Source organism: Hymenobacter sp. UYAg731 (assembly GCF_054061335.1).
Genome location: NZ_JBSSEC010000002.1, coordinates 748,896 through 806,566 on the forward strand (window position 1 = coordinate 748,896; position 57,671 = coordinate 806,566).

Consider the following 57,671-nt stretch of genomic DNA (forward strand, 5'->3'; position numbering starts at 1 on the left):
GTGCCCGCGCACTTCCACAATCAGCGACTGCAATTTGCTCAGAATCCAGCGGTCCAGCTCGCTCAAATCGGCGTGCGGAATGCGGTTGAATTCGCTGGTCTGAAACTCGTCCAGGTTCGCGTAAAGCGCATAGAACGAGTACGTATTGAAGAGCGTGCCGAAGAAACGGCGCTGCACTTCGGTCACGCCGGCGGGGTCGAACTTGAGGTTGTCCCACGGTGGCGCGTTGGCGATGAGGTACCAGCGGGTGGCATCGGGGCCGAACTGCTTGATGGTGGCAAACGGGTCGACGGCGTTGCCGAGGCGCTTGCTCATCTTCTGGCCGTCTTTGGCGAGCACCAAGCCATTGGCAATCACGTTTTTGAAGGCCACGGAATCTTCCAGCATTACGGCCAGGGCGTGCAGCGTGAAGAACCAGCCGCGGGTTTGGTCCACGCCTTCGGCGATGAAATCGGCGGGAAAATTCTTCTGGAACTGGCCCTCGTTTTCAATCGGATAGTGCCACTGCGCGTAGGGCATGGCCCCGGAGTCGAACCACACGTCGATGAGGTCGGCCTCGCGGTACATGGGCTGGCCGGTGGGGCTGACGAGGAAAATATCGTCCACGTAGGGCCGGTGCAGGTCCACTTTTTCGCCGTTGACGTAGGGGTTGTGGGTCATGATTTCGGCCGCCACGGCCTTGTCAATCTCCGCCTTCAGCTCGGCGATGCTGCCGATGCAGATTTCCTCCGTCCGGTCCTGGCTGCGCCAGATGGGCAGCGGGGTACCCCAGTAGCGCGAGCGGCTCAGGTTCCAGTCTACCAGGTTCTCCAGCCAGTTGCCGAAGCGACCGGTGCCGGTGCTTTCGGGCTTCCAGTTGATGGTTTTGTTGAGCTCGATGAGCCGGTCCTTTACCGCTGTGGTCTTGATGAACCAGGAGTCGAGCGGGTAGTAGAGCACGGGTTTGTCGGTGCGCCAGCAGTGCGGGTAGGTGTGCTCGTACTTCTCCACTTTGAAGGCCGTGCCGTCGCCCTTCATCTTGATGACGATGCTCTCGTCCAGCGTTTTATAGTCGGCCCCCGACTCGTCGTGGCCGTCGTAGTTCTTCACCCAGCGGCCCGCAAACTCGCCCATTTGGGGCACGTAGCGGCCCGTCCGGTCCACGATGGGGCCGAGCGTGCCTTCGGCATCCGGCACCATCAAGGCCGGGATGTCGGCCAGCTGCGCGGCGCGGAAGTCATCGGCACCAAACGTGGGCGAGATATGCACGATGCCCGTGCCGTCCTCCGTGGTCACGAAGTCGCCGTTGATGACGCGGAAAGCCCGTTCCTCGCCTTCAAACGGCGTGAAATCAAACAGCCGCTCGTACTTGATGTCGATGAGGTCAGCACCAGTGAATTCGCCCTCGATTTTCCAAGGAAGCAGGCGTTGCTCTCTCTTGGTAACACCTTCACCTTTAACATACTCTAAAGGAGCTGGCTTCATAAACAAAGCAAATTCCTGTGGAGTGATTGAGTCATCTCCACTCAGCATCCAAGCTGCTACTTTAGCATCATTCGATGAGGCGGATTCGAATTCCTCAACATCAAAAAAGCTCTCTGAAAATTCCTTTCCCTTGAAATACTGGCTTACCAGTGGTTTAGCTAGCACTACATGAATGGGGTCACCAGTATAAGGATTAAATGTGCGGACGAGCACGTAACGAATATTTCTGCCCACAGCGAGCGCCGTGTTGGCAGGCAATGTCCAAGGCGTTGTCGTCCAAGCTAAAATAAATATCTTGGGGTCAGCGCTATTGTTGGTTCGAGTCCGACAGGCGGCTCTAAAGAGCTTCTCAGAAACCTCGTTCTGCTTCACCTTAAACTGCGCCACCACGGTCGTGTCCTTCACGTCTTTGTAGGTGCCGGGCTGGTTCAGCTCGTGCGACGAAAGGCCGGTGCCAGCAGCCGGCGAGTACGGCTGGATGGTGTAGCCCTTGTAGAGCAAGCCTTTGGCGTAGAGCTTCTTGAGCAGCGCCCAGCAGCTCTCGATGTACTCCGGCTCGAAGGTCACGTAGGGGTCGTTGAGGTCGACCCAGTAGCCCATTTTCTCGGTCAGGTCGTCCCACTGCGCCTTGAAGCGCATGACGGTTTCCTTACAGCGCTGGTTGTAGTCCGCGATGCTGATTTTCTTGCCGATGTCCTCCTTTGTGATGCCCAGCTCCTTCTCCACCTGCAGCTCGATGGGCAGGCCGTGGGTGTCCCAGCCGCCCTTGCGGGGCACCTGCTTGCCCAGTAGCGTCTGGTAGCGGCCGAAAATGTCCTTCACCGTGCGCGCCATGACGTGGTGGATGCCAGGCGCGCCGTTGGCCGACGGGGGGCCTTCGTAAAACACGAACGTGGGCTGGCCTTCGCGGCTGCTCACGCTCTTTTCAAAGATGCCGTGCTTCTTCCACCAGGCGAGGATGTCCTCACCGAGCTGGCCGTAGTTGAGCGGCTGCTTGTATTCGGGGTATTTCATGAATTGGGTTATTATCAATTCTTTAGAACGTCATGCTAAGCGCAGTCGAAGCATCTTGCTCGCTTCGTTGCAATCGGATTGATTACTACTGCACGCGAGATGCTTCGGCTGTGCTCAGCATGACGGTCTTTTGGGTAAGCTTCGTTCTAAATCGTGTAGTCGCCTTCGTAATCGGCGGCTTTATGCATTTCGGCAAGGTTTAAATCCGCGTCGTCGTCCTCCTCGTGGTACGACTCGTCGTAGTGCCGGATGAGGGCGTTGGTATCCATATCGCCACCCTTGCCGTGCTCGAAGGTCACGAGCAGCGAGGGCAGCAGAATCAGGTTCGAGAAGTTCGTTATCAACAGCGACGCCGACATCAACATTCCCAGGGCTTTGGTACCGCCAAATTCGCTGAAGGCGAAGATGCTGAAACCCACGAACAACACGATGCTCGTGTATATCATGCTGGTGCCCGCCTCGCTGAGCGTCACGGATACGGCTTCGCGCACGCGGTTGCCGTTCAGGACCATTTCCTGGCGGAATTTGGCCAGCAGGTGAATGGAGTTATCCCCATCAATACCCAGCGCAATCACGAAAATCAGGGCCGTGCTGGGTTTGAGCGCGATGTTGAAATAACCCATGATGCCGGCTGTAAGAATCAGCGTCACAGCATTGGGGATGAGCGCGAAAAGCACGGTTTTGAAGGAGCGGAACAGCAGCAGCACCACCAAGCCTACCAGCCCGAAAGCCATAAACAGGCTGTCGCGCAGGGTGTGGATAACGTATTCGTTGCCCTTCGTGAAGATGATGGTCGTGCCCGTGGGGCGGATGTCCATTCCTGTGCCTTTGAAGATGCGATTCATCTCCGGGATGATTTTCGTGTTCATCAGCGTGTCCAGGTTCTGAGAGCCGATATCCGCAATTTTCAGGCTAATACGAGCTTTCTGGCTAGTGCTGTCGATGAAGGAGCGCAGCAGCTTGCTGTTCATGCCCGCGCCGCCGGCGGAGCCGCCCGAGTTAGCCAACGCACTAAGGATGAAGTTCTTTTCCGAATTATCGGGCAGGCGGTAGAACTGCGGGTTGCCGTTGTAAAATGCCTGCGTGCTGGCCTTGAGGAATGTCACTAGGCTGACGGGCGGCGAGAGTTCCGGCTGCGTGCGCAGGTATTTCTCGAACTGGTCGATTTTCTCCAGATTCTTGAGCTTGAACAGGCCCTTTTTCTTGTGGGTATCGACTTCGAATTCCAGCGGCATCACGCCATTGAAATGGCTTTCGAAAAAGGCCAAATCGGAGTTCACGGAGCTTTTCTTGGGCAAATCATCCACCATGTACGACACGGATTCGATGCGCGAAATCCCGATGGCCGCGCCCGCCACCAGCACCAGCGCGGCGATGTACACCGTGGGCCGACGGTCGAGCACGAGGTGGTCGAAGAACTCCAGCAGCTTGGTGAGGGGCGCGGCGTCGAGGTGCTCCAGCTGCTTGGCGGTGGGCGGCGGCAGGAAGGTGAAGGCGGCCGGAATCAGGATGAAGCTGATGATGAAGGCCGCGAAAATGTTGACCGTGGCCACGATACCGAACTGGTAGAGAATGGCAATATCAGTGAAGGCAAATACGATGAAGCCCACGGCCGTGGTCGTGTTATTCATGAGGGTGACGAGGCCGATTTTGCGGATTACCCGTGTCATGGCCAGCATCTGGTTGCCCGATTTTCGGTAGTCGTAGTGGTAGCGCGAGAGCAGGTAGGTGCAGTTAGGGATGCCGATAACGATGATAATGCTTGGAATCAGGCCCGTGAGCAGGTTGATTTTGTAGCCCAGCAGCACAATCGAGCCAATGCACCAGATGACCGTCACGCCCACCACGATGAGCGGAAACACCACGGCCGACCACGTCCGGAAGAACACCAGCAGCGTGATGCCGGTCACAATCATCGCCAGAATGGTGAAGAATTTCATCTCGCCGGCCACCTTGCTCGTCATCGTGGAGCGCACGTAGGGCAGGCCGGCGTAGTGCAGCTTGATGCCGGTTTTCTTCTCAAACTGCCCGGCAAAGCCCAGAATGTTGTTCATCACCGCCTGCCGCTTCGATGAATTCAGGTACTTCGGATCCATGGTGAGGGCCAGCAGCGTGGCCCCGGTAGTGGGGCTGATGAGCTGGCCTTTGTAGAACTCCACGCTGTTCACGACGCGCATCAGGCTGTCCAATTCCTTCTGACTGCGCGGCGGATTTTTGAAGATGGGTTTGGCTACAAAGCTGTTATTCGTCGTGTCTTTGCTGATGTTGAGCAGCTTGCTCACGCTGAGTACGCCGTTCACACCCTGCACTTTAGCCAACGTATCGGTGAGCAGGCGGAACTCATTGAAGTTGCCCAGCTTGTACACCGAACTGTCCTGCAGGCCGATAACCAGCACGTTACCATCCTCCCCAAACGTGTGCTTGAACTGCTTGAAATAGAGCATATCCGGGTCCTTCTCGCTCACCACCTGGGCAAAGTCGTAGGTCATTTCCACGTCCTTGGCCTTGTAGGCCATGAAAACGGTGATGACGGCCAGCACCGCGACCAGCGACAGGCGAAACCGGATGATGAATAAGGCTAGCTTTTCCCACATAAAATCCTTGTAAAGAGGCAAAGTTACGTACGGGCCGGGGCGTTGGCCGCTTTCAAACAAGTAGCGCGGACTTTGCAGTCCGCGTCCCCACGCCGTTACAAATCGCTGAAACGGTGCGGGGACGCGGACTGCAAAGTCCGCGCTACGGGCTATTGCCGTCGAAACGGCGCGGGGCGCGGACTGCACAGTGCGCGCTACGGGTTCCTACAGCTGCTCGAAGACGCGGCGGAAGCTCACCGCCTCGCCGATGTAGCTTTTCAGCTCCGAAATGGGCATGCGGGTTTGCTCGCGGGAGTCGCGGTGGCGCACGGTCACGGTTTCGTCCTCCAGGGTCTGGCCGTCCACCACGATGCAGAAGGGCGTACCAATGAGGTCCTGGCGGGTGTAGCGCTTGCCGATGGCGTCGCGCTCTTCCAGCACAAGGCGGAAATCGAACTTCAGCGCATCGAAGATTTCCTGGGCTTTCTCGGGCATGCCGTCTTTGCGGACGAGCGGGAAGATGGCCGCTTTCACCGGGGCCACGGCGGGGTGCAGCTTCAGCACGGTGCGGGTTTTGGTGGTTTGGGCGTCGCCCTCCCCTTCCGTGATGGTTTCCTCCTCGTAGGCGTTGCAGAGCGTGGCCAGGAACAGGCGGTCGGCACCAACGGAGGTTTCGACTACGAAGGGCACGTAGTTGCCGTAGGCTTTGCCAGTGGCGGGGTCGATATCCGCGTCGAAATACTGCTGCTTTTTGCGGCTTAGGTTCTGGTGCTGGGTCAGGTCGAAGTCGCCGCGCGAGTGGATGCCCTCCATTTCCTTAAAGCCGAAAGGAAATTCGTACTCGATATCCACGGCCGCTTTGGCGTAGTGCGCTAGCTTGTCGTGGTCGTGGAAGCGCAGCTTGGCGGCAGGCAGGCCCAGCGCCTCGTGGAAGCGGCGGCGCGAGGCTTTCCAAGTGTCGTACCACTCGCCTTCGGTGCCGGGGCGCACGAAGAATTGCATCTCCATCTGCTCAAACTCCCGCATCCGAAAGATGAACTGCCGGGCCACAATCTCGTTCCGGAACGCCTTGCCAATCTGCGCGATACCAAACGGAATCTTCATGCGGGCCGATTTCTGCACGTTCAGGAAGTTCACGAAAATACCCTGGGCCGTTTCGGGGCGCAGGTACACGGGCGGCGCGTCCGAGTCCACGGCCGAGCCTTGGGTCGAGAACATCAGGTTGAACTGGCGCACGTCGGTCCAGTTGCCGGTTTTGGAAACGGGGCACAGGATTTTCTCATTGATAATGAGTTCACGCACGCCGGCCAGGTCGTTGGCCGTCAGCAGTCGGCCCATCTCGGCGGTGAGGGCGGCCCCGCGGGCGGGGTCGCCGGCATTTTCGTACTCGGCGGCTTTTTCTTCGAGTAGCACGTCGGCGCGGTAGCGCTTCTTGCTGTCGAGATTGTCAATGAGCGGGTCGTTGAAGCCGGCGATGTGGCCGCTGGCTTCCCAGGTGCGCGGGTCCATGAAAATGGCCGCGTCGATGCCCACCACGTTGCCGTTGAGTTGGGTCATGGCTTCCCACCACAGGCGCTTAAGGTTGTTTTTCAGCTCCACGCCGTTGGGGCCGTAGTCGTACACGGCGGCCAGGCCGTCGTAGATTTCCGATGACTGGAAGACGAAGCCGTATTCCTTGGCGTGGGCCACAATATCCTTAAGCTGGGTGGTTTCGATTGCTGGGTTCATACCCACAAAAGTAGGCCGATGCGGCGCAAGCTGAAACTTCTGCGTAGAAGGCGCGAAATTCATTCCTGCTTCACGGAATCGCCCTGCCATCACAATTCGGTAACATAGCGTCTGTAAGCTACCTTCCTACCTTTGACCCATGATTCAACTTAAGTACCCACCAACCCCCTCTTTATGTTTGGTTTAGAACCTCACGTACTTCTGCTCCTCGGCGTGTGCCTGCTGGCCGCCTGCGCGTTCGAGTTCGTGAATGGCTTCCACGACACGGCCAACGCCGTGGCCACCGTCATCTACACTAATGCGCTGCGGCCCTGGGTCGCGGTGGTGTGGTCGGCGTTCTGGAATTTTATTGGCGTGTTCTCCGGCGGCATTGGCGTGGCCATGGGCATCGTCTATTTGCTGCCCGTCGAAAGCTTGGTCGACGCCAACGTGTACCACGGCATTGCCATGGTGGGCGCGCTCATTCTGGCCGCCATTATCTGGAACATCGGTACCTGGTACTACGGCATTCCGGCCTCCAGCTCGCACGCCCTCATCGGCTCCATTCTGGGCGTCGGCATCGCGTATTCGCTACTGCCCGAGTCACGCGGCACGGCCGTGAACTGGACCAAAGCCGGCGAAACGGGCGTGGCGCTGCTGGTGGGGCCGCTGCTGGGCTTCGCACTCACCATTGGCATGATGTTCCTGTTCAAGCGCTTCGCGCCCAGCAAGGCCATTTTCAAGGAGCCGCACAAGCGCAAGCCCCCGCCCATCTGGATTCGCCTGCTGCTCATCACCACCTGCACGCTGGTGAGCTTTTTTCACGGTTCCAACGACGGGCAAAAGGGCGTGGGCCTGGTCATGCTGATTCTGATTGGCATCGTGCCCTTCCGCTTTGCGCTGGATGAAAGCAAGAATCCGCTCGACCTGCGCGATTCGCTGACCAAAGTGGAGTATGTCGTCAGCCGCGTAAACCGCGCCGACCTCAGCCCCAAAGACCAGAAGGATTTGGTCGAAATCCAGGAAAAGACGGCCGACCTCGACCGCATTTTCGCCGGCAAAACCGACATCAAGCAGTTGCCCCAGCAAACGCGCTTCGAAATCCGCCGCGACGTGCTGCTGCTCACCAACCGCGCCAAAAAGCTCCTCGGCTCCGAGAAAGTGAGCCTGAGCACGGCCGACCGCAAGAGCTACGACGATGCCGCCAAGGAGATGAAAACCTTCACCGACTACGCCCCCTGGTGGGTGCTGCTGATGGTAAGCCTTTCGCTGGCCTGCGGCACCATGATTGGCTGGCAGCGCATCGTGAAAACCATCGGCGAGCGCATCGGCAAGGAGCACCTGAGCTACGCCCAGGGGGCCTCCTCGGAACTGGTGGCGGCGCTGATGATTGGCTCCTCCACCTGGCTCAACCTGCCCTCGTCCACCACGCATGTGCTCACCTCGTCCATCGCGGGCAGCATGGTGGCCAGCCGCGGCGTGAAGAACATCAACCCCGGCATGGTGCGCAATATTGCCCTGGCCTGGGTACTCACACTGCCAGTGACCATGGTGCTCTCGGGCCTGCTGTTCCTGTTGTTCCGGGCCGTGCTGGGCTAGCAAGCTCGACCTGCCAAAACACAAAAAAGGCTGTCTCATTGTGAGACAGCCTTTTTTATTAACTAGCAGCTTGGGTACTGGCCCATTTTGAACCCAGTGTCCCGAAACGGGGATAAGCACCCCGTTTTCATGTTGTTATCCACTTATCCACAGCCGGAAATGGCCGAAATGTGGATAAGCTAGCTTTATTTAGGCCACTGCACTTCCATATCGTCGTTGATGAACACGCCGAAATTGACGAACTGCAGCTCGCCTTCTTCAAAGTATAAGTCAATCATCGACTTCTCGTAGGACAGGCGGATGGCGCCTTCTTCCATGGTTTCCAGCTCGGGCGTGGCCTGCCCATGGCGCTCCATGAGGGCCTTCACCTGGTCCACGCTCAGGCCGTAGATGGCCTCGCCGTAGAGGCGCATGTTGGGGTTGTCGGTTTCGATGCAGCTCAGGCGGAAGTCGTCTTCGCGGTCGAAGTAGAGCGAGAGCAGGTAGTCTTCCTCGTGGTAGTTCCAGGCTTGGTGCTCGAAGTCGTCGTCGTCGTCGGACTCTTCAATTTCCTCGGGTTCGCCCACGAGGGTGCGCACTTCGTCCATGGTCGCGCCGAAGCGTAGCGGGCCCATGCCGGTGCCCAGAATGATTTCGTTTTCCTCGATGCTAGAGGGTTGGGGGGTGCTCATACGGGTTGGGGTGAAGGGTAGTAAGCAAAGGTAGGCAGGGAGGCCGGGTGGTTGGGCGTTGACGAGAAAGAACGTCATGCTGAGCGCAGCCGAAGCATCTCGCTCGCATCGTTGAACGATTGGTTCACTGTCCCACGCGAGATGCTTCGGCTGCGCTCAGCATGACGTTTCGTTATCCCCCCTACTTCCCGTACTTGTCCACAAACTCCTCTTTCTGTCGGACGTATTCGGAATTGGCTTTAGCCTCGTCCCACTTGCGCTTGAAAATGGCGGCGGCTTCCACCTTATCCACATCGGGGTGGGGATTGCGGGGCAATTCGGGCCGGCCGTGGGCCCCGCTCTGGCCTTTTTTGTCGTCGGGCACGGGGCCGGCGTATTTCTTGCCGCCGGCGTGGTTGGCGTAGCGCCGGGCCCGGGTGAAGCCCATTTGGATGAATTTGCGGGCCATGTCGGCTCCCACAAAATCGTGGGCCTTCAAATAAGCCTCAAACAGGCCGTAAATCGTTTCGGATGACTCCCGGGCTGCTGCCGCGTCTTTGAAGCGCCAGTGGGGCAGAATCTCAGCCTTGTAGGGCTGTACCAGCAGCACGCCCTGCTCGCCCCGACCCACGCGGTAGAGCTCGGGGTGCAGGCGGAAGTCGACGGCATGGAAATCGAGGGTGTAATCGAACGGCATGGGGAAAAGCAGTTGTGCGGTGTGCATAACCCATACGGATTCCCTCAAAAACCGGAAGCCCGCTTTTCAAAATTCAAATCGCCTGGGCCTTTCCATTTTTTTGAGCAGCGCTTTTGGCTAAACGAAACGGGGAATTCGAAAAGCATCTCCCACCCGGGTTTTCCCCACTTTCAATTTTTGATTAAATTTTTTTCTTAAAAATCTTTTTTATTTCCACTCATTAGGTCGGTTGATAAGTGGAAAAGCCGGGCAGGTTATCCACGCTGGGGATAACGTGGGGGTAATGCCGGTTTTATCCACGGGCTATACACCGGCATTGTGGAAAATATCAAATTGATTATAAAGTGGTTATGCCTATTGTCAACATATCCACCGCGTTTCCACATTTTCGTTATCCCCTGAAAAACGGCGGTGTGGGAAGGCGTTTTCCACGGGGATAGTTATCCACGGTTATCCCCGCCCAATTTGCCCTGTGCGGACAGCCTGCTGGCCAAAAAAACTTCTACCCCATTTATCCCCGCGCCGCTGGAGTGTTTCCCCCAGGTTATCCCCGAAGTCATCCCCACTCAGTAACCAATGTGGAAAACCCCGTGGAAAAGCAGTGGATTAAAGGCGAAAATGCGGCTCAGTAACTGGAAAAGAAGGAAAGTTATCCACTAATGTGGACAGCCTAACGGGTTTTAGTGGGTTTCACTATCGGAGCCGAGCCTATTGAATGGAGTTGGCTAAGCCAGGAAAAGGGTAAAAGCTGGAGTACAGCGGCACCGTCCGCGAGCGAAATACCAATCTAAATAGCAACGTCGAAATGCCGTAAGAACCCGCCTGATTCAAAAACAGACAGATTGGCACACCACCGGGGAAAGGGTACTGCGGCTAAAATTTCAGCGGTTCCACGATGTCGAAGCCGGCGCGGACCTGCTGGGGCTTGGGGTCGAGGTACACGGGCTCGGGCACCAGCAGCAGGTTGGGGTCGCCGCCGCGCCAGCGGCCGTCGCCGTTGGTGTCGATGAGCACACGCAGGCGATAGGTAGCGGGGGCCATATCCGAGAATAGGTAAGTGCCCTTGGGCGAAAGCAGGCTGGCCACCACTTCGAACTTCTCATTGAGCAGCTGCAGTTCAAAGCTCTTTTCCTTGGTCGTGATGGTGCCTGAGAGGCTGGTGGACACATCCTGCTCGCTGATGCCGAGGCGCAGGGGCTTCAGGCGCAGGTTTTGGGCGGTGATAGCGGTGATGGCCGTGCTGTCGAGCAGGATTTCGAGCCGTTTTTTGGCCTTGGAATTGAAGCGCACGGCCAGCTCGGTGCGGTCGGGGCTGAGCACGCCGTCGGCGGGCAGGCGCAAGGGGCGACGCTTCACCGAATCCTCCACCAAGGTGCCAAACGGCCGGTCTTTGGCAATGCGTACGGGCACCGAAAACTGGAATTTTATCTGGCCCTCGGGGTACACGTTGCGCGCACCGCCCTCCACGGTGTAGAGCGATGGGGCGGGGGCTTTTTTGGCGGCGGCCGGCACCGGGAATTTCACTTGCAGCGTATCGTGGCCCACGTTGCCGGTGCTGTCGGTGGCGGTCAGCACATAGCGGCCATCGCCCACTTCGGGGGTTTTGAAAAGCACCACCGAGCGGCCCCGGTCGGCCAGCTGCACGGCTTCGGTCACGGCGGCCGGGGTGGCCTTGCCGTCCAGCGGGACCAGCGTGGCCGTGCGCACGCCTTCGCTCAGGCTGAGGCGCAGCTGCGTGGGGCCGGGGGTGCGCGAGGTGATAAGCGGGGGGCGCTTATCGGGCTGGGTAAGCACCAAGGGAATGTCCTGGCCGGTGCTGCCCTCGATGGTGATGGGCGTGGGCAGGTAGGCTATTTTCTCGCCTTCGTCGTAGCGGCCGTTGTTATTCTTATCGGCCACGGCGTAGATTTTGTAGGTGCCGGCTTTGAGAAAATTCAGGCTGAATTTCCCGGCTTTGTCGGTAAGTACGGTGTAGTACGGGCGGCCTTTGCGCACGCCCAGCGTGTCGCCCTCGCGGTACAGGCCGATGCTGGAGCCCTCCACGGTCCTGCCCGTGAGCACATCGGTAAGGCTGCCGCGTACCTTACCCGAGTCGAGTGCGGCCCCGGTGCTGAAGGTGAGGTAGGCATTTTTGGCCGGTAGGGCTTCGGTGATGTCCACCACGGCCTCCCGGAAATTAAAGCTGTAAGTAGTATTAGCATCGAGCGGCTTCTCGAAGAGCAGCGTGATGGAGTTGCGGTCTTCGCGCAGCTTGTAGGGGTTGTCTTCTGGCAGCTGGGGCGTGATGAGCAGGTTTTTGCTCAGCTCTTTGGTGATGACGGGCTCCGAAAAATTGAGCCGCACGAAGAGCTGCTTCACGTTGCGGGCCGCGCTGTCGGGCGAGCTGCTGATGCGGCGCGGCGGGGTGCGGTCGCGCGGGCCACCCAAGGGCGGGGCCACGGCGGCGCAGCTTTCAAGCAGGGCAACCAGCGCCAGCAAAGCCAGCAATTCAGCGCGAACGGACATTATACAACAGCAGCGTGGTGAGCGTAAGAACAACAATGGCCGCCCCAATGCGCAGCCCCGTACGGCGCGTCACCTCGGAAGTCGGCTCGGTGGTGCTAACGACCACAACGCGCCGGGCGGTATCGGCCACAAAGGTCGGCGGTGGCTTTTTGATGGAATCGGGCAGCGGCGTGGGTACGGTTTGGGCATGGGCGGCGGTGGCCAGCAGGCCCGCCGCCATCACCAGTCGCCACCGGGCCACCGGCCGCATCAGGCCCCGGCCGGGGTGCGCCGCCCGGCCACGTAGAGCAGGCTCGAATACTGCCCTTCGTGCTCCTCGGCGTACACATTGGACTTGTAGCCCGCCTTGAGCACGGTGAGCAGGCCGCCCGCCCGCTCGGCCTTGTGCTTCTCGCTGAGCATGCTCACGTAGTAGGCATCAAGCGGCATGGGCAGCGTCTGGCGAATGGCCAATTTGTGCTTTTTGAGCAGCTGGGCCATGGTTTTGGGCGCGAAATGATAGAGATGGCGCGGCACGTCGTAGGCCGCCCACAACTCGCGGTAGTGCTGGGCGTCGAGGCTTTCCACGTTGGGCACGGCGATGAGGAGTACGCCGTCCGGCTTCAGCAAAGCCACCAACTGGACCAGCGTCTCGTTGAGGGTGTGGACGTGCTCCAGTACGTGCCAGAGCGTAATCGCATCGAACGTGCCGGGCTGAAACTGGGCCAGACTCTCCTGCCCTATCGGCTGGCCGAGGCGCTGGCTGGCTTCGGCGCGGGCGCGGGCGCTGGGTTCTAGGCCCGCCACCTGCCAGCCGGCCGACTTGGCGGCAGCCAGAAAATGGCCCGTGCCGCAGCCGTAGTCCAGCAATTTGCCCCGGCGCGGAGCCAGCTTATTCAGCAAACCCACCTTGCGGCGCATGGTGAAAAACCGCGCTACCTTATACGCCTGGTTTACGAAGCCCTGGGCCGCGCTGTTGTGCGACACGTAGGCATCGGACTCGTAATACTTGCCAATTTCGGCCTCATTGGGCCGTGGATTGGTAAACTGGAAGCTGCACGCCGCGCACTGCACAATGGCGAAGCTTTCGTGGCTCACCGTGCGGTCTTCGACCACCAGCTTGTTTTTGAAGTCAGTTTTGCCGCAAACCGGGCAATTATCAATTCGTTCGTACGACACGGATACTTCTAAAGGGCAAAAGCTGGCCGGCAGTAGCGCAGCTCATTTCATAGCTGGGCAAAGTTCGCAAGATTTTGGCAGGAACGAAGTCTGGCTATTGTTGATGCTATTGGGCTTCCATACGAATAGCCTCAGCTGGGTCCGGGTCGCCCATGGAGCCTAGCATAACGATGCTAGTGGCTAGCCATAAGATTAGACTTGTGCCCAAGCCTAACCCGCATACCAGCAGCCAGCCCAAAGCTGGTTTCCAAAGCTTATGCACCAAATTGCGGAGCATCATGAACAATCCCACAATAAACCCGAGCAGCGACCCCACCGTGGAAAACCACCAAATGAGAATTACTTTATCGAAGTATTCTGCACTATCGAACAGTTTGGGATACTGAAACAAAAACAGCAGCAAGCCAACTACTCCAGTTCCGGCAGCAAGCTCTAATAGCAAAAAGTAGCGTTTACGTAGTACCATACTAGCACCCTCCTACCGCCCCAAATACACCATCAGCACCGACACGTCGGCCGGGGAGATGCCGCTGATGCGGGAAGCCTGCCCAATGGTTTCGGGCTGAATCTTGAGGAGCTTTTCGCGGGCCTCATGGCTGAGGGCGGGCATGGCGCGGTAGTCGAGCCGGCCCTGAATCACGAAGTTTTCGAGCTCCTGCATACGCTCGGCCTGCTGGTTTTCCTTCAGCAAGTAGCTCTCGTACTTGATGTTGATGATGGCCTGCTCCAGCGCCTCGGCATCGTAGGCGGCCAGCGCGTCGTCCAGGGCGGGCAGGGCGCGACGCAGGTCGGCCAACTCCACGTTGGGGCGGCGCAGCAGGTTCACGGCGCGGGTTTTTTCGTGGATTTCGGCCGAGCCCAGCTCTACCAATAGCGGGTTGATTTCGGCGGTTTCGATGGCGAATTTCTGGAACAGCGCGCCGATTTCAGCCGTCTGCTCTTCTTTCATCCGCACGCGGGCCAGGCGCTCATCCGAAGCCAGGCCCAACTCGTGGCCCAGCGGCGTGAGGCGCAGGTCGGCGTTGTCCTGACGCAGTAGAATGCGGTGCTCGGCGCGGCTCGTGAACATGCGGTAGGGCTCGTCGGTGCCCTTGTTCACCAAGTCGTCGATGAGCACGCCGATGTAAGCCTCGCTCCTTTTGAGCACGAACGGCTGTTTGCCATGCACTTTGTTGTGGGCGTTGATGCCAGCCATCAGGCCCTGGCAGGCGGCTTCCTCGTAGCCGGTGGTACCGTTTATCTGGCCCGCGAAATACAGGCCTGCAATCAGCTTGGTTTCGAGGGTGAGCGCAAGCTGCGTGGGTGGGAAAAAGTCGTACTCGATGGCGTAGCCGGGGCGGAACATCTTGGCCCTCTCAAAGCCCGCGATTTCGCGCAGGGCGCGGTACTGCACATCTTCCGGCAAACTGCTCGAAAAACCATTCACGTAGCATTCCACCGTGCTCCAACCCTCGGGCTCCACGAAAATCTGGTGGCGGTCCTTGTCGGCGAAGCGGTTGATTTTGTCTTCCACGCTGGGACAGTAGCGCGGCCCCAGGCCCTTAATACGGCCCTGGAACATGGGCGACTTTTCGAAGCCCTCGCGCAGGATGTTATGCACCCGCTCGTTGGTGTAGGTGATGTAGCAGGGGCGCTGATTAACCAGCCGTGGCGTGTCGAGGTAGGAGAATTTGCTGGGCACGTCGTCGCCGCCCTGCACCTCCATTTTGGAGTAGTCGAGGCTGCGGCCGTCCACGCGGGGCGGGGTGCCGGTTTTCATGCGGCCCGCTTCAAAGCCCAGCTCCACCAACTGCTCGGTGATGCCCCGGCTGCCCTTTTCGGCCGCCCGGCCGCCGCCAAAATTCTTCTCTCCGATGTGGATGAGGCCATTCAGGAACGTGCCATTGGTCAGCACGACCGACTTACCCCGAAACTCAATGCCAAGGGCCGTTCTCACGCCTACCACGGTGTCGTTTTCCACCACCACGCCGGTCACGGCTTCCTGCCAGAAGTCTACGTTGGCGATGCCTTCCAGGGTCAGGCGCCAGGCTTCGGCGAAACGCATGCGGTCGCTCTGGGCGCGGGGGCTCCACATGGCGGGGCCTTTCGAGCGGTTCAGCATCCGAAACTGAATCATGGTCTGGTCGGTGATGATGCCCGACTGGCCGCCCAGCGCGTCAATTTCGCGCACAATCTGGCCCTTGGCCACGCCGCCCATGGCCGGGTTGCACGACATCTGGGCGATGGTGTTCATGTTCATCGTCACCAGCAGCACTTTCGAGCCCAGGTTGGCGGCGGCGGCAGCGGCTTCGCAGCCGGCGTGGCCCGCGCCTACTACAATGACGTCGTATTCTTCTTGCTGAAACATAGGAGCGCGAAGTCTCGCGGAGTTTAAAATGGAAGTCTCGCCAAGGCGATAAAGGTTAAAACCAAGCTTTGCGAAACTTGATTTCAACTTGGCGAAACCTGGCGCGAAAAAAAGCCCGCCCGGCGTTGATAGCTACAAAATTACGCAATTCGGCTCCGGCCGCCGGTTTCACGCGAAACGAGGGGTGGATTCCAGAACTTGGAGCTAAATGGCCGTACCCTGCAAATCCTCCGGCAGCCATTCGGCAAGTAGCTCGTCCGAATTCGCCTGCACGGCTTCCCACGAAAAAGGCAGCCACTGGCCGCTGATGCTGTCGAATACTTCCGTAGCCGCAGCGCAGGCGAAGAGCTTATAGTCGAATTTGGGATAATTATTCACCAGGTAGCCGGGGTAATAGTAATCGAGGTGCCGGCGGCGGGCGTAGTCGGTTTTCAGCAGCAGCAGGTATTTGCCGAGGCTGTGGCGGTGGTAGGTGGGGTCGTAGAAATTGAGGATGCCGGCCAGGGTGCGCTCGCCGTAGTCGAGGATGCCAGCAGCAATGAGGCGGCCCTCATCGCGCAGCTCGATAATTTGGGTATTGAAGACGTTGTGCGTGGCATCTCCCAGCAGCACTGCCGCAATGGTGGGCGCGGCGTCGAAGGTGATGGCGTCGCGGTAGCGGGCATATAGCTCCTCGTACTCCTCGGTGAGGCGGAAATGGCGGATGGTGGCTGCGAAGCGTGAGTTGCGGCGCAGCAGCCGACGCTGCTCGGGGCCCCACTCCACGCGGGCCAGGTCGAGGCGCAGCCAGTGGGCGGTGTAAAGGCGGCCATCAAAGGGCACAAACTGGCAGGTGAACAGGTCCTGCTGCATGCGGTAGTAGCCTTGGGCGAGGTAAAAATCCAGCGCATCGCCCCGAATGATTGGAAAATCGGCAGAAGAAGAGGCAGCCATAAACGGGGCGGGCAACGGCAGATAGTAAAACGTCATGCTGAGCGAAGTCGAAGCATATCCACCGCAGGAGTAATTATTTACTTGCGCGGTAGAGATGCTTCGACTTCGCTCAGCATGACGTTTCTTGATTATTTATCGCGGCAATGCCGGCTTAGAATTCGCGTAGCGCCAGGCAGTAGTCTTCTTTGGCGCGCATGGCCGTCTGGCTCAGCAGGTCCTTGTCGTGGTAGCCGAGCAGGTGCAGCACGCCGTGAATCATGACGCGGTGCAACTCGTCGCGGAATGGGATGCCGAGGTCGTGGGCATTGTCGCGCACGCGCTCCACGCTGATGAAAATGTCGCCTTCGAGGATGTCCGCGTCGTCGGAGTTATCGAAGGTGATGACGTCCGTCAGCGTGTCGTGGGCGAGATATTCGACGTTGAGGCGGTGCAGGTAGTCGTCGGAGCAGAAGATGTAGGTGAGCTGCACGATGCGGTGCTCATGCACCTTGGCCACGCGCTCAATCCAGTCCAGCAGGCTTTCGGCATCGGAAAGCTCGAAATCGGGCGCGTCTTCCACCATGAACTCGATGCCGGGGGCTTCGTGGTGCAACTCGCCGGGAGGGAAATTTTCGTGGTGGGGCGGGCCCATCGGCGGAGTGCTGTTCATGCGGAATCAGGCGGCTTTAGGCAGCGATTTGGTCGGCGGTCGAAGCTTCGTCGGCGGGCGTAGGCGAGAGTTGGAAGGTCAGCAGCAGACAGCGGCCCTCTTTGCTGAACTCCACCTCATCGGCCAAGTGGCGAATGAGGAAAATGCCGCGACCACCCGGGTTTTCCAGGTTTTCAGGGGCCGTAGGGTCGTCAAGATTATCATAATTAAAACCTGTTCCTTCGTCCTCAATCTCGAACTTCAGCATCTGCGGCTCCACGTAGAGCGACAGGTAAACGTTCTTGTCCTTGTCGAACTTATTGCCGTGCCGAATGGCGTTATTCACCGCTTCGGTCACGGCCACCATGATGTTGCCGTAGATATCGTCCTCAATCTGAAAGGTGTCCTTGGAATTATCGATGAAACTCTCAACGACGCGGATATTCTCGACGAGCGACGGAATCTGAATTTTTACCTGCTTCATAAGGTGATTTGATGGGAAGAGCGGCAGCGCTTTGGGGCGGCAAAAATAGTCTTTTAGCGGCAAAGCACCGCAACTATTTCTGCTATCTTCAAATGCCTGGTTCTAACAGTACACTAATTGGTTAACGAAACGGCGGCCCGCTTGGATGGGAAGCCGTTCGGATTATTTGATTTTCTGAAAATACTCGCCCACTTCGCGTTGGTAATACGGAGTCAGGTTCGGGGGTGTACTACGTAGCAATTCGGTCTGGCGTTCCTTGCTGACCTTGTATTTGTCGAACGCCGGCGGGAAAACCGGGGGTTTGTACTGAGCCGTCTGGGCCTCGCGCTTGGTGTCCTGGTCGCGCTCGCGGGCCGATTTTTCCACCTCCAGCAGGCGGGTGAGGATTTGCTGCTGGCGCATCATGGTTTCTTCGGTGAGGCGCTTGTTTACGAGGTCGGTTTCAGTTTGCTCCATCAGTTTCTTGATGTCGCCGGTGCCGCCCGCGCCCTGGTCGCCTTTGCCGTCCTTGCCATTCTGGCCGCCTTCTTTGCCATCCTTGCCTTCTTTGCTCTGCCCCTGGCCAGGCTGGCCCCCGCCTTGGCCCTGCGAGCTGCCGGGCTTGCCACCCTGCTGCAACTTGTCGAGCTGCTGCATGGCCTGGCGCAGCATCTGCTGCTGGCCGGCCAGCTTGGCCAGCTCCTGCGACATCTCGCGGCCCGACTTGCCCGATTTCGACAACTGCTGAATCTGCTCGTTGAGCTGCTGCTGCATCTTGCCCATGTTGCCGGGGCCGGGCTTGCTGCCCTGGCCCTGCCCTTTGCCCTTGCCTTTTTTCTTGCCGGGCTTGCCCTGGCCGTCCTTGGGCTGGCCTTTGCCGGCCTGGGCCTCCTGCTGCATCTGGTCGAGGGAGCTTTGCAGCATCAGGGCCAGGTTGTTCATGCTCGTCATGGCCTGCTGCTCGGTGGCGGTGGCGCGGCCCAAATCGCGCTGCTGAATGTGGGTGAGCGACTCATCCATGCGGCCGTTCATCTCGCCCACCTCGCGGGTCACGAAGCTCTGAATTTTGGGCTCTTTCTTGGCCAGCGCATACAGCGAATCCTGAATGATTTTGGCGTCGTCGCGCAGCTTGCGCTGGGTCTGGCCCAGCTGCACGAAGCGCGGGTCGGACTGGTCTACCCGGCGGAAGTCCTTCATCAGCTGTTCTTGGTCGAAGCTCAGCGTCAGCAGGTTGTCCAGTATGTCGCGCAGGTCGTCGATGTTCTGCTGGGCCTGGTCGCTTTCCTCCTCGCTCATCTGGTCGCGCATTTTCTGCGCCATTTTCTTCATGCGGTTGGCAGCGCTTTTCTGCTGGCCGGCGGCTTTTTTGTTCTGGTTTTTGCTCAGGCTCTGCTGGCTTTCCTGCATGTCCTGGTCGGTCTGCTCCTGGTCGGGCTTCTGCTCGTCCATGCCGTTCTGGTCGCCCAGCTCCTTGTCCATCTGCTTCAGGTCTTGCAGTTCTTTTTTCAAGTCTTCGAACTCCTTTTGGTTCGCGGCCTGCTCCTGCTTTAGCTGTTCCTGTTTGGCTTTTTGGTCTTGGTTGGAGGCTTTGTTGTCGGGGTTTTCCTTGTCGTTCTGCGCGGTTTTTTCGGCCAGCTTATCTTCCTGCTTGGCCAACTCATCGAGCTTGTTGGCGGTTTCCTCTGCCTTCTGTTCCAGCTGCATCTGCTTGAACATTTCAAGAGCGCGGTCGAGCTCCTTTTGCAGTGTGTCTTCCTTGTTTTCGAGCTGCTGGAGTAACTTCTGCATCTCGGCGTCGGGCTGTTTCTGTTCTTCCAGCAGCTTGCGCAGCTTCTCGTAGAGCTTCTTGGTTTCGGGGTCGAGCAGGTCGTTCATCAGCTTTTTCAGCTCTTCGGCCTTCTTGGCCAACTCCTCGCTTTTGGGACTGGCCTGGTCCTGCTTCTGTTGCAGCTGCTCGAACATTTTCTGCATCTGCTCCATCTGCTGGTTCAGCTGGTTTTTCTGGTCCAGCATGTTTTCCAGCTGCTTGCGGTCCTGGAAGCTCAGGTCGCGCTTGGTTTTCAGCTTGTCCTGGGTTTTGGCCAGCTCGCGTTCCAGCTTCTCGCTCTGCTTGGCCGCCTGGCTCATCTGGCTGGCCACGGATTGCGCCTGGGCCTGCATCTCCTGGCGCAGTTCGCGGCGGCTGGGCAGCCGGAACTCGACCGGCCGCGTGCGGGTGGCTTTGGGGCCGTGTACGCCGTCGTTGTCCCAGGCCTCCACGAAGTATTCGAGGCGGTCGCCGGGCTGCAGATTCAGCGCGTTCAGGTTCCAGGTGTAGGCGTAGGTACCGGCGCTCTCGCGGGGCAGGCCCAGCGGCGTAGCGCCCGCGCGGCTGGGGGCCGAATTTGGTCCCTGTCCGGCCCGCCGCAAGGCGTAGTGCAGCTCCAGGCGTGTCAGGCCGTAGTCGTCGCGCACGGTGCCGCCCAGCGCCAGAAAGCGCCGCGTCACAGTATCGGAAAAAGCCTCCAGCGTGAGCGAGGGCGGCAAATCGGGCACGGCCGTGAGCTGGTAGGAAATGGGGTCGCGGTTGAGGCTGGCCGGGTTTTTCAGGCGCAGCAGGTAGGGCTGTGAGCGCATGATGCGCCGCGTGGCGGTGAAGGTGCCGTCGTCGCCGGTGGCGGCCAGCGCTTCGTCGGGGTTCTGGAACACCAATGCCAGCTCATCCGTCGCGGCTGTGGCAAATTCCCAGCGCACCGTGCTGCCCTCAGGCACGGTCAGGTTGCCGCCATTTTCGATGGTTTCGGCCGGCTTACCGGTATAGGGTGGGTAAGTGATGTTGACTTTGAAGTCGCGCAGATTGGGCCGTTCCAATATCGTGAGCTGGTACTCGGGCGAAGCAAACCCCGCCCCTTTCAGCTGAAAGCTCACGTCGCCCTGCGGCTGCTCGAAGGTGTAGCGGAATTGGTCGCTGTGGCCGGCCACCTTGCTCAACCGCCGTTCGCCATTGTTAAAGGCAATGCTGACATCGGCCGGCAGTGCCGCGCCCGCCACGCCCACGTCCAGCGTGAAATCTTCACCCCGAAAAGCCGTCAGCTTGGGATTCTTAATCAAAAACTGAAACGGCGCGGGCGGCGAGTACGCCCGCTTGTAGTGCCAGATGCGCTCCGTGCCCTGCACCAGAAAGCTGGGATAAAACGCCAGCAGCGCCAGCAGCACGGCCGCCGGAATGGCCGCGTATTTCCACAAGGGCTTGCTCTGCTGCTGGATGTTGATGCCCTCGGCAAATGAATACTGGCCGAACTGCGCGGCGCGCTGCTCCAGGCTGGCCGCAATCAGGGCATTGTCGCGGGCTTGCCCCTGCAGCTGGAGCGCGTTCACCAACCGGTCCTGCACCTCCGGGAAAATCTCGCCGACGCGGCGGGCGGCCTGCTCGTCGCTCAGCAACCGGCGCAGGTTGGTGAGGGCCGCCAGCGGCGTCCAAATCCAGCGTGCAAAGCTGTAAATTGTGAGGCCGATGAAGCCGAACAGCAGCCCGGCCCGCACCACCGTGGGTAGGTACAGGAAGTATTCGAGCCCGTTGAAGGCCACGAAAAACGTGAGCAGCAGCCCGCCAGCCACCAGCCCGCCACGCACCAGCAGGTTCAGGTAAAACTTGCGCTTAAAGGCCTCCAACTCCGTCCGCACCCGCGCCAGGGCGGGATACTCGGCCGCCGCCGGGCCGTGCTCCATCAGCATCGCCATAAATCACGTCTTAGTTGGGAAAGATACAACGGGAGCGGCCTGCTTGGTTCGATGTAGCGCGGACTTTGTAGTCCGCGTCCTCATGCCATTGGGCCGAATCTTGCGGCACAGGTGAGCAGAACACAAAGTCAGCGCTACACCACCTCCACCCAGGCCGGGCAGTGGTCCGAATGCACCACGTCGGGCAACAGACCCGCGCCGGTCAGGCGCGGTTGCAGCGCCGCGTCGGCCAGCCAGTGGTCGAGGCGCCAGCCCACGTTGCGGCCGCGTGAGCCGGCCCGGTAGCTCCACCACGAATAATGGCCGGTGGCCTCGCCGTGGTGGTGCCGGAAGGTATCTACCAGCCCATCGCCCAGAAAGTCCGCGAACCACTGCCGCTCCTCGGGCGTGTAGCCGGGACTGTTCTGGTTGGCCTTGGGGTTGTGCAGGTCGATGGCCGTCTGGCAGCAGTTGAAATCGCCGCCGATGAGCAGCGGCGGCGTGCTGCCATCGGCCCGCAGCTGGGCCACGTAGGCGCGGAAAAAGTGCAACCATTCCACTTTGAAAGCCTGCCGCTCCGGCCCGCTCGTGCCCGAGGGCATGTACGTATTCAGCACCGATACATTCTCAAAATCGAGCCGTAGCACACGGCCTTCGTCATCATAACAGCTCTGCCCGCAGCCGTGTACCACGGCTTTCGGCTCCACTTTTGAGAAGATGGCCACGCCGCTGTAGCCCGGTTTTTGGGCCGGGTGCAGGTAGGCGTGGTAGCCCAGTTTTTCAAAGCCGGATACGTCCATCGGCTCGCGGCTGGCCTTGATTTCCTGGAGGCAAAGCACGTCGGGCGCGGTCTCCGCCACCCAATCCAGCAGGCCCTTGCTCAGGGCCGAGCGCAGGCCATTGACGTTGTAGGAAACGATTTTCATAATGGTTGTTTGTAGCCTGTACTCTGCGAGTCCGGGCATATGCGGCGCAACTATCGTCCGGTTTCGAATGCTCGCTGCGCTCATGCCCGGACTCGCAGAGTCCAGACTACTTTACAGCTCGTCGCCTGGGTCCAGCGCGAAATACTCCAGCACGTGCCACTTCAGCATGCGCTCCTGCTCCTTCAGGTTGGCAAAGGGCACGGGGCGCAGCAGCTTGTAGTGCGGCCAGCCGTCCTCGTCTACATGCGTCTTTTCGTAGTGACCGCTGAGGCTGAAGAGGCGGCAAGTGGCAATGTGCATCAGGTCCTGCTTTTCCTCCTTGGTGAAGACGGAAAGGCCTTGGTTCAGCTCCTGGATGCCGATGAGCAGCAGCAGCGCGTTTAGGTCGGGGCGTTTGTTGAAGCGGGCCTCCATCTCCACCATCAGGGTCTCCCAACGGGCCTCGAAGTCGGCTTCGGCCTCGGGGTGCTCGGCGGGAGCGGCGGGGTTCAGGTCCTCGCTCATGCGTGGGGCTGGCCGTCGTGTTCGGCTTTGTGGGCGGCCAGGGCCGTGCCATCGTGGGCCTCAGCTCCGGCTTCCGATTTCAGGATTTCCCAGTACTCCACCGCGCGGCGGAAGTGCGGAATCACGATGCTGCCGCCGATGATGTTGGCGATGGCGAATATCTCGTAAATCTCCTCGTCGGTCAGCTTCTCCTCGAAGCATTTGCCCACGTGGTACTTGATGCAATCATCGCAGCGCAGCACCATGGAGCAGGCCAGGCCCAGCATTTCCTTGGTTTTCACGTCGAGCGCGCCGGCCGCGTAGGTGTTGGTGTCGAGGTTGAAAAACCGCTTGATGACCTTGTTATCAGCCGCCAGGATGGTGGCGTTCATCCGCTGGCGGTACTCGTTGAATTCGGTTACTTGGGACATTTTTAGGGGATATTCTGAGAAAAAAGAACGGTCATGCTGGGTTTGTCGAAGCAGCTCTACCGTGGCAGTAATCAGTGCCATAACAACGAAGCTCTAGAACTGCTTCGACAAGTTCAACGTGACCGTTCTGGTTGAGCCTGTTAGCAAACAATCGGCTACATTGCTTCTCCAAAATTACTCCCAAACCCTTCCCCATTCTACCGCCATGCTCCGCACCCTGTGGCAGGATTTCCTCGGCCTCATCTACCCACGCCTGTGCCTGGCCTGCCGCGAGCCCCTCGTGACCGGCGAAAATCACCTCTGCACCGGCTGCCGCGCCGAACTGCCCTACACCGACTACCACCACCTGCCACCCGACCAAAACCCGTTGGGCCGCCGCTTCTGGGGCAAGCTGCCTATCCGCCACGCCCTGAGCTACCTGCGCTTCGTGCGCCACGGCCGGGTGCAGCACCTGCTGCACGAGCTCAAATACCAGGGCCAGCGCGATGTGGGCACCGCCCTCGGCCAGCTCTACGGGGCCGAGTTGCACGCGGCAGGACTAGCCGCTGATTTCGACCTCATCATTCCCGTGCCGCTGCACCCGCGCAAGCTGGCCAAGCGCGGCTACAACCAAGCCGCCGCTTTCGCCACCGGCTTATCGGATGGACTGAAAATACCGGCGGCCAATACCGCCCTGCGCCGCACCACCAACACCAAAACGCAAACCAAAAAGAACCGCGCCCAGCGCTGGGAAAACGTGGCCACGGTCTTCGAAGTCGAAGACCCGACGGCAATTATTGGCCGCCGCATCCTCATCGTCGACGACGTGCTGACCACCGGCGCTACCCTCGAAGCCTGCGGCGCCGTGCTGCTAGCCGCCGGCGCGGCCGAGGTCAGCATTGCCGCCATTGCGTGCGCAGACCGCTAGGACCACGGATTCGCCCGGATTTCAGCGGATTTCACAGATTCTGTGGACGACGGAGGTTGATGAATTCCCTGCCGTTTAGGCAATAAAAAAGGCCTGCCATCTGGCAAGCCTTTTTTGTTGGCGCGGCGTCTACAAAATTTGTGAAATCCGCTAAAATCCGGGCGAATCCGTGGTCTTACTTGTTCGAGCCGGCGTTAATCATTGCGCAACGGAAACCGATGGTTGCCGTGGCCGAATCCTCGGCCATGAAGCGGCGCGTACCGGGCGAGAGCCAGTAGGCCACATCGCGCCACGAACCGCCTTTGTACACGCGAACGTGGTCGTCAATCAGCGACTGGTAGCCTTTCTTGTCGTATTTCTCGGCGGGGTCACCCACACCGTTGCGGCGGAAGGGGTTCAGGTCTTCCACGTCCTGGAACGACAGGGGGCGGTACACGTCCTGCACCCACTCGTTCACGTTGCCAGCCATGTTGTAGAGGCCGTAGTCGTTGGGCGGATAGGCATATACCTGCTCGGTAATCATGGCGCCGTCGTTCAGGCTACCGGCGATGCCAGCGTAGTCACCCCGGCCCCGCTTGAAGTTAGCCAGGAACTGGCCCTGCTTGCGGCCGTAGGCGTTGCGGGTCGATTTGCCATCCCAAGGATAAATGCGCTTCTCCTCCTGGTTTTCGTTGCCCACTTCCTGGGTGCCGATGAGGGCCTGAGCAGCGTACTCCCACTCAGCCTCAGTGGGGAGGCGGTAGTTGGGCAGCGTGTTGCCGTTTTCAATAGAAGTAGTGCTTTTACCCGTGCCCAGGGCACCGGCGGCACCGGCAGTGCCTTCGGCACCGGCAGCAGCTCCTTTGTCTTTTTTCTTGCTGAACAGGCCGCCTTTGCCGCCCTTGCTGTCGCCACCGGAGGCGAGACGCTCGTTCACCTTGGCAGTACGCCAGGTGCAATAGTCATCGGCCTGCAGCCAGCTCACGCCCACCACGGGGAAGAAGCGGAAGCCGGGATAACGCAGGTAGTAGGTCACGTAGGGGTCGTTGAAGGACAGGTCGCGCGCCCAAACGGTAGTGTCCGGCAGGGCCGACTTATAAAACTCTTCCGCCGAATCGGTGCGGATGAAGTGCAGGTATTCCAGCCAGTGAATGTTGGCTACCTCGGCTTCGTCCATGTAGAACGAGGCGATGGTTACCGTGCGCTCGATGTTATCGTGCGTCATGGTTACGTCCTCTTCCTGCGAGCCCAGCACCGTGCGGCCACCTTCGATAAACACGAGGCCGGGGCCTTCGGGAATTTTCTTGAAGTTGGCTACCGCCATACCCTTCTCCGTATTGTATTCGATACCCGTCGTGGAGGAATATTTACCGGGGTTCGTGGCCGAGGCCGGACCCTTCTTGCTACAGCCGGCGAGGGCTATCGCGCCCACCAAAGCTAAGCGTAGATAATTATTTAATTTCATAACAAAGTTAAAATCCGTATGGGTGAGGAGGGGTTAGCAAGCGCAATTAGGACGCAATAATACAAAATATTAAAATACCGGGCAAGGGGCCACCGGGTAAACACGTCTTTTTAGCCGACGATGGGCATTTTCCAATCGGTCAAACGCCCGCAACGCCAGCGTTACTTCGTGGGCACCGCCCAAATCGGCACTTAGGCGGCTCAGGCCCACGTCGTAGCTGTAGCCCAGACGCAGGCCGCCGGCCTGAATGCCCGCCACCGCCGCCAGTACGTGTTGAGGACTAACGCTGCCCGGCAGGGAAATATTGCGATATACCGCGCCAAGCGTCACGGGCGAGGCCGTGAGGTACACCCCGGTTTCGATGCGTTGCGAGCCGCCCTGGCGAGTGTAAGCCGCTACCGGCGTGTAGCTTACTTCGCGGGTAGCTATGCCCGGCCCGGGCTTGATGACGAAGAACTTGTAGCCGCCGGAGATGCTCAGGGAAAGCGGGAGCTGGCTTTGCTGGCGAAAGCCCAGGTCGGGTTGGTTGAGGTGCTGCCCGGCCAGGCTGAGCCATCCCTGCTCAGAGTACACCACCACGCCGGTACCCACGCTGAAATAGTTGACGGGCGCAAAATCCAAGGCTTCGACCGAGGGGCCGCCCACGCTGCCGTCTTCCCGAATCTGGTCGCCGAACACGAAATTGTCATATCCCACGCGCTGCCGGCCGTAGCTGGCGCGCAGGCCGCCACTCAGGGCGATGGTTTTGGTGAGGCGGGTGTGGTAGGCATAGAGGCCGCCGATTTCGAGGCGGGTGTAGCCCACGGAACCGGTCCGGTCCTGGTTGAGGAGCAGGCCCAGGGCGTGATGTTGGCCCGCGGTGTTGGGGCGCAGGTCGGCGGCGAGTTGGGTGCTGACGAACGAGCCCGCCAGGCTGGGAAACTGGTTGCGGTAGCTCAGTGTGACGCTGTAATCATCGACTAGTCCCGTGAACGCCGGGTTGGTGTGTAGCCGGGTGGCAAAGGGCTGGGAAAAAAAGACATCCTGCGCGTGGGCGTTGCCGGTAGTGCCCGCCGCCAGCAGCCCGGCCAGCGAGGCGGGGCGTATCAACTTGCTAAACAACGGGGAAGAAGGCACTGGCATACGGACAGGCATAACGCCAAACCGGCGCAAATTAGTGCGCCGGCCTGGCGAAGATACGTCCCGGCCTCACGAAGCCTGAAACGGCTGGGGCTCATTTTTGCAGCACTTTCACGCTCAGGCGGCGATTCTGGGCGCGGCCTTCTTCGGTGGCGTTGGAGGAGATGGAGTAGTTGGGGCCGTAGCCGCGGGCGTCGAGGCGGCTGGGGCTGATGCCCATTTCGACCAGGCTAGCCCAGGCCGTGCGGGCGCGGGCTTCGCTCAATTCTTTGTTTACCTTATAGGTACCGGTGTCGTCGGTGTAGCCGCCGAGCTTGATGCGGGTTTTGGGGTAGGCGCGCAGCAGCGTGGCGATGTTGCGCAGCTGGCTCACGGACTCGGGCGTGAGCGTGGCCTTGCCGGCTTCGAAATAGACCCGGTCGAAATTGTACCAGCCCCGGGTCAGGTCTACGGAGTCGACCCGCACCTGCGGGTCGCTGAGGAAACGGAACAGGTAGCTTTCGGTCGAGTTGGCTCCCACATTCGCAATAGCTCCGCCGCCGGGCAGCTTGAGGGTGGTGGGTTGGCCAGTTTCGTAGTAGTAGTTGCCGGTTTTGGCATCGAAGTGGCCGGGCACAATGGGGTCGGCCACGCGGGTGGCGGGCCGGCGGGCCGGGTAGCGGTTATTGTAGCGCGGATAGCGTGAATCCCCTTCTGAAGCGGCCGGCGCTGCAGCCGTTACCGGAGCTGCATTCGAGGCGGCCGGGCCGGCAGCGGGCGGCACAGTAGCCGAAGCCATTGCTACTGGAGCAGCCGGCGTGGGGGCCGCAGCTACCGGAGTAGATGCGGGTGCTGCCGACATGGACGGGGCTGGCGTGCTCGCCGGATGCATGGCCGCCGGCCTGGTGCCAACGGCCGAGCGCGTGGGGCGCGGTGGGGCGCTGAGGGTGGTCACCAGCACGGGGCCGCCCACCACGGCCTCGTTAGCAAGGGCCAAAGTGGGCGTACTGGCGGGGCTGTTGCGGCTGCTACCGCCTTTGATGGGCGCATCGCCGAGCTTGTTCAGGGTGACGGTGAAGTTGGCGGTTTTGCCCGTTTCGAGGAAAATATTCTCCACCGTCTGCGGGCGGTAGCCGCCTTCGCCGACCCGTATCAGGTAGGGGCCGCCCACCATGAGATTGGCGACCACGAAGCGGCCGGCCGCGTCGGTAGCGGCCGCGTGGCGCACCCCGGACGGCAAATGAATGACGGTGATGGCTGCGCCCGGCAGCGGGGCCTGCGAATCGGACTGCACGCTGCCCATCAGGCTCATGGCCGGGTTTTGGGCCTGTGCAGAATGGGCTGATTCCAAGAGGCACCCCAGTACGACCAGCGAAACAACGGGTAAAAAATGCTTCATATGAATGCAGAAATAACAAGGGTAAGGCCCTGGTTAAAAATATAAGTTTTTGTTTTTCAAATGGATAGACCTTGGGTTTTTGACTATCGTTTATGCTAAACCGCCCTTGTGAGTGGTTTGAACAAACAGCTGTTGCCAAATAAAACCCACAACATCCACCCCAGGCCAAAGATAGTGCAAAAATATGTTTAGAATAATTAGGTAATTATTTATGACTAATCCAATTTAATAATTTCACTTTTCTGATAAAAAACGGATAGCAGGAGTCGGGCTGCATGCCCGCGTGAGCGATGATTCGGACAGCACCTGTGCCAACTGTTGAGCTCGCACTCGTTATTATCGCTCGATTGAAATGGGATGCTCGTCGATTAAGCCTCAAATTGTGGCACAGTCAGGGTTTTACCTTTGTTGCGATTAATTCATTTAAGAGGACTTGCTATGCGAAAGATTTTGTTGGGGTTGCTGGCCTTGGTTATTGTGCTGGTAGTGGCGGCTGTGGCGGCCCCGTTTCTGTTCAAAGACAAGCTGCGGGCGCTGGCCGACAAGCAGATTGCTCAGCGCGTGCGGGCCAAGGTGCTATACAATCCGGCCGATATCGACGTGAGCGTATTCCACTCGTTTCCGGATTTGACGCTGGATATCAAGAACCTGCGCATCATCGGGCTCGACTCGTTCAGCCGCGACACGCTGGCCTACCTGCCCAGCCTGCGCGTGGGCTTGGACGTGATGACGGTAATTAAAGGCCAGGAAATCAAGATTAACAACGTGGAGCTGGACCGGCCCAACCTGAGCCTGCGCCGCCTGAAAAGCGGACTGGCTAACTGGGATGTGGTGATTTCGGACTCGGCGGCTGCGGCCAAGGGCCAGGATACCAGCCAGGTGAGCTTGGCCATCAAAGGCTGGAAGCTGACCGACGGCCATCTGCGCTATGAAGACCTGACCCTGCCCTTCCGCATGGAGGCGCGCGGCGTGAACCACACTGGCAGCGGCGATTTCGCCAGCAACGTGTTCGACATGAAGTCGCAGACCACGGCTACCGACCTGGACATGACTTACAATAACGTGGCCTACGTGACGGACAAGAAACTCGACGCCGACGTGACCCTGAACATGGACCTGAATAAGAGCCTGTACACGTTCAAGGATAATAAATTCAAGCTCAATGACTTTCCGTTCAGCTTCGCCGGGGCAATTGGACTGCCCAATGCCACGGACATCACCTACGACATCACGTTTAAGGCGCTGGAAACGGACTTTAAAACCCTGCTCAGTCTGGTGCCGGGCGCTTACACCGACAAGTTTAAAAACATTGAAACCAGCGGCAAAGTGGCGTTTGATGGCTTTGCCAAGGGCACGCAGACGGCCACGCAGCTGCCTGGCTACGGCGTGAACCTAACCGTGACCAACGGCCAGTTCAAATACCCCGAGTTGCCCCGGGCGGCCAAAAACATCAACCTGAAGATGCAGGTGAGCAACCCCACGGGCGTGACCAACGACGTGAAAATCAATATTCCCCAGTTTCACCTCGACCTCGGCCCCGACCCGGTGGATGGCAACGTAGCCATCGACGGGCTAAACCCGATGAAGGTGGACGGCCGCGTGAAAGCTAATGTGAATCTGGAGGAAGCCCTGAAGGTGTACCCGGTGAAGGATTTGGCTATGCGCGGGCAGTTTTTCGTGGATGGCACGGCGAAGGGCATCTACTCGAAAACGCAGATGCCGGTGGTGAACGCCGCCATTCGGCTGACCAACGGATTTGTGAAATCAGCCAAATTCCCGGCCCCGATTGAGAATATTAACCTCAGCGGTACAGTGGTAAATACCACTGGCCAGGTGAACGACACGCAGATAAACCTGCCGCAGTTTAAGATGTTGCTGGAGGGTGAGCCGCTGGAAGGCCGCCTGAGCGCGCACAACATCGACAAGCCGGTGTTCGATACCAACGTGCGGGGCACGGTGGATTTGACCAAAATCACGAAGATTTTCCCGCTCCAGGGCATGACCGTGACGGGCCGCGTGGCCGGCGACATTGCCGCCAAGGGCAACATGGCCGACGTGGAAGCCGGCCGCTACCAGAACGTGGTAGCCAGCGGCACAGTGAAGGCCACCAACGTGACCTACAAGAGCAAAGACCTGCCGCAAGGCGTGAAAATCAGCTCGGGCACGGCCACTTTCAACAACAACCAGATTGCGCTGCAAAATGTGAACGGCGTGGCCGGCAGCTCCGACTTTGCGGCGTCGGGCACCATCAGCAACTACCTGGGCTATTTGTTCACGCCGGGGCAGTCGCTGAAGGGTAACCTGAACGTTAACTCGCGCAATTTCAACGTGAACGAGTGGATGGTGGACGAGGTATCGGCCAAGCCCACGGCTACCGGCGGCGCGGCCCCGGCCAAGGCCAACGGCGTGCTCCAGATTCCGAAGTTCTTTGATTTGGTGCTAAACAGCCACGTCGACAACGTGACGTATGACAACCTGAAACTGACTGATGCCAAGGGCATTGTGACGGTGAACGACCAGACGGCCACGCTCAAGAACCTGACCTTTAATACGCTGGGTGGCAGCTTTGGGACCACGGGCAGCTACAGCAGCAAGAATCTGGCGCACCCGAAATTCAATTTTGGGCTGAACATCAACAACCTAAGCTTCCAGAAGGCCTTTTCGGCTTTCAACACCATTAAGACGCTGGTGCCGCTGGCCAGCCAGGTGGAGGGCGTGTTCGGGACCACGTTTAACGTGAGCGGCGAAATGGGGCCGGATATGTTCCCGAACCTGGCCACGCTGAGCGGCAAGGGCATTTTCGACGTGGTGCGGGCGGCCATCAACCAATCGGAGGTGATGACGAAAGTGGCCAGCCTGACCACGCTGCCCGAGCTGAAAACGCTGGTGGTGGTGAATAAGAAAATTCAGGCCAACTTGGTGGATGGCAACCTCGTGGTGCAGCCGTTCGACCTGACCATTGGCGACATCAAGATGACCTTGGGTGGGCAGAACAGCCTGACCGGCGCGCTAGCCTACGTCACGGCTATCAACACGCCCACCGGCAAGCTGGGTAATGCCCTCAACGGCCAGCTTACCCGCCTCACGGGCGTGCAGAACATTCAGGGCACCGACCGCGTGACGCTGGGCCTCAACATCGGCGGTACGATGACAGCCCCGATAGTGAAGCTCACCAGCGGCAGCATGAAGGACCAGGGCAAAGCGCTGGTGCAGAACGTGGCCAAACAAAAAGCCCTCGACCTGCTGGGCGTGAAGCCCCGCGCCATCAGCAAGGACGACAGCGTGCGCCGCGCCGGCCAGACGCCCGAGGAAGCCGCCGCCCAAGCGGCCAAGGACAAGCAGCAGCAGCGCATCGACGCCGCCAACAAGGCCAAGGAGCAGTTGGCGAAGGGCTTTAATAGCCTCTTCAACAAGCCCAAACCGAAGCCCAAGGCGGTAGAGCCGGCCGATACCACCAAGCCGTAGCTTCGGTGAAAAGCAACTTTGGCCGAATTGTTGGAGTAGAAGCCCCGACTATCTTGTTGATATTCGGGGCTTTGTATTAATTCAATAATTAACCAACACCAACGCGATGATGTTCAGAAACCTGTTGCCCCTCACTGCCATAGCCCTGCTGGGCCTGGCGGGCTGCTCCAAAAGCTCCGATGAGAGCGCCAACACGTCGAAGCTCGAAGTGCGGCTGATGGACGCGCCCGGCGACTACAGCAGCGTGCTGCTCGACGTGCGCCAGGTGGAAGTGCATCTGAAAGATGAAGGCGACCCAGACGGCTGGAAAACCCTGAATTTTACCCCACGCACCATCAATGTGCTGGATTATGTGAATGGGAATTCGGCCTTGCTGGTGAGCGATGACTTCGCGCCCGGCGACCTCAAGGAAATTCGCCTCATCCTGGGGCCGAACAGCTACGTTATCGGCCGCGATGGCCAGCAGTACGACCTGAAAACGCCCAGCGGCCAAACCTCCGGCGTGAAGCTGAAGCTGGAAAAAGCTACCTTGAAGCTGCGCGAAACGTTCCAGCTGCTGCTCGATTTCGACGTGGCTAAGTCCATTGTAGAGCGCGGCGGCTGGAAGCCGGGCAACGACAAAAAGGAGCGGTACCTGCTCAAGCCCGTCATTCGGGTGGTGGCGCAGGACCTGCGCGCCGGCCTCCGCGGCACGGTGACCCCGGCGGCGGCCCGGCCCCAGATTCTGGCCATCCGCACGTCGGGCCTGCTCGCCCCCGATACGGTGAGCACGGCGGCCGATGCGTCGGGCGCCTTCCAGTTGGGCGGCTTGGCGGCGGGCACGTATCAGGTGCAGTTTTTCCCCAGCACTACCGCCCCGGCCGGCCAGCCGGCTTACCGCAACGTGATTCGCACGGGCGTAGTCGTGGTAAATGACCAAGTGACGGACCTTGGTACGACGTCCCTGAATTAAAAGGCAGCACCTCAGCAAGCAAAAAGCCCCAACCTTTTCGGATTGGGGCTTTTTGCTTGCTGAGGTGCTGTTCGGGTACTGCGGGCCGGGCGTTATTGCCAGCCGCCGCCCAGCGCGCGGTACAGATTCACGCTTTGCAGCAGCAGGGCCTGGCGGGTTTCGGCGAGGCTGAGCTCTGCCTCCAGCACGCTGCGCTGGGCGGTAATCACTTCCAGATAAGTAGCGTAGCCGGCCACGAACAAGTCGTTGGACGTAGCTACGGCGCTGGTAAGCTGCGCCACTTCGCGGGTGCGCAGGCTAACGACGGACTGGAAGTTTTCGAGCCCTTGCAGGCCCACCACCACTTCGCGGAAGCCGGTTTGCAGCGCCTGCTGGTAGCGGTAGTAGCCTTCGTAGTTGTTGGCCACGGCCTCGCGGAAATCGGCCCGGTACTGGGCGCGGTTGAGAATGGGGCCGGCCAGGCCGGCTACGGCACCGTACACCACGGAGCCGGGGTCGAGCAACACATTGGCCCGGAAGGCGTTGAGGCCGACGTAGGGCGTGAGGGTGAGCGCGGGCAGGAAGGCGGCGCGGGCGGCATCCACGTCGGCGCTGGTGGCGCGGAGCTGCAATTCGGCCTGGCGCACGTCGGGCCGGCGGAGCAGGGCGGTGGCAGGCAGGCCGGCGGCGAGCCGGGTGGGCAGGCCCGACTGGCTGGGCAGCGCCGGTCCGCGCCGGATGGCTTGCGGGTAGCGCCCCAGCAGCTGGTTGAGCTGGGTTTCGGTTTCGGTGATGCGCTGGCGGGTTTCGTAGGCCAGGCTTTCGGTGCGCAGGGCCTGGGCGGCAAACTGCTGCACCGCCAGCTCGGTGACGCGGCCGGCCTGCTTCTGAATACGAATCAGGCGCAGGCCGTCCTGCTGGAAGCGGGTGTTGCGCACCAGAATAGCCAGCTGGTTATCCAGCGTCAGCAGCTCGTAGTAGGCGCGGGCCACGTTGGCCACCAGGTTGGTGACTATCAGGTTGCGGCCCTGCTCGGAGCCTAATACGCGCAGGTAGGCGGCCTTGCGGCGGCTGCGCAGCTTGCCCCAAAGGTCAATTTCCCAGGAGCTGCGCAGGCCCACGAACAGGTCGGGGGTGAGGGCGGTGGGCACCCGCTGGTTGTCGGCGATATTCTGCGAGAGGTTGGTGTCGAAGTTGCCAATGCCCGTCATGGTGTACTTGCCGTAGCGGTCGAACCCCGCCGTGCCCACGGCCGATACCGAGGGAAACAGCGCCCCGCGCCGGGCCAGGTACTGCGCCTGAAACACCTCCACGCGCTGCACGGCCACCTTCAAATCCAGGTTTTGCCGCAGGGCCGTATCGATGAGGCCGGCCAGCGCGGGGTCCTGGAAAAACTGCCGCCACGGCGTGCGGCCCACGCTGATGGTATCGGCGGGCGCGGTGGGCTGGTTGAAGGCTTTGGGAGTAGCAGGACTGGCGGCGGGGCCGGTGGGCGCGGCCACGCGGCAGCCAGCGGCGAGAAGAATCAGGGAAAGAGCGAGGGGAAAGCGCATGGGTTGTAGCACAGGCTTTAGCCTGTGCGGCGTTAGGTTGAATCAGTGGTCCAAAGGCACAAGTTGAAGCCTGTGCTACAAGTCGTTCGGGAGCCGTTAGGAGGCATCAATGCGCTACCAGCTCCGCTTCTTCCTGCTCCGCCAGAGTCGTGGTTTCCAGGTTTTTCACCTTCTCGAAGCTGGCAAACAGCACGTACAGGCCCGGAATCAGCACCATGCCGAACACCGTGCCGATGAGCATGCCGCCCGCCGCCGCCGTCCCGATGGAGCGGTTGCCCAGCGCCCCGGCCCCATCAGCAATAACCAGCGGAATGAGGCCGGCGATGAAGGCGAAGGAAGTCATCAGAATGGGCCGGAGGCGCGACACGGCTCCTTGCACGGCCGCCTCCAGCACGGTGGCCCCGGCCCGGCGGCGCTGCTCGGCAAACTCGATGACGAGGATGGCATTTTTGCCGAGCAAACCGATGAGCATCACGAGCGCTACCTGGGCGTAAATATTGTTTTCCAGCCCCAATAGCTTGAGGCTGAGGAAAGCGCCGAAGATGCCGGTGGGCAGGCTCAGGAGCACGGACAGCGGCAGCAACAGGCTTTCGTACTGCGCGGCCAGCAGCAGGTACACGAAAATCAACACGAGGCCGAAGACGTAGAGGGCCTGGTCGCCGCTCAGGATTTGCTCGCGGGTCATGCCGCTCCACTCGTAGCTGAAGCCTTTGGGCAACACCTTGGCCGCCACGCGTTCGATGGCCGCGATGGCATCGCCGGAGCTGTGGCCGGCGGCGGCGTCGCCGTTAATCATGGCCGAAGTGTACATGTTGTAGCGCGTGAGCTGGTCGGGGCCGAAGACGCGCTCCAGCTTCACGAATGTGGAGAAGGGCACCAGCTCGCCCCGGTTGTTCTTGACGTGCAGGGCCAGCAGGTCGTCGGGCCGGCCGCGGTACTCGGGGCCGGCCTGCACCATCACCTTATACATCTGGCCGAAACGGATGAAGTTGGAAGCGTAGTAGCTGCCCAGCAGCGTTTGCAGGGTGCTCATGGCCTGGTCCACGGTCACGCCTTTTTTGGCGGCCATGTCCTGGTCGACGTGGATGAGGTACTGCGGAAAGTTGGGGTCGAAGCCGGTGAACGCGCCGCTGATGGCCGGCTCCTTTTGCAGCGCGGCCAGGAAGGTTTTGGAGGCATGGGCCGTCTTCTGCAGGTCGCCGCTGCCCGATTTATCCAGCAGCCGCAGCTCAAAGCCGCTGCTGTTGCCGAAGCCCGGCACCGTGGGCGGCGGCAGAAACTGAATCTCGGCATCCTTGATGCCTTTGGTCTTCTCTTCCAGCTCCTTAATGAACTCGGCCACCGACTGGTCGCGCTCGTCCCAGCCCTTGAGATTAATCATGCCCATGCCGTAGCTGGAGCCGGCTGCGTCGGTCACCAGGCTGTAGCCGGCCAGGGTCGAAACCGACTCGACCGGCTTGAGCTTCTGGGCAATGCGCTGCACCTGGGCCAGCACCGCCTCGGTGCGCTCCACGGTGGCCCCGGCGGGCGTGGTCACGTTGATGTACACCATGCCCTGGTCCTCGGTCGGGATAAAGCCCGAGGGCAATACTTTGCTGATTCCCCAGGTGGCCCCAAAAAACACCAGCAGTACGCCAATGGTAACCACGCGGCGGCCGGCAATGCTCCCCAGCAGGCGCTGGTAGTTGCTGGCCAGCCCCTCGTACTTGTTGTTAAAGCCCTTGAAAAACCGGCCCACCAAACCCTTCCGTTCGCCCTCGTGCTGCTTGAGCATGAGCGCGCAAAGGGCCGGCGTGAGCGTCACGGCATTCACGCCCGAAATGACAATAGCAATGGCCAGCGTGAGCGAAAACTGCCGGTAGAACACGCCCACCGGCCCATCCATAAACGACACCGGAATAAATACCGCCGACATCACCAACGTGATGGCAATCAGCGAGCTGCTGATTTCATGCATGGCCTCGTAGGTGGCGCTGCGGGCGTCCATGTGCTTTTCCTCCATCTTGGCATGCACGGCCTCCACCACCACAATGGCGTTATCGACCACGATGCCAATGGCCAGCACCAACGCGAAGAGTGTGAGCAGGTTAATCGAAAAACCCAGCATCTGCATAAAGGCCAGCGTGCCGATGAGGGCCACTGGCACCGCCAGCGCCGGAATGAGCGTGGAGCGCCAATCCTGCAAAAACAGGTACACAATGAGGAACACCAGCAAAAATGCCTCCACCAGCGTGCGCAAAACCTCGTGAATACTGGCATCCAGAAACCGCGATACGTCGTAGGCGATGCTGTATTTCATGCCGGGCGGGAAGCTGGTTTTTTGCAGCTCGGCCATGCGGGTTTTCACGTTGGCAATCACCTCGCTGGCATTCGAGCCGGGCCGCTGCTTGAGCATAATAGCCGCCGAGGGCTGCCCGTCGTTCTTCGACGACATGCCGTAGGTGAGCGAGCCGAATTCCACATCGGCCACCGCCTTCAGGCGCAGCACCGAGCCGTCGGGGTTGGAGCGGATAACGATGTTGCGGTACTGCTCCGGCTCGAATAACTTGCCGGTGTAGCGCAGCACGTACTGCAATTGCTGCGCCTTGCCGCCCGAGCTTTCGCCCGATTTACCGGGGGCCGCCTCCACGTTCTGCGCCCGGATGGCCTGCACGATTTCATCGGTGCCCACTTCGTAAGCCGCCATGCGGTCAGGCTTCAGCCAGACACGCATCGAGTATTCCCGCGAGCCCATGATTTCGGCAAATCCCACGCCGTTGATGCGCTTTAGCTCCTGCAACACGTTGATATCGGCAAAGTTGTAGATGAATTTCTCCCCCGTCGACTTGTCATCGCTCGTGATGTTGAGGTAAAGCAGCATGGAATTCACCTCCTTCTCGGTCGTCACGCCGGCCTTGATAACTTCCTCCGGCAGCTCGTCAATCACCGTCGTGACGCGGTTTTGCACGCCCACGGCGGCCAGGTCGGGGTCGGTGCCCACCTCGAAGAACACGGTGATGAGCGTCACGCCACTATTCGAGCTCACCGAGTTCATGTAGGTCATGCCCGGTACGCCGTTGATGGCGCGTTCCAGCGGCGTGGCCACGGCCTTGGCGCATACCTCGGCATTAGCGCCGGTATACTTGGCCGTGACGGTCACGGAGGGCGGCACGATGTCCGGAAACTGCGTGATGGGCAGCGTGAACAGCGCCAGCCCGCCCAGCAGCACCAGGAAAACGGAAATCACCAGCGAGAGAATAGGCCGGCGGATGAAGATATCGAACATAAGCAGGAGCAGTAGCGCGGACTTTGTAGTCCGCGTCCGGACGGGATAAATTGCGTCGATTAATGAAGGTGGGTGCAAACGCGGACTACAAAGTCCGCGCTACTCCCGGCTACTGCGCGGCCACTGCCGCCGTATCCAGCAGCACGGTTTTGGGGTTTATTCGCTGCTTATCGTGCAACTCCGGGGCACCCTCGTACACCACCCGCTCGCCGGGTTTCAGGCCCTCCTTCACCACATAGAAATCACCGAGGCGCGTTTGGGGCGTGAAGCTGCGGGTGTGCGTCATGCCCGCCTGGTCCACCACGTACACGAAGTTTTGGTCCTGAATCTCGAACACTGCTTTCTGGGGCAGCAGCAGCGCGGCGGGCAGCTGGTCGGTCAGGCGCACTTTGCCCGAGGCCCCGTGTTTGAGCAGGCGGTCGGGGTTGGCGAAGCGCGCCCGCAGGGCAATGGAGCCAGTGTTGGGATTAAATTCGCTTTCCGCCGTTTCGATGTGGCCCGTGAGCGGGTAAGTATCGCCGTTGGCCAGCGTGAGGCGCACCAAATCGGAGTGCAGCTCGGGGTGCTCGCGCCGGGCCTTGTTGTAGTTCATGTAGCTGCCCTCGGCCACGTCGAAATAGGCGAATACCGCGCTCAGGTCCGATATCGTGGTCAGCAGGGTACCTTCTTCCACCACGCTGCCCATTTTGAGGGGAATGCGGTCAATTACGCCATCGAAAGGGGCGCGCACCAAGGTGTAGCTCAGGCTGAGGCGGGCGGCGGCCTCGCCGGCGCGGGCGGCGGCTATCTGGGCGTCGGCATCGTTCACCTTGCTGGTAGAAAGGGCCGATTCGGACCGGGCGATGACGTTTTTATCCACCAGCAGGCGCACCCGGTCGCGTCCTACGCGCGCGGCGGCGGCCTGGGCCTGGGCGCTGGCCACAGCGGCGTGGGCCTGGGCCAGTCGGTTCTGGTAGGCGCTGGCATTCAGGCGGAACAGCAGCTGGCCCTTTTTCACCGGCTTGCCTTCCTCCACATAAATGTGCTCCAGAAAACCCGCCACCTGGGCGCGTACTTCCACGTTGCGCACGGCCTGAATATCGGCCACGTAGTCGCGGTGCAGGGCCTGGCTGGACGTTCGCAGAGTCACTACCGGCACTTCGGCCAGCACCTCGGCGGTATCTTTTTCAGCCTTGGCCGAGCAGCCGCTGAGGCCGGTGGCCAGCACGGCCGCTGCCGCCGTGAGGGCGAAAGAGGGAAGGAAATGGCGGCGCAAAAAGGTGTTCATGAGGAAGAAAATGAGCAAGAGAAAGCCACCGGCCCGCTATCGGGTCGTGGCCGTGGCCGTCGATAGGGCCGGTAATTCGGGGTGGAGGGCCAGCAGGCTGTCCTGCTGCTGGTGCGCGGCCTGGCAGCGGGCCAGCAGCCGCTGCGTGAGGCGCAGGTCGGCTTCGGTGGTGGCCTGCAGGTCGTCGTAGTCGACGGCGGGGTCGGGCGTTTTGTACAGCAGAAAACCATTGAGCCCCAGCGACAAAGCCAGGGCTCCGGCCAGGAGCAAAATCAGGAAATTAAGGGGCCGGAGTTGAGGAGGCATCGTCGTTTGCGGTGGTGGCAACTGCCCGCAAAGCACCCAACCTGACATTAAAACGGTATGAGAACCGTATTAGAATAGATGAAAACGACGCGGAATTAGGGTGGAGCCGCCTGATTGCGTCTCACCATCCGCGCCATTTGGGGCGTCGTTCACCGACGAGGCGCAATCAGGGGTCTCTACCGCTTCGTGCCCGCCGCTGCATCGGCTTTCAGCGCGTCCAGAATCTGGCTCACCAGCTCGGCCGGCGTATTTGTGATGGAAAGCCGCAGGGCATACGCCGGCCGCTCCAGCGTCGCCAGCTGCGAATCAAGCATATTCGAGTGCATGTAGTGGCCCTTGCGCCCGCCAATGCGCTCCAGCAGCAGCTCCTTGGGGCCATCGAGGAAAACCCAGTGCAGCGGCTCCTGAGCCTGGCTTTGAAGCGTGGTGCGGTATTTTTCCTTCAGCGCGGAGCAGGCCAGCACGGCCCCGCCGGCCTGCTCCCATTCGCCCAGCCGGGTGGCCAGCGTGGCCAGCCAGTCGCGCCGGTCGTCGTCGGTCAGCGCGGTGCCGTGGGCCATCTTGTCGATGTTGGCCTGCGAATGGAAGTCGTCGGCATCGTAAAAGGGCCGGTTGAGTTGTTGGGCCAGCTGCTCGCCTACCGTTGTTTTGCCGCAGCCCGAAACCCCCATGACGATGAAACTCATACCTGCCTGATTGACTGAAAAAGGAGTGCAATGAAACGACTACCGCCGCCGCAACGATGCGTATCTGCCGGGGCCCGCGGGCTTTTCTTACGGAATGTCGGGCTTGGCGGCTATGCGGCGGGCAGCCACACCGTGGCGGTAGTGCCCCGCCCCACCGCCGAGGCCAGCTCCAGCCGCCCGCCGTGGCGCTGCACGATGCGCTGCGTGAGGGGCAGCCCCAGGCCGTAGCCGGGCCGGCCCACGGCCCCGGCCGCCCGGTACAGCGGCTCGTAAATACGGCTCAACTCCCCGGGACTGAGGCCCGGCCCCACATCCGTGATGCGGACGCGCAGGGTGGCCGGGCCTTCGTAGCCCAGCTCGGCCTGCACCGGCCCGCCCGAATACTTGCCGGCATTGTCCAGTAGGTTCAGCAGCGCGGTAGTGAGCAATTCGGCGTTGCCGGGCACCATGAAAACATCGGTTTCGGCCTCCTCCGGCAGTTCGCCAAAAGTGAGGCGGAACTCCCGGCCCGCGTACTTGGCCCGGGCAAAACCCAACGCTTGGTTCAGGCATTCATCCAGGCGCACGGGCTCGAAGTCGGGCAGTTTCCCATCCACTTTGGCCAAGGATAATAAGCTGCTGGTGAGGGCGGTTAAGTGGTGCGACGCCTCCAGGGCCTGCGCCAGGCTCTGGCGGGCTTCGGGCAGGGAGGCATCATAGGCCAGGGCGGTTTCCAACGTGCCGGTGAGGGTGGTCAGGGGCGTGCGCAACTCGTGCGAGGCGTGGGCCAGGAAGCTTTTTTGCGCCTCAAACGCCTGTTCCAAGCCCGTCAGCATGCCATTGAACGCGTGGGCCAGCTGGGCCAGCTCATCGCGCCCATTGCCTTCCGGCAGCCGCCGGCCCAGGTTGGTGGCCGAAATGCGCCCCGCCTGCCGACTAATGCGCGCCACCGGGGCCAGCGCCGCCCCCGCGAAGTACCAGCCCGCCAGAATGGTCAGGGCCAGCGCCCCCACGTTGCCCACGAGCAGCAGCAGCCCCAGCTGCCACAGCCGCTCCCACCCCGTTTTATCCTCGGCCGATACGAAAATGCGGTAATGCTCCCCCTCGTGTACGTAAACCAAGCCCACGCCCTCGCGCCGGCCCCGCTCCTTGAACGCCAGCAGCTTGCCCGGTTTTTGGGCATCGAGGCGCGCCCGGTTGGGCGCTTGCTCCATGTCGTCGGCACTGCTGAAGCGCAGGGCCCCGTCGGCGTCGTAGATGCTGATTTGCTCCTCCGGCAAGGTCAGAATATCGCGGCGGCGCAGGCTGCCCAGCTGGCCGGTTGCGAGCTTGCCCGTGCGCACCAGCAGCCGCGAGGCCAGCGTGGCGCTCGTGCCCAGGCGGTGCTCGAAGCGCTGCGCCCGCGTGCTGGCGTTGAAGTAGTAGATAAACGCCGAGAAGCCGACCTGAATAGCCAGCACCAGCAGCGTAAAGCGCAGCATCAGCTTATTGCGAATCAGCATGTTGGAGTTGGATTGTAGCGTGGCCTCTGCGAGTCCGCGCCCGATAGTGCATTTAGTGTTGCTTATGCGCGGACCCGCAGAGTCCGCGCTACTCTTCCCGCATCACGTAGCCCATGCCCACCACGGTATGAATGAGCTTCGGCGAAAACCCCCGGTCCAGTTTCTTGCGCAAGTAGCTCACGTACACATCAATCACATTGGTGGTAGTGTCAAAGTCCAGGTCCCAGACCCGCTCGGCAATGTCAACCCGCGAAACGACCCGGCCGCGGTTGCGCAGCAGGTGCTCCAGCAGCGAATACTCGCGGGTGGTGAGGCCGATGCGCTGGCCGGCGCGGCTCACGGTTTTGGCGTCGAGGTCGAGCACGAGGTCGGCCATGCGCAGCTCCTGGCGCTGGCCGGCGGCGGCCGCGTAGCGCTGGGTAAGGGCGCGGGCGCGCATCAGCAACTCCCGGAACTCGAATGGTTTGACGAGGTAGTCATCGGCCCCGGCGGCAAAGCCGGCTTCTTTGTCGTCGAGGCTATCGAGGGCGGTGAGCAGCAGGATGGGCACCAGCCGGCTATTGGCCCGGATGCGCTGGCACAGCTCCACTCCGTTGAGGTAGGGCAGGTTCACGTCGAGAATAACCAGGTCGTAGGGCTGCTGCGCGTAGAGCGACCAGCCGGTGCGGCCGTCGTAGGCCACGGTCAGGTCGTAGCCCTCGTGCTCAAAGCCTTTTTTGACGAACGAAGCCAGCGGCGGCTCATCTTCGACCAGCAGGATTTTCATAAGCGAAATAAACGTATAGCTGCCGCATTCGGCCATTTCCAGCAAGCAAAACAGGCAGCCCAAAGCTACTCGCCGGGCTGCCTGTCGGCGTTGCCAAAACCAGGTTTTACAACTGCGGCGCTACCTGCCCGCCCATTTCGCGGCAGTAGGTGATGAAGTCAGAATTGACGGGCTCCAGGCCGCCTTCGCGCATTTTGGTGGCTACCTGGGCACGGTGGTAGGTGGCGTGCGTCACGGCGTGGGTGAGGATGTCGCTCACCAGCGAATCGTAGGCGTCGCCCTGCGAGTTGGTGTACTGGATGTGGCGGGCCAGCTCGGCTTCGTCGGTCGTTTCGCAGAGCTGCGCGAGGCGCTGCGAAGTTTGCTCGTGCCAGTGGTGAATGCCGGCCAAGTCGTGCTCCTGCCACACTTTCACGGGGCTTTGGGTGCCGGTGATGCGGGCAATCCAGATGGCTTGGGCGTTGATGGCGTGGCTGAACAGGCGCAGCACCAACTGCGGGATTTCGTGGCCGGCGGCTACCGACGAATCGAGGCGGCGCAGCAAAGTTTCGTTGGCCCAGACGTTGAACGCGCCGAGCTTGGCAATGGTGTTAATCATAAGGAGTTAAGAGTTAAAAGTTAGGAGTTAAGAGTTGGGGATTAAGAATTGAACTGGCAAGCCGCCTTTTTAACTCTTAACTCTTAAGTCCCAACTCTACCGTGGGTCTTGCCAGACCAGCTTTTCGTTGGATTTGTTTTTTTCAAAGTCCGGGCATTTGCCGTCGCCCTTGCCGGTGATGCCGCCATCGGGGTTGCAAAGTAACTTGCCCCGGGTGTCGAACACCTGCGAAAACTGGTCGCAGCACGGAGCCGACTGGTAGTACACGGTTTTGCCCTCGTACTGGTAGCGAAAAATGCGGGTGATGGGGTTGCGCTTGCGCTCGGCCAGCACGGCCGCGATGCGAGCCTTCAGCCACTGCGGGCGGGCCGTGGTGTCCGATTCGGGAATGCGGGCGTACACCGGGTCCACGGTATTGGCGCTGGTGGGGGCCGCATCGGTGGCGCTAACCTGCCCGCTGGGCGGCTGCGAGGTGGGCGTGGTCACGCTCACCTGCTGGTGGGCACAGGCCGAAGTGAGGAGCAAAACAGCGGCGAAAGAGAGCAAGCGCATAGGAATTGAGGGAGAAGCGAAGCATGCCCCCAGGCGGGGGCCGCTATGGGTACGCCCGGCGCGGCCAATAGTTGAGGCATGGGCCGGAATCAGACGTTAAAAAAATAAGGGCCGAATACCAGCGCCCCCACCACCAGCGCCCCCAGCGCAACCAGCAGCACGGCCCCGGCCGCCACGTCCTTGGCCTTGCCGGCCAGCGGGTGCCAGGCCGGCGAGGCCAAATCGGTGAGGGCCTCGATGGCGGTATTCAGCAGCTCGGCGGCCCACACACCGGCCACCGCAAGGGCCACCAGCGCCCATTCCAGGCGCGTGATGCGGCAGTAAAACCCCAGCCCGATAACCACCACGGTAGCCAGCGCGTGAAAGCGCAAATGCACTTCGGAGCGTAGCGCCGACCATACGCCGCGCCCGGCGTGGCCGAAGCTGGCCACGCGCCGCCGCCACAGCCCTTCGGGCGGACGTAGCCGGTCGGGGGCGGGTTGGGCAGGCTCAGCCACGGGCTTCAAACTCCTGGAAGGTGGAATTGCGCAGGGCCGGCCACTCGGGCCGGATGATGCTGAAAATGACCGTGTCGCGCCGCACACCGCCCTGCGTGAGGCGGTGGCTGCGCAGGGTGCCTTCCTCGGTGGCACCCATGCGGGCCATGGCCGTGCGCGACTTGTGGTTGCGCGAGTCGGTTTCCAGCTCCACCCGCTCACAGTCGAGCTGCCCAAAGGCGTGGGAGAGCAGCAGGTGCTTGCAGGCCCGGTTCAGGCCCGAGCGTTGAAATTTGGTGCCCACCCAGGTGTAGCCGATGCTCAGGCGCTGGTCGCTTTCCACCACGTTGTAGTAGCTCGTGCTGCCGGCCAACTCGCCGGTTTCGCGGTCGATGATGGCGAACGGATAGCGCAGGCCCTGCTCGCGGGCTTCTGCGGCCTGGCGCAGGTAGGCGGCCAAGCTCACGGCATCGTCGCCCCGCGTGAGGGTGTATTGCCAGATGTCGGCATCGAAGGCCACGGCTTTGAGGGCTTCAAAATCGGTGAGTTCGAGCGGGCGCAGCCGGACGCGGTTGTTTTCAAGGGTTACTTGGGCGGAAAAATCCATAAGGACAAAATGGGCAGGACACGGCCGTAAAATTGCCCCGAAAAAATGAAACTAGCGGACAACTTCCAGCCAGCCTTTGAGGCGGCTCTCGCAGAGCTGCTCATTTGCCAGCAGGTAGTAGTAGATGCCCGGAGCCTGCCCCGCGCCCCAGTCATTCTGGTAATTATCGGTGCTGAAAACCGGCCTGCCCCAGCGGTTAAAAACTTGTAGGCGAGTGCCTTGAAGTAGCGGAGTGGGCACGAACGTGTCGTTGCTTCCATCATTGTTGGGCGTAATGATGTTGGGCCGCAGTGCCAGTCGTCGCAGATTTACCTGGGTTTGCTTCATCGTTATACAACTTCCGGTATGCACTTCCACGGTGTATAAGCCGGAGCTTCGGGCGGTGATGCGGTCGGTTGTCTGGCCGGTGTTCCAGCGGAAGGTGCTGCCCGCCCCGGCGGCCACCCGCAGCTCGATGCCGTCGTTGGTGCAGGCACTGGTATCGGCGGATAGCCGGGGAGCACTCGTGACAGAAACCTGCACGCTGTCGCGGATGGCACAAGCCCCATTGTTCACGATAACGCGGTAATTGCCAGTGTTCTGTGCCACAATGGTGCGCGAAGTAGCACCGGTGTTCCAGTGGTAGGTATAGCCCGGGCCGGGCACGGCCGCCAGGGTAACGCTACTGCCCGCACACAACCCAATGGCCGGCGGCAATACCGCTGCCGGCCGGGGCAGTACCCGCACCAGCACCGTAGCCGAGTCGAGGGTGCCAGCGCCGAGGCAGGCGGCAACGGGGTCGCGGCTGGCCAGCAGCCGCACCCGATAAGTGCCGGGGCTGGCGTACGTGTGCGTTGGCGTGCGGGCGGTGTCGGCGGCATTGCCGTCGCCAAACGACCAACGGTAGCGTCGGCCTCCCACGCTGGTGTTATTGAACACTACCCGGTAGGGGGCGCAGGACGAATCGGGCGGGGCAATGCTGGCCCGCAATGGGATAACGCTACCGGGCACCGCCTGATTAATGATGAAGGAAACCATGTCCTGGCCATTGACCTGCGAAGTAGGCACGGCGGCCCCGGCAGTGGTCGGAATGGAGCCACTAGCATCGCATAAACACTGGTAGAGCCGCCCATTGCGGTCGAAACGATGGGCATAGCCGTGCACATGCACGCCCTGCCCCGTAATGATACGCGCACCAAACGGAGAAGCAAACAAGCATTGCGTGCCCCTCACGTCCAGCGTCATGGTGAAAAAGCCCAGGTCTGCCCCGGAATTGGGCAGGGGGTTGAGGGCCGGCAGGGGGGGCAGGCCCAGCCCGGCCAGAAAAAGGTGCCCGCAGTCATCGGCCCCGAAAGCAGTAAGCGTGCGTACCGGTAGCCGGGCAGCGTAGCGGACACTGCGCAGGTCGCTGCTGAGGCCGGCAATAAATGTATTGCTCCCGGTGCCGCTGCCCATCACATCGAGCGAGCCCGGCGTCGGGACCGGGAAAGAATTGGACTGTGTCTGAAAAACGAAGCTGTTGCCGGCGATAACGGGGGAGCCATCGGCCTCCAGGGTGAGTTTGGTAATGGTAGCGGCCCCAACGAAGGTGCTGGCTTGCAGGGCCCCACCATCAGCCCGCAGGCGCATCACAAACGACGACTGACCCGGCGGCAAAGCCGTTTGCAGCGCTCCGGCCGTGACCGGAAAGTCGGGGCTGGTGGTGTTGCCAGCAATAATGGGCTCATTATTGGGGCCCAGCGCTAGGTCGCGGGCCTCGTCAGAGCCGGTGCTGCCAAATAAGGTGCTCCAGTTAAGCGCCGTGAGGCGGCTGTTGAAACAACAGATAAAGCAATCGGTGCTGCCGCGGTAGATGCGGCTCAGGGCACCGGGCGTGGTCGGAAAATTATAGGAGAAGGTATTGCCCAGCACGTACACTTCGCCACTGGCATTGGTTGCCAGCTCAATGCCGACTTCCACGCTGCTGCCCCCCAGAAAAGTGCTACCAATCAACGCCGTACCGCTCGCATTCAGCTTGGTCAGGGCCAGGGAGCCGTTGGGGTTGAGGCTGGCGTCGAAACAGCCGGCAGTAACCGGGAAATTGGGCGATGATGTGGTGGTGAGTACGCACAGCTCGCCGGTGGCCGTGGCCCGCAAGGCCTGGACCTGGTCGCCGAAGCTGCCGCCTAGAAAAGTGGTGTAAAGCCGGGAAGTACCGTTGCCGCTGAACTTCACGATGCCCACGTCGGTGTTGCCCGCATATGTGGTTTGGGCAGCCCCTGGCGTGGTGGGAAAATTTGCCCCATACACCCAGCCCGCGCTGTAGATATTACCCGCCGCGTCGTTGGTAGCTGCCACACCATAGATGTTTTCCCGACTACCGGAAAAGGTGCAAGCTTCTACCACTGGGTCTATCACGAGCGGCAGTCGCTGGTCGTAACCCTCCGGAAAAGCAAAGCGGAGGGTATTACCGGCCAGCACGTAGCGGCAGGGCACCGGCCGTCGGCCGCCGGCAACGGGCTGGTACGCCACGGGGCGTTGCTCGCGGATGTCGCCTACGGAGGTGCTCACCAGCAGCGCGCCATTCGAGCTCAGCTTCAACGCCGTGGCTCCCCGGTAGCGCAGGCCCACCGCCGCCGGATTAGCCCCCGGAGCCAATACAAAATCGTATTCCAACTGGCCCGTAGCCGTGCCATAGCAGTGCAGGTCGGTGCCGGGGTACAGGCCCGCGTAGCGCACGGCCCCGAACAAGGGCACCCGTGAAGCCCACTGCCGAGGGTCGGACCCCAGAAAATAGTTGTGGTAAGTTGGCTGAAGCTGTTCACCCGTCGCTGCAACGGCCCGCGCACCCACGAAATCAACAAATACAGCGTGTTGGTCGCGCACCGCCGGGGCGTGGGCAGCATCCGACGCCGCCAGGGCGGCATGGGCCCGGCGGGAGTCATCGGCGCGCAACCAGTTGTATACGAATCCGGTGGCCGTCAGAAATACGGCACCACCCGGCACGGCGGCCCGGTACTGTACGGCAGCGGGCCACTGGCCCCGGTTGGCCACCAATGAAAGGCCCGTTGGGACCGTCGGCCTGCCGGGCGCGGCCGGGCTGCTGGTAGTTGCAATAAAAAGCAGCGCCGGGGCCAAAGCCAGCCGCCGGCAAAAGGATAGAAAAGGCCCCATAAAAGCACTGGTGGAAAGGGTGGTGAGCAGTAAGCCAGCCACAAAATAACACTGCCTGTGACCGGTAGGCCACAGGCAGTGTTGCATGCAGGGGAAAAATTAAAAGCGAAATCGTCGGAATTACTTAATCTCGCCCACCATTTCCTCAGGCTTCATCCACTCGTCGAACTCGGCGGCGGTCACATAGCCGAGCTTGATGGCGGTTTCCTTCAGCGTGGAACCGTTTTTGTGGGCCGTCTGGGCAATTTCGGCGGCCTTGTAGTAGCCGATGTGCGGGTTGAGGGCCGTCACGAGCATCAGCGACGAATCGACGTGCTTCTTGATGTTGGGCAGGATGGCGGTGATGCCCACGGCGCACTTGTCGGTGAAACTCACGCACACGTCACCAATGAGGCGGGCAGAGTGCAGGAAGTTATAAATCATCACCGGCTTGAATACGTTCAGCTCGAAGTGGCCCAGCGAGCCGCCAATGGTGATGGCCACGTCGTTACCCATCACTTGGGCCGCTACCATCGTCATGGCCTCGCACTGGGTGGGGTTCACCTTGCCGGGCATGATGCTGGAGCCGGGCTCATTGTCAGGAATATCAATCTCACCAATGCCGGCGCGGGGGCCGGAGCTGAGCATGCGGATGTCGTTGGCAATTTTCATCAGGCTCACCGCTACCGTCTTGAGGGCACCGTGGGCTTCCACAATGGCATCGTGGGCGGCCAGGGCTTCAAACTTGTTTTCGGCCGTGACGAAGGGCAGGCCGGTGAGCTGGGCAATGTGTTTGGCTACGTTCTCCGAATAGCCTTTGGGCGTGTTGATGCCCGTGCCCACGGCGGTGCCGCCCAAGGCCAGCTCGCTCAAATGCGCCAGCGTGTTTTTGATGGCGCGCAGGCCGTGGTCGAGCTGCGAGACGTAGCCTGAAAACTCCTGGCCCAGCGTGAGCGGCGTGGCATCCATGAAGTGGGTGCGGCCGATTTTGACGATGTGCATGAACTCCTTCGACTTCTTTTTCAGCGCGTCGCGCAGCTTTTCAATGCCGGGGATGGTGGTTTCGGTCAGGATTTTATAGGCCGCGATGTGCATGGCCGTCGGGAACGTGTCGTTCGAGCTTTGGCTCTTGTTCACGTCGTCGTTCGGGGCCAGGGCCTTCTTTTCGTCGGTGAGCTGGCCGCCGTTCAGGACGTGGCCACGGTAGGCAATCACCTCATTCACATTCATATTGCTCTGGGTGCCCGAGCCGGTTTGCCAGACAACCAGCGGGAACGAGTCGGCGAGCTTGCCGGCCAGAATCTCGTCGGCCACTTTGCCAATCAGCTCGGCTTTTTCGGCCGAGAGGATGCCGGCGTCGCGGTTGGTGAGGGCGGCGGCTTTCTTGAGGTAGGCGAAGGCGGCGATGATTTCCTTGGGCATCCGGTTGATGTCCTGAGCAATGGGGAAATTCTCGATGCTGCGCTGGGTCTGAGCGCCCCAATAAGCGGTAGCAGGCACCTGAACGGTGCCCATGGTGTCCTTTTCGGTGCGGAAAGCCATGCTTGTAGTGGGTTGATGGGTTGGTGGAGTAGTGGGCGGGCTGTTGGTTGAGGCAGCCGTGGCTGCATGCAAAAGTACGTTGCCGCCGTAGCGCGGCTTTTATCCGAACGGAAATAGCCGCCCAAAGGCTTCCTGCGTAGAGCAAAAAGGCGCTGGCGAAGCCCGTCACGCCAATCCACCAGCCCGCTAATCCACCAATCCACTTCCCGCATGTCCTCCATCAAACAAGTCATTGAAATCCTGGCCTCGTCCGAAAAGAGCTTTGAAGACGCCCTGCAACGCGCCGTGGCCCAGCTCAGCAGCTCGGTGCCAAATATCACTTCCATCTACATCAAAGACCAGAGCTGCAAGGTGAAGGCCAATCGGATTGTCGAGTACCGCATCACGGCCAAGGTGAGCTTCGGCACACCGGTGGAGGAGTTCGACCTCTCGGAGCTGGAGCGCACCTTCGACGAAGCCCCCGTGTCGGGCGGCAACGGCGCGCCCGACTACAGCCACCTCGACCTGCCCACCCAGCCCGAGCTGCCCATCCCCACCGAACCCGAAAACGGCAGCGCCACCGAGCCCGCCAGCGGCGGCGGCTACAGCGGTTAATAACTTATCAGGCAAGGTCATACAGAACGTCATGCTGAGCGCAGTGAAGCATGACGTTCCACCATCCCCGTGAATTAGTTTTATGTTCGACCATCTTGCCCTGTTGCCACTGGCGGGCATCTTTCTGGCGGCGGCCGGGGCCATCTGGGTAGCGGGCATCTATGTGTCCGATACCACGGCAGTGCTCTCGAAGCGCATTGGGCTGGGGGCGGCGTTGGGCGGCATTATTGTGCTGGCCATGGTGACCAATTTGCCGGAAATTGCCATCACCGTCAGCGCCGCGCTGGGTGGGCAGGTCGATTTGGCGGTGGGCAATATTCTGGGCGGCATTGCGATTCAAACAGTGGTTTTGGTCGTGCTCGATGCCTTTGGAATGGGCCGGGAAGATGCCCTTACGCACAAGTCTACTTCGCTGGTGCCGGTGCTGGAAGCGGCTCTGGTGGTCGCGGTGCTGGCCGTGTCGGTGCTGGGTAGCCAGCTGCCGAAGTCGCTGGTAGTGGCCGGAATAACGCCGGCCGGCGTGCTTATTCTGGTGCTGTGGGTGGTGGGCGTGTGGCTCATCGGGCGGGCCAGCAAAGACCTGCCGTGGGAAAAGAAAAAGGACGCGGATGACAGCCCAAAAGCGCTTCAAAATCAACGTCAAAGGGAAGGCCGGCCGTCAAAAGCGGATGCTGATTCGCAGCCCCCGCAACCAACCCGCAGCACGCTGCGGGTAGCGCTGGTATTCGGCGCGGCCGCCGCCGTTACGCTGGTGGCCGGCGTGCTGCTGGAGCGCAGCGGCGAGGCGCTGGCCGGGCAGCTGGGCCTGGGCGGGGCAGTATTTGGGGCCACGGTGCTGGCGGCGGCCACCTCCCTGCCCGAAGTATCGACGGGGCTGGCCGCGATGAAGGCAAAGAACCACCAACTGGCCATCAGCGACATTTTTGGGGGCAATGCCTTCCTGCCGGTGCTGCTGCTGCTGGCGGGCGTGGTGTCGGGCAAGGCGGTGCTGCCGCTGGCCAGCAAGCTCGACGTGTACCTCACCGGCCTGGGCATTTTGCTGACGAGCATATACGTTTACGGCCTCATTTTTCGGCCCCGCCGGCAGGTGGCGCGCATGGGCCTCGATTCGCTGGCCGTGCTGGTGCTGTACGTGCTGGGCGTGCTGGGGCTGCTGGCTATTGGCAACGGATAAGTTGGCGGCTTGGATAAATGCGCAGTAGCTTGTTGGCTCATTCACTCATTCCCAAGTATTGCTGACAATGAAGCTGCCGTTCGCCATCCGCCCCGCCCTGCTGGCGCTGGCCGCCGCCACCCTGCTGGCTGCCTGCCAGCCGGCCCCGACCACTACTTCGGCCCTCGACCCGGCCACGGGCCCCACACTGGCCAGCTACTTTCAAAACCCCGAAACCGGCGTGCAGGACGGCAATGTGCGCGTCATCCCCATCAGCACGCCCAAGGGCAGGTTCAACGTCTGGACCAAGCAGTACGGCAACAACCCCAAAATCAAAGTGCTGCTGCTGAACGGTGGGCCGGGGGCCACGCACGAGTATTTCGAATGCTTCGAGAATTTTTTGCCTAAGGAAGGCATCGAATTCATCTACTACGACCAGCTGGGCTGCGGCAATTCCGACAATCCCAAGGACACGTCCATGTGGAGCCTGCCGCGCTACGTGGAGGAAGTGGAGCAGGTGCGCCAGGCCCTGAAGCTCGACAACACCAATTTCTACCTGCTGGGCCATTCTTGGGGGGGCATCCTGGCCGCCGAGTACGCCTTCAAGTACCAGCAAAACCTCAAGGGCCTCATTATTTCGAACATGATGATGAGTTGCCCGGCCTACGGCAAGTACGCCCAGGACGTGCTGGCCAAGCAGATGAAGCCCGAAGTGCTGGCCGAAATCCGAAAAATCGAAGCCAAAAAAGACTTCAGCAACCCGCGCTACATGGCGTTGCTCGAACCCAATTTCTACGCCGAGCACCTGTGCCGCATCGTGCCCAACCCGGAGCCCGTGAGCCGCTCACTGGGCAAAATCAACCAGTCGCTCTACGTCACGATGCAGGGACCCAGCGAATTCGGCATTTCGGGCAAGCTCACCAACTGGGACCGGGTGCCCGACCTGCCCAAGCTCACGGTGCCCGTGCTCAGCATCGGCGGCCAGTACGACACCATGGACCCCGCGCACATGCGGATGATTGCCACCAAGGTGCAAAAGGGCAACTCCCTCATCTGCCCCAAAGGCAGCCACATGAGCATGTACGACGACCAGCAAACCTATTTCACCGGCCTCATCAAATTCCTGAAAGCCGTGGATGCCGGCACCGTGCAGCCCGGCGCAACATTGTAGCGCACACTGTTAGTCCGCGGGTTATCCGTTCTATCCGCGGACTAACAGTGTGCGCTACGTTAGAAAGTCACGGTTAGCTCCATGGGCAGGTCGGCGCGGCGGCCACCGGCAATGCCCGGCTGCCAGGTCGGGCCTTCGCACACCATGCGCAGGGCTTCGTCATCGTAGTCGGGGCGCAGGCTGCGTAGCACTTTCAGGTTGCTGATTTTCCCATCTGCTCCCACCATAAACTGCAGGCGCACCGTGCCATGAAGGTGCAACTGGCCATCCTCGGGCTCGAAGGCGTCGGCTTCGCGGTGCAGGTAGTTGCGCAAGGCTGGCGTACCGCCCACGGGGGCGGGATTGAGGGCCGGCGTGGCCGGCATGGGCGTGTTGGCCACGCGCACGCTAGCAGTGTTGTCGCTTAGCTGATTGGTAGTCATTACTTTGGATTTAAGGCCGAATGCCCGGCTGGCCTTGGCCGCGTTGTCACTGCCCAGCTTATCGGTCGAAGCCATTTCGGCCAGTACAGCCGGCGCTGTTGCTGTGGAATCGCCCGGGCTGGCGGCAGCGGGCGCAGCGGCCAGGGCCGGCAGCGCGGCAACCTGGGCGTCGGCTCTTGCTGCCGGGGCCGAATCTTCATCCGCCATCACCAGGGCACCATTGCCGGGGGCATGCGTTGCCCGGCCGGCCAGGCGGCCGGCCGCTGCCCGCTTCGGCAACCGACCTGGGCGCATGGCGGCATAGTCAGCCGTTTTCCCGGTTTCTTTTGAAGTAGCCGGTGCTGCTGCTACAGTTGCTGCCACTGCGGTTTCGGGCGTGCGGGCCACTTCCGGTACGGCCAGTTCCGCCAGCGGGGCCGGGCTCGCGGCGGGCGCGGCCGGGGGCGTAATAGCGGCGGTTTCGAGGCGGGCCGTGGTGGCCGGCCGCGCCGTTTCGGGCTGCTCCCAACCCCAGATGCCACCCGCCACCACGCCCACTACGGCAGCGGCTGCCGCAATGCGGGGCCACGCCCAGCCGCCGGCCACGGGCACCGGCTCCTCGCGGCCGACGCGGGCTTGCAGGCGGGTGCGCAGGTCGGCCACGGCCTGGTCGGTGGTGGCCGGGTCGCTCATCGAAAAGCCCGTCAGCAGGTCGGCGCAGCGTTCGCAGTCCAGCGTGTGGGCCTCAATGTGGTGCTCCTCGGCTGGGCTCAGGGTGCCGGCCGCGTAGGCGCGCAGCGCCGCCGGGGCCGGGTGGGGGCCGGGGGTGGGCAGGCGGGCAAAAGGCGAATCAGCGGGCAGCATGGAGCGGGTTGTGGGCGTCGGAAGCGGGGAGTGAGGAGCGGGGCGTGGCTGTTTTGGTCGGCGGGGGCGGCGGCTCCAGCTGGCGGCGCAGCATGCGTTTGCCGTTTTGCAAATGGCTGCGCACCAGGTTTAGTTCGAGGCCGGTTTCGGAGGCGATTTCGCGGTAGCTTTTCTTTTCGAGGTAAAATAATTCGAGGCAACGGCGCTGGGCCGGGGGCAGCTCCGCCAACGCGGCTTCGATGCTTTGCAGGCGCAGCTCGGCGGTTTCGGCGTCCTCGGCGGCGGCCTGCTCGTCTGGCAGATGCCGGGCGGCGGCCAATTCCACATCGGCCGCGTCGGGAAAGCTGAGCACGAGCGGCCCGGCGCTGGGGCCGGCCCGCTTGCGGGCGCGCAGTTGCATGAGGCAGTAGTTACGGGCGGTGGTGTGCAGCCAGGCCGGGAAGTTGTCGGGCGCGTGGGTGCGGAGGACCTTCACCAGATGCTCGAAAAGCTGCATGGCGGCATCCTGGGCGTCTTCGTCGGGCGGGGCGAGGTAGCGGCGGCACACGGCAAAGGCCTCGGGCAGGTACCGGTCGTAGAGCCGGCCGAGGTCGGCCACGTCGCCGTGCGCGCGGTAGCGGGCCAGCAGCTCCTGGTCGGAGAGTGGCGCGGCGGCGGCGGGTGGCGAGGAGCGGCGGAAGAACATCGGGCCGGGAAGTTAGCGCCTGCCGTTGGTATTGGGGCCACGGCCGGCTGGGGAGTGGGCGGCAGAATTATTTTTTCACCCGCGCTGTGCAATCTCCCAAATCCGGGCATCGACTGGGCATACTTCACCTTCTAACGTCGATGCCATGAGAAACCTATTGCTGCTGCCGCTCCTCGCCGGGTTGCTGGCCCCGCCCGCCATCGCCCAATCAACAAATCAGGCCAAAGCCGCCCACCAGGTCCCGGCCAACACCACCAAAAACTGGGTCGTGTCCGGCCTCATCACCGACCAGACCAGCCACGTTCCGCTGCCCGGCGTCACGGTGCTCATCAAAGGCACCAACTTGGGCACCAGCACCAACGCGCAGGGCCGCTACTCCCTGTTGGTGCCAGGCGCGGCGCGGGCCGTGCTGCTGTTCAACTACATCGGCTACCTGCCCGTGGAGCGGCCCGTGGGCAAGCTGCACACCCTCAACCTGCGCCTGCAGGCCGATAACAAGCAGCTGAGCGAAGTGGTGGTAACGGCCCAGGGCATCGAGCAGAAGCGCCAAACGTTGAGCTATTCGGTTACAACCGTTGCGCCGGCCACCGTAAACGGACTGGCGGGCAAAGCGTCGGGCGTATTGATTCGGGGGGCTGCCAGCCCGCGCAAAGCCCGGCGCGCCGGCGGCCAGGCCGATTACGCGCTGGCCGATTCAGAAATGGCTCCCGCCCAATCGATGCCAGTAATGCCCGCCCGCGAAGAAGCCGGAGCCAGCGACACCTACGCTCACGTAACGGAAAATGCGTTTTTTAGCGCGAAGAAAGACCCGCTCAGCACCTTTTCGCTCGACGTGGACAATGCCTCATACAGCAATGTGCGCCGCTTCCTGAACGAAGGCCAGCTGCCCCCGCGTGATGCCGTGCGGGTGGAGGAAATGATGAACTACTTCCGCTACGACTACGCCGCGCCGGCCGCCGCTTCGCCCGACCCCGTCCGCATCAGCACCGAACTGGCCGCCTGCCCCTGGAACCCGGCTCACAAGCTGGCCCGCATTGGCATTCAGGCCAAAAAAATCGAAACGGCCAAGCTGCTGCCCGCCAACCTGGTGTTCCTGGTCGATGTGTCGGGCTCCATGTTTTCGGATGATAAATTGCCGCTGGTGAAAGCCGGCCTAAAACTGCTGGTGAAGCAATTGCGGCCCCAGGACCATGTGGCGCTGGTGGCCTACGCCGGCGCGGCCGGCCTGGTGCTGCCGCCCACGCCCGGCAATCAGCCCGAGGTGATTCTGGATGCGCTGGAGCGGCTGCAATCGGGCGGCTCCACGGCCGGCGGCGCGGGGCTGCGCCTGGCCTATTCCACGGCCCGGCAGAGCTTCCAGAAAGAAGGTAACAACCGCGTGATTCTGGCCACGGACGGCGATTTCAACGTGGGCGAAAGCTCCGATGCCGCCATGGAGCAGCTCATCGTGGACCAGCGCGAGAGCGGCGTGTTCCTGACGGTGTTGGGCTGCGGACGCGGCAACCTGCGCGACAGCCGCATGGAAACCCTGGCCGACAAAGGCAACGGCAACTACGCCTACCTCGACAATCTGGATGAGGCCGGCCGGGTGCTGGTGGCGCAGTTCGGCGGCACACTTTTCACGGTGGCCAAGGATGTGAAATTGCAAATCGAATTCAACCCCGCCCGCGTGGCCAGCTACCGCCTCGTGGGCTACGAAAACCGCCTGCTGGCCGCCGAGGATTTCAACAACGACCGCAAGGACGCCGGCGAGCTCGGGGCGGGCCACACCGTCACGGCCCTCTACGAAATAGTGCCCGTGGGCACCACCCAGCCCCTTATCGATGACCTCAAATACCAGCCCGCCCAGTCCACCACCGCCACCATGCAGCAGTTCCTCACCAACGATGTGCTGACCGTGAAGCTGCGCTACAAAGAGCCGCAGGGCAGCGCCAGCAAGCTCCTCGCGCAGCCCCTCGCCGGCACGCCCGTGGCCATTGCCAATGCTTCGCCCGACTTCCGCTTTGCCGCCGCCGTGGCCCAGTTCGGCATGCTGCTGCGCCAGAGCGAGCAGCGCGGCACCGCCACCTGGGCCGCCACCGAGCAGCTGGCCGACGGGGCCCGGGGCAAAGACGCCGACGGCTACCGCGCCGAGTTCGTACGCCTCGTGCGCCTGGCCCAGGGCCTGAGCGGCAGCGGCACTGTGGGCGCGCGGTAGCGAAACCGCCAAGTAAAGTGGTTGAAATGGAGGGCGGTGAGCACAATATTTCAGTGCTGGCACGGATGCGCTGCCCGGTGCAGCCACCGACCTTCGGCGCTCTCAACCCTCTTCTCAACCTACAATGGCTTCATTTGGTGATTTTTCGGAAGACCCCCAGGCAACATGGCTCACTGCGCCGGCCGATGCTGAGGACCGGCGCATGGAACTCCTGCGCGACTTTTGGTACAAGGACCCGGCCGGCAAAACCTGGAAAGCTCCCAAGGGCAGCATTATCGACGGAGCCAGCATTCCGGCGGCCCTGTGGTCCACGGTCGGTTCGCCGTACACGGGGCCTTACCGCCGTGCCTCCATTGTGCATGATGTAGCCTGCGACGCGGCCGCCCAAGCCGCCAACCCGCAGGCCGCGCGTGCGGCAGCCGATGAAATGTTTTACAACGCTTGCCGGGCTGGTGGCTGCCCCGGCTGGCAGGCCCAGCTGCTCTACCTCGGTGTGCGCGTGGGCGCACAGCTGCCCCACATGCACTTGCTGAACCAGCCGATGCACGTAGCCCTGCTTGCCACTGCCCGCATCATGCCCGATGTGCCGGAAGAAAGCATCCGCACGACGTACCGCGAGATTGCGGCCGATATAGAGGCGCAGGCTCCGGCTTCCTTCAAAGCATTGAAAGCACTGGTTGACCAACATTTAAAAGTCCGTCCTGCGCCGGTTATGCCCGTGGCTGCCTTTCGGAGTCAGCTCAGCCTCCGTCCGGGCCTTGATGCGCCGGCTCCGGCCCCCAAGCCCCAAACGGCTAACCACAAAAACCGTAAATCTGCCCCCAAGCCCGCCGCCCCCAAGCCGCGCACCAAGCGTGCTCCCAGCCGCAAACCCTAGGCGGCTAAAAGCGGGCAGGTTGTGATGGGCCCGTTGGTTTTTGAGGCTTAATAGGCAAGCGGTTTCGGAAGTCGTGGCACTCAATCAGCCGGTTAGGCTGAATGCCGCCGAAACCTGACCGACTAAATACCAGAAAGGCCCCTCCGTTGCAGCGGAGGGGCCTTTTTTATAATATATCTCGGATAATGACGACTAAATCGACAACGAGGAATCGAGGGATAGGATGGCTGATAATCAGCCTTAAAAGGAGTAATTGAGGCCGACTTTGGCCACGCGGTTGTAGGCGCTGAAGCGGTTGTTGGCATCGAGGGAAGTGAGGCCGTAGTCGTAGCCGGCGCTCAGGCCAAAGCCGTTATCGAACTGGTAGCCCAGGCCGGCCACGGCGGCAAAATCAACCTTGCGCAGCTGGTTCGAGACGTCGAAATCCTGCTTGTAGGCCGAGAAGCCGAGCACGCTGGCATCTACGCGGGCCTTGCCGCTGACCAGGAACGACGCCTGCGGCCCGGCGTAGAGGTAAAAGCCCGGCGTGATGTACACCTTGGCCAGCACCGGCACATCGATGTAGGCCAGGCGGGCCGTGCCGGTCACGTTGGCATTCAGGAAATCGAGCGCCGGGAAGGGCAGCGTGCCTTTCAGCACCGCGCCTTTTTCGGCGTAGGTGATGCCGGGCTCGATGGCGAAGCCGGGGCCGATGGGCAGCGTGGCGTACAGGCCGGCGTAGAAGCCCGGGCGCAGCTGCTTGCTGATGGCCCCATCAGGAGCGTAGCTGGCCAGGGTGGTGAAGCTCTGTACGGCATCGCCCAGCAAGTCAGCCACGTTCAGGCCGGCCCGGAAGCCGAAGCGCACGCCGCTGGTAGGGCTGCTATTCGAAGTCGAATAGGTTGGTTTGGAATAGCTGGGAGCGCGGCGGGTAGTTGCCGAACCCATGGGGCGCGGCGAGGGTGCGGCTTTGGGGTTGCCGTAGGCATCGCGGGCACCCTGGGCCGAGGCGGTAGAAC

The 57,671-nt window shown here is 61.2% G+C and carries 44 protein-coding genes (2 of these 44 cut by a window edge); 9 read left to right on the forward strand and 35 right to left on the reverse strand.

Annotation, left to right across the window (positions count from 1 at the left end; all coding sequences use genetic code 11):
- The 3 genes from ileS to ACVWYF_RS07630 all read right to left on the reverse strand — a co-directional run.
- Nucleotides 1-2,478 carry the 5' portion of an isoleucine--tRNA ligase gene (gene ileS, locus ACVWYF_RS07620; RefSeq protein ID WP_457066252.1) on the reverse strand. 1,086 nt of this gene lie to the left of the window's left edge, so 2,478 of the gene's 3,564 nt are visible here — the first part of the coding sequence; it begins with the start codon at nt 2,476-2,478; its stop codon lies off the left edge, out of view.
- Between the two features lie 146 nt (nt 2,479-2,624).
- A complete protein-coding gene (locus ACVWYF_RS07625) occupies nt 2,625-5,072 on the reverse strand; it encodes an efflux RND transporter permease subunit (RefSeq protein WP_457066254.1) in 2,448 nt (815 codons plus the stop codon).
- Nucleotides 5,073-5,276: 204 nt separating this feature from the next.
- Nucleotides 5,277-6,779, reverse strand: coding sequence for a glycine--tRNA ligase (locus ACVWYF_RS07630; protein ID WP_457066256.1), 1,503 nt, complete (start codon nt 6,777-6,779; stop codon nt 5,277-5,279).
- Between the two features lie 174 nt (nt 6,780-6,953).
- Here ACVWYF_RS07630 and ACVWYF_RS07635 point away from each other — a divergent pair, with 174 nt between their 5' ends.
- Nucleotides 6,954-8,357 (forward strand): inorganic phosphate transporter, encoded by a 1,404-nt coding sequence (locus ACVWYF_RS07635; RefSeq protein WP_457066258.1) that lies wholly within the window; start codon nt 6,954-6,956, stop codon nt 8,355-8,357.
- A 185-nt stretch (nt 8,358-8,542) separates the two neighbouring features.
- Here the strand turns inward: ACVWYF_RS07635 and ACVWYF_RS07640 are convergent, their stop codons facing one another.
- The 13 genes from ACVWYF_RS07640 to ACVWYF_RS07700 all read right to left on the reverse strand — a co-directional run bounded on the left by ACVWYF_RS07640 (nt 8,543) and on the right by ACVWYF_RS07700 (nt 23,277).
- Nucleotides 8,543-9,028, reverse strand: a complete 486-nt coding sequence (locus ACVWYF_RS07640; protein WP_342296067.1) for a hypothetical protein — start codon at nt 9,026-9,028, stop codon at nt 8,543-8,545.
- Between the two features lie 181 nt (nt 9,029-9,209).
- Entirely contained in the window at nt 9,210-9,704 is a 495-nt protein-coding gene (locus ACVWYF_RS07645) for a DUF4385 domain-containing protein (protein ID WP_457066260.1), read from the reverse strand.
- A gap of 873 nt (nt 9,705-10,577) precedes the next feature.
- Nucleotides 10,578-12,209, reverse strand: a complete 1,632-nt coding sequence (locus ACVWYF_RS07650) for an Ig-like domain-containing protein (RefSeq protein WP_457066262.1) — start codon at nt 12,207-12,209, stop codon at nt 10,578-10,580.
- Complete coding sequence (locus tag ACVWYF_RS07655; protein ID WP_457066264.1) at nt 12,193-12,459, reverse strand: hypothetical protein; 267 nt, start codon at nt 12,457-12,459, stop codon at nt 12,193-12,195. The genes ACVWYF_RS07650 and ACVWYF_RS07655 overlap by 17 nt, the downstream gene beginning before the upstream one ends.
- The gene (locus ACVWYF_RS07660; protein ID WP_457066266.1) at nt 12,459-13,367 is read right to left on the reverse strand and encodes a class I SAM-dependent methyltransferase; all 909 of its coding nucleotides are present in this window, start codon (nt 13,365-13,367) and stop codon (nt 12,459-12,461) included. The genes ACVWYF_RS07655 and ACVWYF_RS07660 overlap by 1 nt, the downstream gene beginning before the upstream one ends.
- Nucleotides 13,368-13,845: 478 nt before the next feature.
- On the reverse strand, nt 13,846-15,714 hold the full coding sequence (gene mnmG, locus ACVWYF_RS07665; protein WP_457066268.1) for a tRNA uridine-5-carboxymethylaminomethyl(34) synthesis enzyme MnmG: 1,869 nt from the start codon (nt 15,712-15,714) through the stop codon (nt 13,846-13,848).
- 204 nt (nt 15,715-15,918) lie between these two features.
- The gene (locus tag ACVWYF_RS07670; protein ID WP_457066270.1) at nt 15,919-16,683 is read right to left on the reverse strand and encodes a GNAT family N-acetyltransferase; all 765 of its coding nucleotides are present in this window, start codon (nt 16,681-16,683) and stop codon (nt 15,919-15,921) included.
- Nucleotides 16,684-16,798: 115 nt separating this feature from the next.
- Nucleotides 16,799-17,296, reverse strand: coding sequence for an rRNA maturation RNase YbeY (gene ybeY / locus ACVWYF_RS07675; RefSeq protein WP_457066272.1), 498 nt, complete (start codon nt 17,294-17,296; stop codon nt 16,799-16,801).
- A gap of 16 nt (nt 17,297-17,312) precedes the next feature.
- Nucleotides 17,313-17,759 (reverse strand): ATP-binding protein, encoded by a 447-nt coding sequence (locus ACVWYF_RS07680; protein WP_457066274.1) that lies wholly within the window; start codon nt 17,757-17,759, stop codon nt 17,313-17,315.
- A gap of 162 nt (nt 17,760-17,921) precedes the next feature.
- Nucleotides 17,922-21,458: a DUF4175 family protein gene (locus ACVWYF_RS07685; RefSeq protein WP_457066276.1), complete on the reverse strand. Its 3,537-nt coding sequence runs from the start codon at nt 21,456-21,458 to the stop codon at nt 17,922-17,924.
- 134 nt (nt 21,459-21,592) lie between these two features.
- Complete coding sequence (locus ACVWYF_RS07690; protein ID WP_457066278.1) at nt 21,593-22,363, reverse strand: exodeoxyribonuclease III; 771 nt, start codon at nt 22,361-22,363, stop codon at nt 21,593-21,595.
- 111 nt (nt 22,364-22,474) lie between these two features.
- On the reverse strand, nt 22,475-22,867 hold the full coding sequence (locus tag ACVWYF_RS07695; RefSeq protein WP_457066280.1) for a hypothetical protein: 393 nt from the start codon (nt 22,865-22,867) through the stop codon (nt 22,475-22,477).
- Nucleotides 22,864-23,277, reverse strand: a complete 414-nt coding sequence (locus ACVWYF_RS07700; RefSeq protein WP_457066282.1) for a carboxymuconolactone decarboxylase family protein — start codon at nt 23,275-23,277, stop codon at nt 22,864-22,866. Before ACVWYF_RS07700 ends, ACVWYF_RS07695 begins: the two co-directional genes overlap by 4 nt.
- A 205-nt stretch (nt 23,278-23,482) precedes the next feature.
- Here ACVWYF_RS07700 and ACVWYF_RS07705 point away from each other — a divergent pair, with 205 nt between their 5' ends.
- A complete protein-coding gene (locus ACVWYF_RS07705) occupies nt 23,483-24,184 on the forward strand; it encodes a ComF family protein (RefSeq protein ID WP_457066284.1) in 702 nt (233 codons plus the stop codon).
- Between the two features lie 175 nt (nt 24,185-24,359).
- Here the strand turns inward: ACVWYF_RS07705 and ACVWYF_RS07710 are convergent, their stop codons facing one another.
- The 3 genes from ACVWYF_RS07710 to ACVWYF_RS07720 form a co-directional block, all read right to left on the reverse strand.
- Nucleotides 24,360-25,628, reverse strand: coding sequence for an SUMF1/EgtB/PvdO family nonheme iron enzyme (locus ACVWYF_RS07710; RefSeq protein WP_457066286.1), 1,269 nt, complete (start codon nt 25,626-25,628; stop codon nt 24,360-24,362).
- 69 nt (nt 25,629-25,697) lie between these two features.
- Nucleotides 25,698-26,717 (reverse strand): PorP/SprF family type IX secretion system membrane protein, encoded by a 1,020-nt coding sequence (locus ACVWYF_RS07715; protein WP_457066288.1) that lies wholly within the window; start codon nt 26,715-26,717, stop codon nt 25,698-25,700.
- A gap of 124 nt (nt 26,718-26,841) precedes the next feature.
- Complete coding sequence (locus tag ACVWYF_RS07720; protein WP_457066290.1) at nt 26,842-28,125, reverse strand: OmpA family protein; 1,284 nt, start codon at nt 28,123-28,125, stop codon at nt 26,842-26,844.
- Nucleotides 28,126-28,563: 438 nt separating this feature from the next.
- On the opposite strand from ACVWYF_RS07720, the gene ACVWYF_RS07725 reads away from it, so the two are divergent.
- Together ACVWYF_RS07725 and ACVWYF_RS07730 are read left to right on the forward strand one after the other, a co-directional pair.
- A complete protein-coding gene (locus ACVWYF_RS07725; protein WP_457066292.1) occupies nt 28,564-31,590 on the forward strand; it encodes an AsmA family protein in 3,027 nt (1,008 codons plus the stop codon).
- A gap of 106 nt (nt 31,591-31,696) precedes the next feature.
- Complete coding sequence (locus ACVWYF_RS07730) at nt 31,697-32,542, forward strand: DUF4382 domain-containing protein (protein WP_457066294.1); 846 nt, start codon at nt 31,697-31,699, stop codon at nt 32,540-32,542.
- Nucleotides 32,543-32,634: 92 nt separating this feature from the next.
- On the opposite strand, the gene ACVWYF_RS07735 is transcribed toward ACVWYF_RS07730, so the two are convergent.
- The 13 genes from ACVWYF_RS07735 to fumC form a co-directional block, all read right to left on the reverse strand.
- The gene (locus ACVWYF_RS07735; protein WP_457066296.1) at nt 32,635-34,074 is read right to left on the reverse strand and encodes an efflux transporter outer membrane subunit; all 1,440 of its coding nucleotides are present in this window, start codon (nt 34,072-34,074) and stop codon (nt 32,635-32,637) included.
- A 106-nt stretch (nt 34,075-34,180) separates the two neighbouring features.
- A complete protein-coding gene (locus ACVWYF_RS07740; protein WP_457066298.1) occupies nt 34,181-37,339 on the reverse strand; it encodes an efflux RND transporter permease subunit in 3,159 nt (1,052 codons plus the stop codon).
- Between the two features lie 109 nt (nt 37,340-37,448).
- Nucleotides 37,449-38,606 (reverse strand): efflux RND transporter periplasmic adaptor subunit, encoded by a 1,158-nt coding sequence (locus tag ACVWYF_RS07745; RefSeq protein WP_457066300.1) that lies wholly within the window; start codon nt 38,604-38,606, stop codon nt 37,449-37,451.
- Between the two features lie 36 nt (nt 38,607-38,642).
- Entirely contained in the window at nt 38,643-38,912 is a 270-nt protein-coding gene (locus ACVWYF_RS07750) for a hypothetical protein (protein ID WP_457066302.1), read from the reverse strand.
- 176 nt (nt 38,913-39,088) lie between these two features.
- On the reverse strand, nt 39,089-39,598 hold the full coding sequence (locus ACVWYF_RS07755) for a gluconokinase (RefSeq protein WP_457066304.1): 510 nt from the start codon (nt 39,596-39,598) through the stop codon (nt 39,089-39,091).
- A gap of 110 nt (nt 39,599-39,708) precedes the next feature.
- On the reverse strand, nt 39,709-41,079 hold the full coding sequence (locus ACVWYF_RS07760) for an ATP-binding protein (RefSeq protein WP_457066306.1): 1,371 nt from the start codon (nt 41,077-41,079) through the stop codon (nt 39,709-39,711).
- A gap of 88 nt (nt 41,080-41,167) precedes the next feature.
- Entirely contained in the window at nt 41,168-41,845 is a 678-nt protein-coding gene (locus ACVWYF_RS07765) for a response regulator transcription factor (RefSeq protein ID WP_457066307.1), read from the reverse strand.
- A gap of 106 nt (nt 41,846-41,951) precedes the next feature.
- Nucleotides 41,952-42,443 (reverse strand): DinB family protein, encoded by a 492-nt coding sequence (locus ACVWYF_RS07770; protein ID WP_457066309.1) that lies wholly within the window; start codon nt 42,441-42,443, stop codon nt 41,952-41,954.
- A 96-nt stretch (nt 42,444-42,539) separates the two neighbouring features.
- Nucleotides 42,540-42,995, reverse strand: a complete 456-nt coding sequence (locus ACVWYF_RS07775) for a DUF6970 domain-containing protein (protein WP_457066311.1) — start codon at nt 42,993-42,995, stop codon at nt 42,540-42,542.
- Nucleotides 42,996-43,084: 89 nt separating this feature from the next.
- Nucleotides 43,085-43,492 (reverse strand): diacylglycerol kinase family protein, encoded by a 408-nt coding sequence (locus ACVWYF_RS07780; protein ID WP_457066313.1) that lies wholly within the window; start codon nt 43,490-43,492, stop codon nt 43,085-43,087.
- Nucleotides 43,485-44,078, reverse strand: a complete 594-nt coding sequence (locus tag ACVWYF_RS07785; RefSeq protein ID WP_457066315.1) for a GNAT family N-acetyltransferase — start codon at nt 44,076-44,078, stop codon at nt 43,485-43,487. The genes ACVWYF_RS07780 and ACVWYF_RS07785 overlap by 8 nt, the downstream gene beginning before the upstream one ends.
- Before the next feature lie 51 nt (nt 44,079-44,129).
- Nucleotides 44,130-47,210: a DUF7948 domain-containing protein gene (locus ACVWYF_RS07790; protein ID WP_457066317.1), complete on the reverse strand. Its 3,081-nt coding sequence runs from the start codon at nt 47,208-47,210 to the stop codon at nt 44,130-44,132.
- 120 nt (nt 47,211-47,330) lie between these two features.
- Nucleotides 47,331-48,731 carry a class II fumarate hydratase gene (gene fumC / locus ACVWYF_RS07795; protein WP_457066319.1) on the reverse strand — a complete coding sequence of 467 codons (1,401 nt, stop codon included), beginning with the start codon at nt 48,729-48,731 and terminating at the stop codon, nt 47,331-47,333.
- Nucleotides 48,732-48,941: 210 nt separating this feature from the next.
- Between fumC and ACVWYF_RS07800 the strand changes: the two genes are divergently transcribed.
- The 3 genes from ACVWYF_RS07800 (at nt 48,942) to ACVWYF_RS07810 (ending at nt 51,649) form a co-directional block, all read left to right on the forward strand.
- Nucleotides 48,942-49,325 carry a dodecin family protein gene (locus tag ACVWYF_RS07800; protein ID WP_457066321.1) on the forward strand — a complete coding sequence of 128 codons (384 nt, stop codon included), beginning with the start codon at nt 48,942-48,944 and terminating at the stop codon, nt 49,323-49,325.
- 82 nt (nt 49,326-49,407) lie between these two features.
- Nucleotides 49,408-50,499: a sodium:calcium antiporter gene (locus ACVWYF_RS07805; RefSeq protein WP_457066323.1), complete on the forward strand. Its 1,092-nt coding sequence runs from the start codon at nt 49,408-49,410 to the stop codon at nt 50,497-50,499.
- 67 nt (nt 50,500-50,566) lie between these two features.
- The gene (locus ACVWYF_RS07810; protein WP_457066325.1) at nt 50,567-51,649 is read left to right on the forward strand and encodes a proline iminopeptidase-family hydrolase; all 1,083 of its coding nucleotides are present in this window, start codon (nt 50,567-50,569) and stop codon (nt 51,647-51,649) included.
- A 59-nt stretch (nt 51,650-51,708) separates the two neighbouring features.
- Here ACVWYF_RS07810 and ACVWYF_RS07815 read toward each other — a convergent pair whose 3' ends face one another.
- Nucleotides 51,709-52,914, reverse strand: coding sequence for an energy transducer TonB (locus ACVWYF_RS07815; protein ID WP_457066327.1), 1,206 nt, complete (start codon nt 52,912-52,914; stop codon nt 51,709-51,711).
- On the reverse strand, nt 52,901-53,599 hold the full coding sequence (locus tag ACVWYF_RS07820; protein ID WP_457066329.1) for an RNA polymerase sigma factor: 699 nt from the start codon (nt 53,597-53,599) through the stop codon (nt 52,901-52,903). Before ACVWYF_RS07820 ends, ACVWYF_RS07815 begins: the two co-directional genes overlap by 14 nt.
- Nucleotides 53,600-53,744: 145 nt before the next feature.
- On the opposite strand from ACVWYF_RS07820, the gene ACVWYF_RS07825 reads away from it, so the two are divergent.
- Complete coding sequence (locus ACVWYF_RS07825; RefSeq protein ID WP_457066331.1) at nt 53,745-55,796, forward strand: YfbK domain-containing protein; 2,052 nt, start codon at nt 53,745-53,747, stop codon at nt 55,794-55,796.
- A 124-nt stretch (nt 55,797-55,920) separates the two neighbouring features.
- Nucleotides 55,921-56,673, forward strand: a complete 753-nt coding sequence (locus ACVWYF_RS07830) for a DUF1353 domain-containing protein (protein ID WP_457066333.1) — start codon at nt 55,921-55,923, stop codon at nt 56,671-56,673.
- Between the two features lie 240 nt (nt 56,674-56,913).
- Here the strand turns inward: ACVWYF_RS07830 and ACVWYF_RS07835 are convergent, their stop codons facing one another.
- On the reverse strand, nt 56,914-57,671 hold the 3' portion of the coding sequence (locus ACVWYF_RS07835; RefSeq protein WP_457066335.1) for a porin family protein. It continues 61 nt past the right edge of the window; the window shows 758 of its 819 coding nt (coding positions 62-819); the start codon falls outside the window, past its right edge; its stop codon occupies nt 56,914-56,916.

What these genes read in the sequence shown, in the direction of transcription:
- ACVWYF_RS07625 (WP_457066254.1), bottom strand. Translation starts at nt 5,072, where the DNA reads ATGTGGGAAAAGCTAGCCTTATTCATCATCCGGTTTCGCCTGTCGCTG.
- ACVWYF_RS07630 (WP_457066256.1), bottom strand. Translation starts at nt 6,779, where the DNA reads ATGAACCCAGCAATCGAAACCACCCAGCTTAAGGATATTGTGGCCCAC.
- ACVWYF_RS07635 (WP_457066258.1), top strand. Translation starts at nt 6,954, where the DNA reads ATGTTTGGTTTAGAACCTCACGTACTTCTGCTCCTCGGCGTGTGCCTG.
- ACVWYF_RS07640 (WP_342296067.1), bottom strand. Translation starts at nt 9,028, where the DNA reads ATGAGCACCCCCCAACCCTCTAGCATCGAGGAAAACGAAATCATTCTG.
- ACVWYF_RS07645 (WP_457066260.1), bottom strand. Translation starts at nt 9,704, where the DNA reads ATGCCGTTCGATTACACCCTCGATTTCCATGCCGTCGACTTCCGCCTG.
- ACVWYF_RS07650 (WP_457066262.1), bottom strand. Translation starts at nt 12,209, where the DNA reads ATGTCCGTTCGCGCTGAATTGCTGGCTTTGCTGGCGCTGGTTGCCCTG.
- ACVWYF_RS07655 (WP_457066264.1), bottom strand. Translation starts at nt 12,459, where the DNA reads ATGCGGCCGGTGGCCCGGTGGCGACTGGTGATGGCGGCGGGCCTGCTG.
- mnmG (WP_457066268.1), bottom strand. Translation starts at nt 15,714, where the DNA reads ATGTTTCAGCAAGAAGAATACGACGTCATTGTAGTAGGCGCGGGCCAC.
- ACVWYF_RS07670 (WP_457066270.1), bottom strand. Translation starts at nt 16,683, where the DNA reads ATGACGTTTTACTATCTGCCGTTGCCCGCCCCGTTTATGGCTGCCTCT.
- ybeY (WP_457066272.1), bottom strand. Translation starts at nt 17,296, where the DNA reads ATGAACAGCACTCCGCCGATGGGCCCGCCCCACCACGAAAATTTCCCT.
- ACVWYF_RS07680 (WP_457066274.1), bottom strand. Translation starts at nt 17,759, where the DNA reads ATGAAGCAGGTAAAAATTCAGATTCCGTCGCTCGTCGAGAATATCCGC.
- ACVWYF_RS07685 (WP_457066276.1), bottom strand. Translation starts at nt 21,458, where the DNA reads ATGGCGATGCTGATGGAGCACGGCCCGGCGGCGGCCGAGTATCCCGCC.
- ACVWYF_RS07690 (WP_457066278.1), bottom strand. Translation starts at nt 22,363, where the DNA reads ATGAAAATCGTTTCCTACAACGTCAATGGCCTGCGCTCGGCCCTGAGC.
- ACVWYF_RS07695 (WP_457066280.1), bottom strand. Translation starts at nt 22,867, where the DNA reads ATGAGCGAGGACCTGAACCCCGCCGCTCCCGCCGAGCACCCCGAGGCC.
- ACVWYF_RS07700 (WP_457066282.1), bottom strand. Translation starts at nt 23,277, where the DNA reads ATGTCCCAAGTAACCGAATTCAACGAGTACCGCCAGCGGATGAACGCC.
- ACVWYF_RS07705 (WP_457066284.1), top strand. Translation starts at nt 23,483, where the DNA reads ATGCTCCGCACCCTGTGGCAGGATTTCCTCGGCCTCATCTACCCACGC.
- ACVWYF_RS07710 (WP_457066286.1), bottom strand. Translation starts at nt 25,628, where the DNA reads ATGAAATTAAATAATTATCTACGCTTAGCTTTGGTGGGCGCGATAGCC.
- ACVWYF_RS07720 (WP_457066290.1), bottom strand. Translation starts at nt 28,125, where the DNA reads ATGAAGCATTTTTTACCCGTTGTTTCGCTGGTCGTACTGGGGTGCCTC.
- ACVWYF_RS07725 (WP_457066292.1), top strand. Translation starts at nt 28,564, where the DNA reads ATGCGAAAGATTTTGTTGGGGTTGCTGGCCTTGGTTATTGTGCTGGTA.
- ACVWYF_RS07730 (WP_457066294.1), top strand. Translation starts at nt 31,697, where the DNA reads ATGATGTTCAGAAACCTGTTGCCCCTCACTGCCATAGCCCTGCTGGGC.
- ACVWYF_RS07735 (WP_457066296.1), bottom strand. Translation starts at nt 34,074, where the DNA reads ATGCGCTTTCCCCTCGCTCTTTCCCTGATTCTTCTCGCCGCTGGCTGC.
- ACVWYF_RS07740 (WP_457066298.1), bottom strand. Translation starts at nt 37,339, where the DNA reads ATGTTCGATATCTTCATCCGCCGGCCTATTCTCTCGCTGGTGATTTCC.
- ACVWYF_RS07745 (WP_457066300.1), bottom strand. Translation starts at nt 38,606, where the DNA reads ATGAACACCTTTTTGCGCCGCCATTTCCTTCCCTCTTTCGCCCTCACG.
- ACVWYF_RS07750 (WP_457066302.1), bottom strand. Translation starts at nt 38,912, where the DNA reads ATGCCTCCTCAACTCCGGCCCCTTAATTTCCTGATTTTGCTCCTGGCC.
- ACVWYF_RS07755 (WP_457066304.1), bottom strand. Translation starts at nt 39,598, where the DNA reads ATGAGTTTCATCGTCATGGGGGTTTCGGGCTGCGGCAAAACAACGGTA.
- ACVWYF_RS07760 (WP_457066306.1), bottom strand. Translation starts at nt 41,079, where the DNA reads ATGCTGATTCGCAATAAGCTGATGCTGCGCTTTACGCTGCTGGTGCTG.
- ACVWYF_RS07765 (WP_457066307.1), bottom strand. Translation starts at nt 41,845, where the DNA reads ATGAAAATCCTGCTGGTCGAAGATGAGCCGCCGCTGGCTTCGTTCGTC.
- ACVWYF_RS07770 (WP_457066309.1), bottom strand. Translation starts at nt 42,443, where the DNA reads ATGATTAACACCATTGCCAAGCTCGGCGCGTTCAACGTCTGGGCCAAC.
- ACVWYF_RS07775 (WP_457066311.1), bottom strand. Translation starts at nt 42,995, where the DNA reads ATGCGCTTGCTCTCTTTCGCCGCTGTTTTGCTCCTCACTTCGGCCTGT.
- ACVWYF_RS07785 (WP_457066315.1), bottom strand. Translation starts at nt 44,078, where the DNA reads ATGGATTTTTCCGCCCAAGTAACCCTTGAAAACAACCGCGTCCGGCTG.
- ACVWYF_RS07790 (WP_457066317.1), bottom strand. Translation starts at nt 47,210, where the DNA reads ATGGGGCCTTTTCTATCCTTTTGCCGGCGGCTGGCTTTGGCCCCGGCG.
- fumC (WP_457066319.1), bottom strand. Translation starts at nt 48,731, where the DNA reads ATGGCTTTCCGCACCGAAAAGGACACCATGGGCACCGTTCAGGTGCCT.
- ACVWYF_RS07800 (WP_457066321.1), top strand. Translation starts at nt 48,942, where the DNA reads ATGTCCTCCATCAAACAAGTCATTGAAATCCTGGCCTCGTCCGAAAAG.
- ACVWYF_RS07805 (WP_457066323.1), top strand. Translation starts at nt 49,408, where the DNA reads ATGTTCGACCATCTTGCCCTGTTGCCACTGGCGGGCATCTTTCTGGCG.
- ACVWYF_RS07810 (WP_457066325.1), top strand. Translation starts at nt 50,567, where the DNA reads ATGAAGCTGCCGTTCGCCATCCGCCCCGCCCTGCTGGCGCTGGCCGCC.
- ACVWYF_RS07815 (WP_457066327.1), bottom strand. Translation starts at nt 52,914, where the DNA reads ATGCTGCCCGCTGATTCGCCTTTTGCCCGCCTGCCCACCCCCGGCCCC.
- ACVWYF_RS07820 (WP_457066329.1), bottom strand. Translation starts at nt 53,599, where the DNA reads ATGTTCTTCCGCCGCTCCTCGCCACCCGCCGCCGCCGCGCCACTCTCC.
- ACVWYF_RS07825 (WP_457066331.1), top strand. Translation starts at nt 53,745, where the DNA reads ATGAGAAACCTATTGCTGCTGCCGCTCCTCGCCGGGTTGCTGGCCCCG.
- ACVWYF_RS07830 (WP_457066333.1), top strand. Translation starts at nt 55,921, where the DNA reads ATGGCTTCATTTGGTGATTTTTCGGAAGACCCCCAGGCAACATGGCTC.